This is a genomic window from Neisseria lisongii (genome assembly GCF_028463985.1).
Taxonomy (GTDB): Bacteria; Pseudomonadota; Gammaproteobacteria; order Burkholderiales; family Neisseriaceae; genus Neisseria; species Neisseria lisongii.
Genome location: NZ_CP116766.1, coordinates 1,090,802 through 1,148,472 on the forward strand (window position 1 = coordinate 1,090,802; position 57,671 = coordinate 1,148,472).

Sequence of the window (57,671 nt, forward strand, 5' to 3'; positions counted from 1 at the left end):
CATAACACGGCTGCGGCCCTGATTGCGGAACGATACTTCGCCGGTAACGTATTCGTTTTCCTGATAACGGGTTTGCAGTTGGGCAAAACGCAGACCCACGGAAGCGATTTGCGGGTTGGTAAATACCACGCCGATGCTGCTGCGGCGCAAACCGCCTTGGATATTCGGGTAACGGCCGGCATTGTCGCCTGCGATTTTGCCTTGGTCGGAAGCCTCATGCAGCAGCGGCAGTTGGTTGGAAGCATCGCCTGCGATAAAGATATGCGGAATGCTGGTCTGCATGGTCAGCGGATCGGCAACCGGCACGCCCCGTGCGTCCACGTCGATATTCAGGTTTTCCAAGCCGATGTTGTCCACATTCGGACGGCGGCCGACAGCGGCGAGCAGATAGTCGGCGGCAAATACGCCGCTTTCGCCGTTTTGTTCCCAATGTACTTCGACTTTGCCGTCGCTATTGAGTTTGACTTCGGTTTTGGCATCCAAATGCAGCGCCAATTCTTCGCCGAATACGGTTTTGGCTTCTTCCAGCACCACAGGGTCGGTAATGCCGCCCATAAAGCCGCCCAAGCCGAAAATTTCGACTTTCACACCCAAGCGGTTCAGCGCCTGACCGAGTTCCAAACCGATAACGCCGGGGCCGAATACGGCAACGCTTTGCGGCAGATCGTCCCAAGAGAAGACATCGTCGTTAATAATCAGTTTGTCGCCCAAGCCTTGCCATTGCGGCAGGATAACCGGACGGGAACCGGTGGCAATCACAAATGTTTTAGCGGTGATTTGGGTATGGTCGTCGATTTGGACGGTGTGTTCGTCAATGAATTTTGCCGCACCCATAATGCGTTTTTCAGACGGCCATGCTTCCACGTCTTCCACCACAAAGCCGACAAAACGGTCTCGCTCGGATTTTACACGGTTCATCACTTCTTTACCGTTGACGCTGATGCTGTTTTTGTCCAAATGTACGCCGAACGGATCGGTATGCAGCGCATGATGGCGTGCTTCGGCGGCAGCAATCAGCAGCTTGGAAGGCATACAGCCGACACGGGCGCAGGTGGTGCCGAAAACATGGCTTTCAATCAGATAAACATTGTCTGTGTGCAGGCGGGCATTGCGGAAAGCGCCCATACCGGCAGTACCGCCGCCGATTACAACGACATCTGCTTGGATTTTTTTCATATTCTGTCCTTAATCTGTTTTAAATATCAAACAATTATTAGTAAACAGAGTTACTCAGGTAATACGGCGCATACGCAACACGGATTACCTGAATAACTCCGATTTTTGCCGGAAATTCAGGAAAGCAGCCCGAAAGCCGCTTCCCGAATCAATCAGCCGGATTATTTGGCCAAGTAGGCTTCCAACTCTTCGCTACCGCCGATGTATTGGCCGCCAACGAATACTTGAGGCGCAGTTACTTTGCCGGTAATCGCACGTACTGAAGTTACAGTAGCGTCTTTACCCAATACGATTTCTTCGTATGCCAAGCCTTTGGCTTTCAGGGCTTCTTTGGCTTTCGCACAGAAAGAGCAGCCTGGTTTGGTGAAGATGGCGATAGATTCTTGAGCTTTCCAATCCGGAGCGATGTATTTCAGCATGGTGTCTGCATCAGATACTTTGAACGGATCGCCCGGCTCTTCAGGCTCGATGAACATTTTTTCTACTACGCCGTCATTTACGACCATAGAGTAGCGCCAAGAGCGTTTACCGAAGCCCAGATCGTTTTTGTCAACCAACATGCCCATGCCTTCGGTAAATTCACAGTTACCGTCCGGAATCATGTAGATATTGTCAGACTCTTCGTCGGCAGCCCAAGCGTTCATCACGAAAGTATCGTTTACAGATACGCAGTAGATAGCGTCGATACCGTTTTCTTTAAACGCAGCAGCCAGCTCGTTGTAGCGTGGCAGGTGAGAAGAAGAACAAGTCGGGGTAAATGCGCCGGGCAGAGAGAATACGATTACTTTTTTGCCTGCGAACAAATCTTCAGTGCTCACGTCTTTCCATGAATCGCCAACGCGGGTGTGGAAAACAACGCTAGGTACTTTTTTACCGGTCATATCTTGCAATGCCATTTCAAACTCCTTGTAAAAGGTTGATGGATAAAACTAAGGGAAGTCATGAATGCGTATTGTACATTCATATCAGTGATTTTCATAATTTATTGTTCAAATGTATTTAATTGCCTAAGCCAATCAAACGACACACCAAACAATCATCACATCAACGGGCAAGCGGCCCTGTTCGGGCTATATGATGCCGTCTGAAAAATAATCAAGTCATCATTGTTTATTTTTACCGGCAACAAAAATATAGTGGATTTACTTTATCTTGCCGGTCAAAACGTTTTCAAATATTTTCAAACCTGCTCAAACTTTGCCGCATCTTCCGCCACCCGCTTGCCGATGGCCGCCTCTGCTTTGTCTTTCAAGCCGAAGCGGTCGCAATCAGGAAATTCAGACGGCCTCAGCAGCGGCTCGAAATCCAAACGGATACGGATTTTCTTCATGGCGACAATCCGATTCAGCGAAGTCGGCAGGTTTACATCGGCATAAGACGGAATATCCGTCCGCCGCCCCGCTTCGTCATAATACCGCAGCGTAACCGCCTGAATCGGCGCATCGGTATCGATGGCCGACTGAAACAGCGCCGCCTTAAACGGCAGAATATCCCGTCCCGACGACGTTCTCGCTTCAGGGAAAAAACTCACGTTTTTACCCTCTTTCAATGCCGCCGCAATCGCCTGATTAATCGGCTCGATGTCCCTGCGGGAATTGCGGTTGATAAACACCGTCCCCGCCTGCTTGCCCATTTTGCCCAGCAGCGGCCATTTGCTGATTTCCTGTTTGGCGATAAAACTGCTCGGATACACCGCACTCATCGCAAAAATATCCAGCCACGACACATGGTTTGCCACCACCAGCGCACCGCCCAGCGGACGTTGCGGCGGCGTGCCGATTTCCAACTCAATATCCAAAGCCGCCAATGCGCCCTTGCCCAAATCCATCACCGCCTGATTGGCGGCTTCCCGACTACCGTCCAACTTACGGAGTGAACAAAACGTGCGCCACAGCCACACCGACAGGCGGCAAAGCCGTCTGAAACGGCCGCATAAAGCAATTTTTTCTGACATTTTAATGTTTTCTCAGCCAAATCTTTTATTTATGATGGAATAAAATCTTATTTTTGACACGACGGACAATAAAACGTCCCCCGCTGTCCGATAACCGTTTTTTCAACCGGCGTACCGCATTGTCGGCAAGGTTCGCCGCTTCTACCGTACACATTATATTCCTGCTGGAAATAGCCGCTGTTGCCCTCGCTATCGACAAAATCCCGCAGCGTACTCCCGCCGGTTTCAATCGCCCGCTGCAACACCGCACGGATTTCCGCCACCAGCAACGCCGCTTCTTTTTTCGTTACCCGATTGGCCGCCCGTTTCGGCGAAATTCCCGCCCGAAACAGGCTTTCGTTGGCATAAATATTGCCCACGCCGACCACGATATTGTTGTCCATCAACACCGCTTTCACCGCCCGTTTGAGCGTTTTCAGACGGCCATACAGATACGCAGCGTCAAATTCATCACCCAGCGGCTCGGGGCCTAATTTTTCCAGCAGCGGATGATGTTCCTCCGCCCCTTCATACCACACCACCGCCCCGAATTTCCTCGGATCACGGTAACGCAGGGTAACGCCGTCTGAAAACACAATATCCACATGATCATGCTTGCCCGGCGGCGGCACACAGCCGTCTGAAAAAACCCGCAGGCTTCCCGACATGCCCAAATGAATCAGCAGCAGCCCTGTTTCCAATTCAATCAGCAGATATTTGGCACGCCGACGGCAGGCTTTCACCGTTTGCCCCGCCAACACCGCCGCCAAATCCTCACAAACCGGCCAGCGCAGTTTGCACTGGCGGACAATCACATCGGCTACTTGTTTATGCTCGATATGCGGCGCAATCCCCCGCCGCGTGGTTTCCACTTCAGGTAATTCAGGCATAATGATTTTTACTTTCCAAATATTACTGCACCGCTATATGTTCCAAACCGTTTGACGGAACTCAACCATATTTCTTCTCTTCGGTGCATTCCATACCGCCGCACTTTGCCAAACCCAGCGCCACCGGCAGCGTATCGGGCAGCGTTTCCCTGTCGCCCAAAGGATGCACGCCGGCGAAGCGTTTCACCCACACCAAACCGTACACCGCCGCCGCCTGCGGCCACCAGCGGTCGCCCGCTTTTTCCATAAATTGCCAACGGTTGATGGCTTTCGGCGAAGCGACAGGCGGAATATACACCATAAATTTACCGTATTCCATGTCGAATCCCAAGCGTTTCATTTCATTGCTCAATTCCGGCAACGGCAGGCAATGTCGGCGCAAAGGCAGGTCAGTGCCGTCAAACCGCGGCCGCCACCGCCACAGCGAATGCGGATTAAACCCCGTCAGCACCAAACGACCGCCGTGTTTCAACATATCGGCGGCAGCACGCAGCGTTTGCAGCGGGTGGGAACTGTATTCATGCGTATGCGGCAGCAGCAGGCAATCCAAAGACTGCAGCGCAAATGCGGGCAGCTCGGCCGCCATCGCCACGTCTTCCGGCACGCAAACCACATTTTCAGACGGCCTCAGCCAAGCCGCACCCAAACGCACGGTGCAATCTTTGCCGCCGTTGAGATAAGGCGCAAAAAAAGCCCGCTCCTTCTGCGCCGTATAACGCCCGACCGCCGTTGTTTCAAACCAAGTTTCCATCTTCCCTCCGGCAAAGTATATTGCGGCAAATTTAAATCAGGACAAGACGCTAAAGCCGCAGACAAAGTACCGGTTTAAATTTACCACGATACCCAATATATAAGATTATGCAACACTTGTCAGCCGCCAAGGCCGTCTGAAAACCGGATGGCGTTTTTCAGACGGCCTCACGCCCGCCGAAACCATGCCCCGACAATTCGGTAAACATTCCATCAAGAAAACCACACCAAGGGTAAATTCCGCCCCGTTTTCTTGACGGCGCAAACCGCAGCCAGTACCATCAAACGTGAAAAATTCTATCTTCTATTTACTTGAATTATGACGAAATTAAAAACCCTCGTATCTGTTTTATCGGGGCTGACCGTCCTCAGCGCCGCCCACGTCAAGGCAGCGCCCACACCCGACCAAATCGGTATGGCAGTGATGCAGCTCAATGCCTCCCTCCTCCAGCAGGCAAAAGCCCAAACCTTCGGCAGCGGCAGCCTGTGGGCTTCATTGCGGCAGAATTTCCGCATCGGCGAAGTCAATTCCGAACTGGTGCGCCGCCACGAAAGCAAGTTCACCGCCAACCGCAGCTATTTCGACCGCACCATCAACCGCAGCAAACCGTATCTCTTCCATATTGCCAACGAAGTGAAAAAACGCAATATGCCGGCGGAAATCGCCCTGCTTCCGTTTATCGAAAGCGCCTTCGTCACCAAAGCCAAATCCCACGTCGGCGCTTCCGGCCTGTGGCAGTTTATGCCCGCCACCGGCCGCCACTACGGCTTGGAACGCACCGCCCTGTATGACGGCCGCCACGACGTTTACGCCGCCACCGATGCCGCATTAAACTATCTGCAATATCTGCACGGCCTGTTCGGCGACTGGTCGCTGGCGCTGGCGGCATACAACTGGGGCGAAGGCAATGTCGGACGCGCCGTCAATCGCGCACGTGCGCAAGGCTTGGAACCGACTTATGAAAACCTGCGAATGCCGAACGAAACCCGCAATTATGTGCCAAAACTTTTGGCTGTACGAAATATTGTTGCCAATCCGCAATCGTTCGGACTTAATATCAGCGACATCGTCAACCGCCCCTATTTCCAAACCGTCCATCTCGACAAACCGATAGACCAAGCCGCCATCGCACGGCTGGCCAATATCAGCGAAAGCGAATTTTTGGCACTGAACCCCGGTTTCAATGCGCCGGTATTTATCCCTAAAGCCAACCGCAAACTGCTGTTGCCGACCGAAGCCGTTGCCACTTTCGAGCGTAACTACCGCAACGCCGATCCGGGCGGGCTGCTGTCGTGGGATATTTACACCCCGTTCAGCAACACCAGCCTGAGTTCGATTGCCGCCGAAACCGGCATGAGCATTGCCGAACTCAAACGCTTGAACGGCATCAGCAGCAACACCCTTTCCGCCGGCCGCAGCATTCTGGTTGCCAAAAACAGCCTGAGCAACCCGACTCCGCAAAACTTTATCGACATCGACAACTCGCCGGATACTTATCAATCCGATATGCCGACAATGGCCGCCATGCCGGTAAAAGCCGCACCGGCTACCCAAATCAACTTTGTCAGCCGCAGCGAACCCGCCACGCAAACTACTGATTTTGTCCGCCAAACCGCTTCTGTCGAGCCGGTTAAGGCTGCAACAGTTGTTCAACCGCCGGTCATTACAGAAACGGTGATTGCCCAAACCGTTGCCGCAACCCAAACGGCGGCAACCAACCCCGATATTACTACTGTAACCGTTGTCCGCAATGAGCCGGTACAAACCGTTGCCGAAACCGTTATCACCCCAACCGTTGCCGAGAGGCCGTCTGAAAACGGGGAAGCCGTTGATCCGATGATGGCGCTGGTAGAAGATTCCACACTGCGGCTGAATGCTTCCGAATCGGTAAAAGCCGCCATTGTCCAAGCTGAAAATGCAGAAGCGGCGGCACAGGCACGAGCCGCCAAACTGGCGGAAAACCGAGCCAAAACGCAGAAACGCACCGAAACCAAAATCGCCCGCAGCAACGCTTCACCGACTCCGGCCGGAACGCATCGGGTGGAAGAAGGCGATACTTTGTTCAACATTGCCCAACGATATAATTTGAGCGTTGCCGATCTGATTATTGCCAACGACATCAAAGGCAACAATATCCGCAAAGGCCAACTGCTCAACCTGACCGCAGCACAAAGCAGCGGCCGCATTCAAAACGTGTCTTATATCGTGCGCAAAGGCGACACCATCGACAGCGTGGCACGCCGCTTCAATATCGATGCCAACGATATCCGCAGATTGAACAAAAATGCCCACACCCTCAGCCCCGGCCAACAGTTGAAATTAACCGGAAGCTGATACACAACCAAAGTGCATGAATAAGCCATGCACTTTTTGTTTCGCTGAATTACAAACCGACAATCCACTTGACCAAATTTAAAAGGAATCCCCATGAAACTGTTGCCTTTCCAACCGGAAATCGCCGAACGTATGCTAATCGGCACGCAAGGCGAAACCATTGATCCCGAATCCGTATTTGTCCACACCGCTAACGGCTATTGGCTTGCCTGGCACAACGGCAAAGCCGCACTGCTGGCCGCCGATACCCCGCCGGATATTCCCTGTTTTTGGGTAGAGGGCGCAGAATCTCTGGAAGAATTGGCCGCCATGATTGAAAACGGCGAATTTGACGAAGTAGAAGAATTCGACGGCGACGACGAAGCATGGCAGGAAGCCGTTTCCGGCTGCAGCGGGGAGCATGGCGAAAGCTGCGGCTGCGATGCCCATTAATGTTGCTGCTTGTTTGAAATAAAACACCCGAACCAAACGGTTCGGGTGTTTTTTAATCAGCAGACAGCTCACTCAAACGCCAACACCACTTTCATGGCATTATGTTCGGCGGCGTGTTTGAAAACATCGTAAGCCTGTTCCAATTCGCTGAATTTGAAATGATGGGTCATCATTTTGGTGTAATCAACGCTGCTGGTGGCAATCGCCCGCATCAGCATTTCGGTGGTATTGCTGTTGACCAGACCGGTGGTAATTTTCAGATTTTTAATCCATAATTTTTCCAGATTAAAATCTACTTTTGTACCGTGAACGCCGACCACCGCAATATTACCGCCCGCTTTAACCACATCTTGGCAAACATCCCAAGTCGCAGGTACGCCGACTGCTTCGATGGCGACATCTACGCCGTCTTTACCGGCAATTTCAAATACTTTTTCAGCCACATTGTCCGAAATCGGATTTACCGTATGGGTTGCACCCAGTTCTTTAGCCAGTTTCAAACGGTTTTCGTCCATATCGCATACGATAATAGCGGACGGGCTGTATAACTGCGCCGCCAGCAGCACCGACATACCCACAGGACCGGCACCGGCGATGAATACGGTATCGCCCGGGCGGACATCGCCGTATTGTACACCGATTTCGTGGGCGGTCGGCAAAGCGTCAGACAGCAGCAGCGCCACTTCTTCGTTCACATTTTCCGGCAACACAATCAGGCTGTTGTCGGCATAAGGCGTGCGGACATATTCCGCCTGCGTACCGTCAATCATATAGCCCAAAATCCAGCCGCCGTTGCGACAGTGGGAATACATCTGCTCTTTACAGTAATCGCACGAACAGCATTTGGACACGCAGGAAACAATAACTTTGTCGCCTTTTTTGATGTTTTTCACGGCACTGCCGACTTCTTCGACAATCCCGATGCCCTCATGCCCTAAAATCCGCCCAGCCGCCACTTCGGGATTTTTGCCTTTCCAAATGCCCAAGTCCGTACCGCAAATGGTGGTTTTAATCATGCGGACAACCGCATCGCCAGGCTCGATAATCTGCGCTTTGGGTTTTTCTTCAAAACGGATATCGTTAGCGCCGTAATAAACCATTGCTTTCATAATGCTCTCCTCAGCAGGGTGGTGAAAGTAGATACAGTAAATTAAATTTAAACCGGTACAGCGTTATCTCGCCTTGCTGTATTGCTCATACCGTCTGAGGCTTTATTGCCTCGTCCTGATTTAAATTTAATTCACTGTGTAATCCATTATTCTCCTATCTTGCCCGATTGTCAAAATTAATTATAATATCAATATGTTATATAGTAACATTCCACTCAATATGCCTTGCAGCCCTACCATCAGGCCGTCTGAAAACAGGGCTTGTAAATTTCAACAAAGCCAAAACCGCAAACAATCCGCCCTTCCCGTTTTGCTTGTTTTTCAGACTGTACAAAATCTCAAAACAGGCGTATTCTTGCTGTTTATAACATTCATAAAATATCAATCTTTTAAAAGGAACACGCCATGACTGATTTAAGCACTTGGGAACATGCTTCGTTTGACGCTACCATCGACCATATTCTGCAACGTTATCATCAGGTTCACCGCAATCAGTTTGAAGAATTGGTGCCGCTGGCGGAAAAAGTTGCCACCGTTCATGCCGGTAGTTTCCCTGCCGAAGTGGCCGGTTTGCTTGCCGAAATGCAGGCGGAACTGCTGTCGCATATGATGAAGGAAGAACGGATGCTGTTTCCAATGGTCAAACAGGGCATCGGCAAAGGTGCGGCCATGCCGATCAGCGTGATGATGCACGAACACGACGACCACCAGCAGGCCATCGACCGCCTGAAAGCCTTGACCGACAACTTCCAAGCCCCCGAAAACGCCTGCCGAAGCTGGCAACGCCTGTATCAGCTGGCGGAAGAAATGGTTAATGATTTGAGCGACCACATCCGTTTGGAAAACGATATTCTGTTCCAACGGGTGTTGGCTTCTTGATTGGTTCAACAAAATAAGCATGCCGTCTGAAAATCAGGTTTTCAGACGGCATCATTGATCATAATAGAAAACAGGCTGCCTTCCCGAGCAGCCCGTTTTCTTCTCTCCTCATTATTAATCTTAAATGGCGTAATCAATCAACTCGTTTTGCGAAAAAATATAAATCTGTTTCGGCACTAAAGCCAGCGTGCTGCCGACGGTTAAATTCAATTTGGCGGCATCACTGCTTGCCAAGCTGATATGCACCTCTTGTTTGCCGTGTTGCAGCACCAAATGGGTCAGTGCGCCGACGGCATGGATTTTCTGCACGGGTGCGTCAATCATTGCCGTCTGCCCTGCTTCGGCAAGTTGCCATTCGTGCGGGCGGATGTAGCCGGTGGCGGTTTGCTCCTGCCATTTGTATTGCGTATCGAGCGGCCAGCGGTATCCGCCGTAATGCCATTCACCTTTTTCGATGCGGCCTTCAAAAGCGTCGGTTTCGCCCAAAAATTCGGTAACGAATGCGTTTTCGGGGCGGCGGTAAATGGTTTCTGCGGTGCCGGTCTGTTCGATTTTGCCGTGGTTCATCACCACGATTTCATCGGATACTTCCAAGGCCTCTTCTTGATCGTGGGTAACGAGAATGCTGGTTACGCCGAGGTTGTGGTGGATGTCCCGCAGCCATGTGCGCAACTCTTTGCGGACTTTGGCATCCAATGCGCCGAACGGTTCGTCCAAAAGCAGTAGTTTGGGTTCGACAGCCAAGGCTCTTGCCAAGGCGATGCGTTGGCGCTGGCCGCCGGAAAGTTGGTGCGGATAGGCGTTGGCAAGATGGGAAAGCTGCACCAATTTGAGCAATTCTTCCACTTTGGCACGGATTTTTTCCTTAGACGGCCGCTCGGCTTTGGGCAATACGGTCAGACCGAAGGCGATGTTGTCAAACACGTTCATATGGCGGAACAGGGCGTAATGCTGGAACACAAAACCGACTTTTCGTTCTCGGACATGTTTATGGGTAACGTCTTGTCCGTCAAACAGAATCTGCCCTTCGTCGGCATTTTCCAAACCGACGATAATCCGCAGCAGCGTGGTTTTGCCGCAGCCGGACGGGCCGAGCAGGGAAACCAGTTTTCCGCTGGGAACGTTTAACTGAATGTTTTTCAAGGCATGAAAACTGCCGAAATGTTTGTTGAGGTTTTTAATGGTAATGCTCATGATGCGTTCCTTTCGGCCGCCGCCAGTTTTTTCTCTTGGATTGCGGTAATCAGGTTTTGTACGGCGAGGGTAGCCAGCGCCAACAGTGCCAACACGCCGGACAAGGCAAATGCGCCGGTAAAGTTGTATTCGTTGTAGAAAATCTCGACCAACAGCGGAATGGTATTGGTTTCGCCCCGAATATGGCCGGACACTACACTCACGGCACCAAATTCGCCCATTGCCCGTGCATTGGTCAGAATCACGCCGTAGAGCAGCGCCCATTTGATGTTGGGCAAAGTAACCCGCCAAAACATCTGCCAGCCGCTTGCGCCCAAAATCAGCGCCGCCTGCTCTTCACTGTCGCCCTGCGCCTGCATCAACGGAATCAGCTCGCGCGCCACAAACGGAAAGGTAACAAACAGCGTCGCCAACACAATCCCCGGAATGGCAAAAATAATCTGCACGCCCTGCGCTTCCAGCCAGCCGCCCAAGGCGGTATGTGCGCCGAACAGCAAGACAAACATCAGCCCTGCCACCACCGGCGATACGGAAAACGGCAAGTCCAGCAAAGTGGTGAGCAGCTGTTTGCCCCGAAAATCAAAACGGGTCAAGAGCCATGCCATCGCCACACCGAGTGCGGCATTAATCGGCACAACGATTGCCGCCGTCAGCAACGTCAGCTTGATGGCCGACCATGCTTCGTTGTCGCTCAAGGCTTGGATGTATAAATCCCAGCCGCCTTTGAGTGCTTCGTAAAAAACCGCCACCAGCGGCACCACCAGCATCAGCAGCAAAAAGGCCAAGGCCAGCGCAATCAGCGAAAACCGCAGCCAGCCCGGTTCGCTCAGATTGGGGTTTGGAGTATGCTTTTTCATCACGATTCGGTTTCTTTCATTCAGAGGCCGTCTGAAAACGGGCTTTGCCGCTTCCGACCGCCAAACTTGCATTTTCAGACGGCATCAGGCTTTTGCGCCCGCCCGCTTGCTCAACTGCCATTGAACAATGTTCATCAGCAGCAAAATCGCAAACGAAATCATCAGCATAAACAGAGCCACCGCCGATGCGCCCTGCACATCAAACTGTTCCAGTTTGCCGGTAATAATCAATGGTAGGATTTCCGACACCATCGGAATATTGCCGGCGATGAAAATCACCGAACCGTATTCGCCGGTGGCTCGGGCAAACATCATACCTGCGCCGGTCAGCAAAGCCGGCGTGATTTCGGGAAGCAGCACGCGGCGGAAGGTCGTCAGGCGGTTTGCACCGAGCGTGGCGGCGGCTTCTTCGTATTCACTGGAAAGCTCTTCCAATACCGGCTGCACTGCCCGCACGATAAACGGCAAGCTCACCACCACCAAGGCAATCCAAATCCCAATCGGAGTAAAGGCGATTTTGATGTCGAACGGGGCAAACAGGCTGCCGATCCAGCCGTTGGGCGCATAAAGCGTGGTCAGGGCAATGCCGGTAACGGCGGTCGGCAACGCAAACGGCAAATCGACCAAAGCATTGACCAGACTTTTGCCGGGGAAATCGTAACGCACCAACACCCACGCCACCAATGTGCCGAACACGATATTGGTCAGCATGGCGTAAAACGACATTTTCAAACTCAGCCACACCGCCGCCAAAACGTTCGGCTCGCCAATCGTCTGCCAAAACGCCGTCCAGCCGATTTCGCCGGCCTTCGCTGCCATCATCGCAAACGGCAACACCACCAAAAGCGAAAGGCACAATACGGTAATGCCCAAACTGATATTGAAGCCGGGCAAAACGCTGGGGGTTTTGAGTAATCGCATAATCCTTACCGCAGAATAATATGGCCGCCACTTTAACAAGGCCGTCTGAAAAACAGAAAGAATGATTTGTTTGGTGGAAAGATGATTTTGTTATAAGTCAGCAAATGATTGAAATAAATTTGTTTTTTGATAAAACAAAGCCGTCTGAAAACCAAGTTTTCAGACGGCCTCAATCTTTATCGGTTATTGAGAATACTCGATTCCCTACCCGATCTGCCAAATCGTTTCCACGCACTGTTTCAAAAGCTGCAAACCGGGGTGGTCTTCGCATTCGTGGGCATAAATAAAATGCAGCGGCATGGTTTGGCGGTATTTTTCAATCACCGCAATCGGCCGCCCTTCGCCAATCGCCGTTTCCGCCTTATTGCTCGGCACCATCGCCACGCCGATACCGTTGGCGACCAAATCAATGATGGTTTGCGGATAATCGCACCAAATCTGCCGTTTCGGCGACAAGCGGTTGGCACGCCAGAATTTTTGCAGATGCTTGTTGCTGCCGGACACGCCCGACATTTCAATCCAGATATAGTTTTCCAGCGTCAACGGCAAATTCTGCTGGATGGTGTCGTATTCCTGCTGCGGGCAAATCAGCGAGTAGGCAATATCCTGCAAAAATAAGGCGTGAATGCCCCGCTGTTCGGGATAGCCGAGAAAAAAGCCACCGTGCAGGGTTTTATGCTGAATCCTGCTCAAAATTTCGCCGCTCATGCCGTATTGGATATGCAGTTGCGTTTTCGGCGCAGTGCGGTCGATCATGGCGGTTACGGCGGCGAGTTTGTCGGAATCCACCGGATGAATCAGCCCCAGCTTGATTTCTTCGGCATAGTTTTCCGCCAGTGTTTTGGCAAAATGTTCCAATTTATGTTTGTGCCGCAAAAAGACTTCCACTTCGGGCAACAGCGTTTCCCCCGCACGGGTCAGCACCATGCCGCTGCTGGTGCGGGTAAACAGGGCAACGCCCAATTCGCCCTCCAAGGCTTTGATCTGCGCCGACACTGCCGGCTGCGACAGGCACAGACGCTCAGAAGCCTGCGTTAAATTGCCCTGATGGGCAACGGCAACAAACGATTTTAACTGGTTGGTATCCATATTTTCCTCTTTTTCTCTGTTGTTTTTTTCGTGTCATAAACCTTTTTTAACATATTTTTCCCAAACCACCAAGAAAAATATCCCCGCCAAATCAAAAAGTTTGTCTGCCTCCATCAGCAAAACTGATGGCTTTCATCTGAAAATAAGATTGGCATTCGTTTTCAGACGGCTTTTAAATAGTACCAAGTCGGCATAAAAGCTGCCTATTGTTTCCAATACAAAAAGGAGAAAGATATGGATCAACAAACTCTGCGCAATATTCTGCACCATCGGGAATTTCAAAAAATGGCACGCCAAAAAGCCCTGCTGGGCTGGGGTTTTTCGGCGGTAATTTTTTTCATGTATGTTGTTTACATCTGGATTATCGGTAGCTCGCCCGAACTTTTGAAAATTCCGGTTTCGCCGGAGGGCATTACCACTTGGGGCATTTACGCCGGTATTTTTGTGATTGTTTTTTCATTTATCACCACCGGTATTTACGTCAAAATCGCCAACGGCAAATTCGACAAAATGACGCAGGACGTTGTTCAAGCTGTACAGGAGAATCATCATGAATAAAACCAAATGGTTTGCCGCACTCTCACTCTTCGCTGCCCACGGCTGGGCATATGCTGACGCCATCAGCGGCGAAGTAACCAAACAGCCGCTGAATATCCCCGCCATTGTGATGTTTTTCCTGTTTGTCGGCTTTACGCTGGGCATCACCGTGTGGGCATCCAAGAAAAACAAATCCACCAAAGACTACTACACCGCCGGCGGCGGCATTTCCGGTTTCCAAAACGGTTTGGCGATTGCGGGCGACTATATGTCTGCCGCCTCGTTCCTCGGCATTTCGGCAATGGTGTTTTCCAACGGCTACGACGGTTTGATTTATTCCACCGGCTTTTTGGTCGGCTGGCCGATTGTGCTGTTTCTGATTGCCGAGCGGCTGCGCAACTTGGGTAAATTTACCTTTTCCGATGTTGCCGCCTACCGCCTGCAGCAAACACCCGTGCGCCTGTTTGCCGCTTCCGGCTCGATTTTGGTGGTGATTTTCTACCTGATTGCGCAAATGGTGGGCGCAGGCAAACTGATTCAGCTTTTGTTCGGCATGGATTATATCTACGCCGTGGTGTTGGTCGGCTTCTTGATGGTGTGCTACGTTTTGTTCGGCGGTATGCTCGCTACCACTTGGGTACAGATTATCAAAGCAGTGATGCTGCTTTCCGGTGCCAGCTTTATGGCGTTCGTGATTCTGAAAAACGCCGGTTTTAGTCCTGAAACCATGTTCCGGCAAGCAGTGGACATTCACGAAAAAGGCGTGGACATTCTCGGACCCGGCTCATTGGTACAAAATCCGATTGATGCCCTCTCGCTGGGCTTGGCACTGATGTTCGGTACCGCCGGTTTGCCGCATATCCTGATGCGTTTCTTTACCGTACCCGATGCCAAAGAAGCCCGCAAATCGGTATTTGTTGCCACCGGCTTTATCGGTTACTTCTACCTGCTGACTTTTGTGATCGGTTTCGGTGCGATTATCTTCGTTACCAAAGACAATCCGCACTTCTTCACACAAATGGTCAAAGAAGGCAAAACCGTGTTTGAAATGATCGGCGGCACCAATATGGCGGCAATCCACCTGTCTGAAGCCCTCGGCGGCAACCTGTTCTTAGGCTTTATTTCCGCCGTTGCCTTTGCCACCATCTTGGCGGTGGTTGCCGGACTGGCATTGTCAGGCGCATCAGCAGTGAGCCACGATATTTACTCTTCGGTTATCCGCAAAGGCAAAGCCACGCAACACGAAGAAATGCGGGTTTCCAAAGCCACTACCTTGGCATTGGGCGTATTGGCGGTATTGTTCGGCGTGATGTTTGAAAAACAAAACGTTGCCTTTATGGTCGGCTTGGCATTTTCCATCGCCGCTTCCGCCAACTTCCCGATTCTGATGCTGTCGATGTTCTGGAAAGGTCTGACCACACGAGGTGCCGTTGTCGGCGGCTTTACCGGCCTGATTTTGGCTGTCGGCCTGATTGTACTGGGTCCGACCGTTTGGGTGAAAGTATTGGGTCACGAACACGCCATCTTCCCATACGCCAACCCTGCGATTTTCAGTATTCCTGCAGCGTTTATCATCAGCTGGTTGGTATCGGTGCTGGACAAATCCGCCCGAGGCAAAGAGGACAAAGCCGGTTTTGAAAGCCAATATGTCCGCTCTATGACCGGTATCGGTGCTTCCCAAGCCTCCGATCATTAACCGCCACAGGCTGATTATCACAACCATCGGGCAACGGTATTCTACCGTTGCCCGATTTTTTCAATATCATTGAAACGCTGATAACCCATACCATGCAAGCCGTCTGAAAACCGGCAATACAGATTTTCAGACGGCCTGTAGCAGCGATAAAAATCCACATAGAAAAAATATTTACTACACCCGACAACAAGACAGTTTTCATTTCTTCCGTTTTAGTCTATGATAAAGGCGAGGATTGTTCACAATCTATAAATGCAAACTATTTGCATTTCCTCAGAAGAAAAACATGACCGATAAAAGGAACAAAGAGATGTTAGAAGCCTATCGCAAAGCTGCTGCCGAACGTGCAGCCCTCGGTATCCCCGCCCTCGCCCTAGACGCACAGCAAACCGCCGATCTGGTTGAATTGCTGAAAAACCCGCCGGCCGGCGAAGGCGAATTTCTTGTTGATCTGCTGGCAAACCGTGTACCGCCGGGTGTGGACGATGCAGCAAAAGTCAAAGCCTCGTTTTTGGCCGCCGTTGCCGAAGGCAGCGTTGCCAGCCCGCTGATTTCCCCCGAATACGCAACCGAACTGCTCGGCACTATGCTCGGTGGTTATAATATCCACCCGCTGATTGAGCTGCTGGACAACGACAAACTGGCACCGATTGCCGCCAAAGGCCTGAAACACACGCTTTTGATGTTCGACTCTTTCCATGATGTTCAGGAAAAAGCCGACAAAGGCAATGCCCACGCAAAAGAAGTTTTGCAGTCTTGGGCCGATGCCGAATGGTTCACTTCACGCAGCGCCGTTCCTGAAAAAATTACCGTAACCGTCTTCAAAGTGGACGGCGAAACCAATACTGACGATCTGTCGCCTGCGCCGGACGCATGGAGTCGTCCGGATATTCCGCTGCATGCCTTAGCCATGCTGAAAAACCCGCGCGACGGCATTAGTCCCGACAAACCGGGCGAAGTCGGCCCGATCAAACTGCTGGAAGAATTGAAAGCCAAAGGCCACCCTGTTGCCTACGTCGGCGACGTAGTTGGTACTGGCTCTTCACGCAAATCTGCCACCAACTCTGTAATCTGGCACACCGGCGAAGACATTCCGTTTGTACCGAACAAACGCTTCGGCGGCGTATGTTTGGGCGGCAAAATCGCACCGATTTTCTTCAATACCCAAGAAGACTCAGGCGCATTGCCGATTGAAGTCGATGTATCCGCACTGAAAATGGGCGATGTGGTCGATATCCTGCCTTATGAAGGCAAAATCGTGAAAAACGGCGAAACCGTTGCCGAATTTGCCCTGAAATCACAAGTTTTGCTGGACGAAGTGCAAGCAGGCGGCCGGATTAACCTGATTATCGGTCGCGGCTTGACTGCCAAAGCCCGTGAAGCACTGGGTCTGCCCGCTTCCGACAAATTCCGTCTGCCTCAAGCCCCAGCCGAAAGCAAAGCAGGCTTCTCGCTGGCGCAAAAAATGGTCGGCCGTGCCTGCGGCTTGCCCGAAGGCCAAGGCGTACGCCCCGGCACTTACTGCGAACCACGCATGACAACTGTCGGCTCTCAAGACACCACCGGCCCGATGACCCGCGACGAGTTGAAAGACTTGGCTTGCTTGGGCTTCTCCGCCGACATGGTAATGCAGTCATTCTGCCACACCGCCGCCTATCCGAAACCGGTGGACGTGAAAACCCATAAAGAACTGCCTGAATTTATTTCCACCCGTGGCGGCGTATCGCTGCGTCCGGGCGACGGCGTGATCCACTCATGGCTCAACCGCCTGCTGCTGCCTGATACTGTCGGCACCGGCGGCGACTCGCACACCCGCTTCCCAATCGGTATTTCCTTCCCGGCCGGTTCAGGTTTGGTGGCCTTTGCCGCCGCTACCGGCGTAATGCCGCTGGATATGCCTGAATCTGTGTTGGTCCGCTTCAGCGGCAAACTGCAACCGGGCGTAACCCTGCGCGACTTGGTAAACGCCATTCCGCTCTACGCTATCAAACAAGGCTTGCTGACCGTTGCCAAAGCCGGTAAGAAAAACATCTTCTCCGGCCGTATTCTGGAAATCGAAGGCCTGCCTGATCTGAAAGTCGAGCAGGCATTCGAGCTGACCGATGCTTCCGCCGAACGCTCTGCTGCCGGCTGTACCGTGAAGCTCAACAAAGAGCCGATTATCGAATACATGACCTCCAACATTGTTTTGATGAAAAACATGATTGCCGACGGCTACAAAGATCCGCGCACCCTTGAGCGCCGCATCAAAGCCATGGAAAAATGGCTGGCCGATCCGCAACTGTTGGAAGCCGACAAAGATGCCGAATACGCTGCCGTCATCGAAATCAATATGGACGATATCAAAGAACCAATCATCGCCTGCCCGAACGATCCGGACGACGTATGCTTTATGTCTGAAAAATCCGGCACCGTGATTGACGAAGTGTTTATCGGCTCATGTATGACCAACATCGGCCACTTCCGTGCCGCTTCCAAACTGCTGGAAGGCAAAACCGATACTCCGGTTCGCCTGTGGATTGCCCCGCCGACCAAAATGGATGCCAAACAGCTTTCAGACGAAGGCCACTACGGCGTATTGGGTCGCGCCGGCGCACGCATGGAAATGCCGGGCTGCTCGCTGTGTATGGGTAACCAAGCACAAGTACGCGAAGGCGCAACCGTGATGTCCACTTCCACCCGCAACTTCCCGAACCGCTTGGGTAAAAACACCAACGTGTTCTTGGGTTCTGCAGAACTGGCTGCGATTTGCTCGAAACTGGGCAAAATCCCGACCGTGGAAGAATATCAGGCCAATATCGGCATCATTGACGAAAACGGCGATAAAATCTACCGCTACATGAACTTCAATGAAATCGCCTCATACAATGATGTAGCAGAAAAAGTAAACGTTTAACGTTTAAAAAACAATCCCCTTAAACTGCTAAAGTTTAAGGGGATTTTTATTGGATTAATCAGCACAAGGCCGTCTGAAAACCTGATTTTCAGACGGCCTTCATGTCTTTAAAACAGAGCTTTTATTATATCCCTATTAAATATTTGATTTACATCAAACTCAAGCCAATCTATACTGAATCAAAATGCCGACGACGAAGCGGCAATCTGATAGTGGTCTGTCCGAAATATGATATGCCGTATTTTTCAATACAACGTCTCTTATCCCAGACAGACCGCTCCGTTAATAATCATTAAATAAACAAAGGTAAAAATATGGAAACCAAGCAACACAACACTTCCGCTTTGCCGGAAAACACGGTATTACCCAGCGCTCAAGCGCCAATCACTGATTTCAAAGGCTTGCTGACCACATTGCTGGCGGCTCTGTTCTGCTTTGGAATCTATAGTAAATTAACCTAAAAAATATGACACCTCAGCGAGCCACCCTTCCCCTAACCCCTTCCCGCCAACGGGACGGGGAACAAAGTGCAGGAGGCATTAGCTTACTGGCTTGTACAGAAAATTCAGTGTTTTAACTATACCATGTTCTGCCCTATGATACGCAGGCCAACAAAGGGATTGCCGTTTTAATCTTTATCGGGATTTTATGGCTGACCGAAGCCGTGCATATTACCGTTACCGCTTTGATGGTTCCTATTTTGGCTGCCGTATTGGGCTTTCCCGATACCGATATTAAAAAAGCCATGTCCGGTTTTTCCGACCCGATTATTTACGTTTTTTTTCGGCGGTTTTGCCTTGGCGACTGCACTTCACATGCAGCGATTGGATCGAAAAATTGCCGTCAGTCTGCTGCGTTTATCGCGCGGCAACATGAAAACCGCCATTTTAATGCTGTTTTTGGCAACCTCGTTTTTATCCATGTGGATTATGAATACCGCCACCACCGCCATGATGCTGCCCTTGGCCATCGGCATGATGGATCATTTGGATAAAGAAAAAGAGCGTAAAACCTATGTATTTGTTTTATTGGGCGTTGCCTATTGCTCCAGTATCGGCGGTTTGGGAACGATTGTCGGCTCGACACCGAATATGATTGCCGCCAAAGCCCTAAATTTAGACTTCAGCAGCTGGCTGAAAGTCGGGCTGCCGATGATGATACTGATTCTGCCCCTGATGTTGCTGTCGCTCTACGTTATTTTAAAACCGAATTTCGGCGAAAAAGTTCAAGTTCAAGAAGAGGACATTCCGTGGACGCTGCATCGTGTTTTAGCGCTCATTGTTTTTATCGCCACCGCCGCCGCATGGATTTTCAGCGGTAAAATCAAAGCCGTATTCGGCATCGCCCACCCTGATACCGTTATTTCCATGATTACCGCCGTAGCCGTAGTTGTTTTAGGGCTGGCACGCTGGCGGGAAGTCGCCCGCAACACCGACTGGGGCGTATTGCTGCTGTTCGGCGGCGGCATCAGCCTGAGTTCGCTGCTGCAATCATCCGGCGCATCTTTGGCACTGGGGCAACAAGTTGCCGACCTGTTTACCCATACCCATCCGTTCATCATTATTTTAGCGGTTGCAGCCTTCATCATCTTTCTCACTGAATTTACCAGCAATACCGCTTCGGCTGCGCTGCTGATTCCGATTTTTGCCAGTATTTCGGCACAAATGGGGCTGCCGGAAGAAGTTTTGGTGTTCGTAATCGGCATCGGAGCTTCATGCGCCTTTATGCTTCCGGTTGCCACACCGCCAAATGCCATCGTTTTCGGCACAGGTTTAATCCAGCAGCGTGAAATGATGAATGTCGGCATATTGCTGAATATCCTGTGTATTGCACTGCTGACTCTTTGGGTGTATTTTGTGGTACTTTAAATTGAGTAAAGCCGTCTGAAAACTTGATTTTCAGACGGCTTTATTGTCAAACGGACCAGCGTTTATTTGGCGGCGGAAGCTGTTGAAGCAGCTTCGGCCTGTGCGCCGACGGCGGCGTTTTCACCCCATGCTGCGGGATATTTGTAGCCTGCAAAGCGTTGGTGGGCGTAGGCTTTGAATTCTTCGGAATTGTAGGCTTCTTCCACATCTTTCAGCCATTGGCTGTCTTTGTCGGCGGTTTTCACGGCTGCCCAGTTTACATAGGCGAAGCTCGGTTCTTGGAACAGGGTTTCGGTCAGTTTCATGCCGCTGCTCATGGCGTAGTTGCCGTTGACGATGGCAAAATCAACGTCGGCACGGCTGCGGGGTAATTGTGCGGCTTCCAATTCGACAATGTTCAGGTTTTTCGGATTTTCTGCGATGTCGTTTTTAGAGGCGGTCAGCGGATTAACGCCTTCTTTCAGTTTCAGCCAGCCTAAGTCGTTAAACATCACCAAGGCACGGGCGAAGTTGGACGGGTCGTTCGGCGCTGAAACGCTGCTGCCGTCTTTTACTTCGTCCAATGATGTCAGTTTGCCCGGATACAGGCCCAGCGGTGCGGTCGGAACTTGGAAGGCTTCTACGATGTCGAGTTTGTGTTCTTTTTTGAAGTCGTCCAGATACGGTTTGTGTTGGAAGATGTTGATGTCCAACTCGCCCTCGGCCAGCGCCAGATTCGGACGCACGTAGTCGGTAAACTCAACCAGTTTGACGGTATAGCCTTTTTTCTCCAGAGCCGGTTGGATTTGGTCTTTGACCATATCGCCGAAATCGCCAACGGTCGTACCGAATACGATTTCTTTTTTAGCGCCCTGATCGGCTGCGGAAGCAGCAGAAGCGGCGGTGTTTTCAGCGGCTTTTTCGCCGCCGCAGGCGGCCAGCGCCAAAGTCAGCGCCGCTGCGGAAAAGGTTTTGAACAAAGTATTCAACTGCATGATTTCACTCCTGATATTAAGATGTAAAAAAACGGGTTTGAAACAGTTTTAAGGCCGTCTGAAAACGTCTGTTTTCAGACGGCCTCTAATCTACAATTTTGCTGTATGAAAATAAAACGTTTGCCGCTCATCGGCAATTTCGCCATTTTATAAATAAACGGCTGTTTTATCAACGTTTATCGACTTTTCGGGCAAGCCAGTTGCCGGTAGTCTGTATCAGCACCACCATCAGCACCAAAATGGCGACGATGAAGATGATGACTTCGGTTTGGTAGCGGTAGTAGCCGTAGCGGATGGCCAAATCGCCCAAGCCGCCGCCGCCGATCATGCCCGCAGCGGCACTGTACGACAGCAGCCCGATGGCCAGCACGGTAATGCTGGAAACCATGCCTGCCCGTGCTTCGTTCAATAAGACTTTGCGGATAATCGTCATCGGCGATGCGCCCATGCTGGTGGCGGCTTCAATCACGCCGCGCGGCACTTCGCGCAGGTTTTGTTCGACCAGTCGGGCAAAATAAAACAGCCCCGATACGCTCAACACCAGCGAAGCGGCAACCGGGCCGATGGTGGTGCCGATAATTGCCCGTGTAGCGGGAATCAGGGCAATCATCAAAATCACAAACGGAAACGCCCGAATCAGATTGACCAGATTGTCCAAAATAAAATTCAGCGTCCGGTTGCTGTGCAGTTGCCGGTCGGCGGTTACAAACAGCAATACGCCCAGCAGTGTGCCGAATACCACGGCAAACACGGTGGACAGGCCGACCATGATAAAGGTTTCGCCCAATGCCTGCAGAATCTCGCTTTTCATGCCGCTGATGGTGGCAACGGCCTGAGCAAAAGTCAAATCAGCCATTTCAATCCTCCCGAATCAGTTCCTGCCCAATTTCGGAACGGGCATGGATTTGATTATTATTGACTTCCACCACTTCCAGCAGCCGCCCTTTGTCGAGCAGGGCGGCACGGTCGCACAATCTGCGGATCACGCTCATTTCGTGGGTAACAATCACGATGGTTACATTAAAACGTTTGTTGATGTCTTCCAAACATGCCAACACGCTGCGGGTGGTGGCGGGGTCGAGCGCCGAAGTCGGTTCGTCCGCCAAAATCACCTGCGGATTGGATGCCAGCGCACGGGCAATGCCGACCCGTTGTTTTTGTCCGCCGGAAAGCTGCGCCGGATAATGCTGCGCCCGTTCGCTCAAGCCGACAATTTCCAGACATTCGGCCACTCGGTTTTTTATTTTTTCAGACGGCCAGCCGGCAATTTCTAGCGGAAAGGCAACGTTGTCGGCAACGGTACGGTTGCTCAACAGATTAAACTGTTGGAACACCATGCCGATGTTTTGCCGCTCTTGGCGCAAATCGGCGGCGCTCATGGCGGTCAAATCCCGCCCGCCGACCAATACACGACCGCTGTCGGGCCGCTCCAGCAGGTTAATCAGCCGCAGCAGCGTGGATTTACCGGCACCGGAATAACCCATCAGGCCGAAAATTTCGCCTTCTTTAATCTCCAAACGGGTCGGCTCGACCGCTGTAAACCAACCCTTGTCCCGGGTTTGGAATCGTTTGGAAACATTGTCCAAAATAATCATAATCTATCCAAATACAACAAAGCCCGATGCGAAACACAGCGGGCCGGAAAAGGTAGGAATAAAAATTCAAACGCTTTAGCTGTTTATGCCCGCAAGCTGTATCAAATCGGCATGAAAATCCTAGTGGGCGATATTAGCGCAAATGCGAAACGGTGTCAATCATGTTGCGTAAAACATCAGTTTTCAGACGGCCTCAAGCCGTCTGAAAATCAAGGATTCATAATTCTCGCCAGCAGCGCTTTTTCTTTGCCCTGCATATTCGGGATTTTGACCTGAATGCCGTTGCCCGGTGCAACGTCCACCGCTTCGCCTTTACGGATAATCTGCTCCAGCGTGATTTCTTGGTTGCCGTTTGGGTGAATCACTTCCAAACGGTCGCCGACGGCAAAACGGTTTTTCACTTCCACGGTCGCCCAGCCCTGTTCGTCGATTTCCAATACATGGCCGACATACTGGCTCTGTTTCGCCAGAGAATGGCCGCTGAGGTAGTTTTGGTAATCTTGGGTTTGGTGGCGCTCCAAAAAGCCGGACGTATAGCCCCGGTTGGCCAAGCCTTCCAGTTCGCTCAACAGCGATACGTCAAACGGCCGGCCGGCCACGGCATCGTCAATCGCTTTGCGGTAAGACTGGGCGACGCGGGCGACGTAATACAGCGATTTGGTGCGGCCTTCGACTTTCAGACTGTCCACGCCGATGCGGGCGAGTTTGTCCACCACTTCAATGCCCCTCAAGTCTTTGGAATTCATGATATAAGTGCCGTGTTCGTCTTCCATAATCGGCATCATTTCGCCGGGGCGGTTGCTCTCTTCGATCAGGAACACTTTGTCGGCATACGGATGGCGTTTCTGCCCGTTAATCCCTTCAAAATTCTGATTGGCTTCTTCCTGCGCTTTCTCAAAATGAAAGCCTTGCAAGAGTTGCGCATCGCCCGCATCGCTGTCTTCGGCATTGTGGACTTTGTAATCCCAACGACAGGAATTGGTACACGTTCCCTGATTCGGGTCTCGATGGTTGAAATAGCCGGAAAGCAGGCAACGGCCGGAATAGGCGATGCACAACGCCCCGTGGATAAACACTTCCAGCTCGATATCGGGGCATTCCTGACGGATTTCGGCAATTTCATCCATGCTCAGTTCGCGCGACAGAATAATCCGTTCTACGCCGATATTCTGCCAGAATTTCACACCCCAATAATTGGTAGTATTGGCCTGCACCGACAGATGAATCGGCATATCCGGCCATTTTTCCCGCACCACCATAATCAGCCCCGGATCGGCCATAATCAGCGCATCAGGCTGCATCGCAATCAGCGGTTCCATATCTGAAACAAAAGTTTTCAGCTTGGAATTATGCGGCAAGGTATTGACCGTCAAAAAGAATTTCTTATTGCGCTCGTGTGCTTCTTTAATGCCCTGAGCCAGTACGTCCAATTTGGCAAACTCATTATTGCGCGCCCGCAAGGAATAACGGGGGCTGCCCGCATACACCGCATCGGCGCCATAATCATAAGCCGCACGCATACGCTCCAAACCGCCGGCCGGTAATAATAATTCAGGTGCTTTCATAAATCGTCTGTTCTTCCATACAATAATTTCAGACGGCCTTGGCTGCTCACAAGGCCGTCTGAAAACGTGTTTGATTTGACGGCGATTATCCGCTTTTTTCACACACGGGTCAATTTCCGCCGCAAAGCTGCCGTTTGGCTTATTTTCTTGAAAAAACAGCTTTTCAGACGGCCTTTCCGAAAAAAATTTCAGTAAATCCCGTTCAAGATAGGTTTTTTCTTGTAAAATACACGGTTTGATTCTTTTTATCCGCCGCCCGTATCCATCGGGCGGCGACTCACCGACAAGGGCGGAATATGGATTTTCGTTTTGACATTATTTATGAATACCGCTGGATGTTTTTCTACGGCGCACTCACCACGCTGGGCCTGACCGTCGTTGCCACGCTGGGTGGCTCGGTTTTGGGTCTGCTGCTGGCTTTGGCCCGCCTGCTGCATTTGGAAAAAAGCGGCCCGCTGATGCGCGCCTTAGCGTGGGTGCTGCGTAAATTTTCGCTGCTCTACGTTACCCTGTTCCGAGGTACGCCGTTATTTGTACAGATTGTGATTTGGTCGTTTGTCTGGTTTCCGTTTTTTGTCCACCCCAGCGATGGTGTACTGATTAACGGCGATGCCGCCATCGAAATCCGCCGCTCCTACGGCCCGCTGATTGCTGGCGGATTGGCGCTGATTGCCAACTCCGGTGCCTATATCTGCGAAATTTTCCGTGCCGGTATCCAGTCTATCGACCGAGGCCAAATGGAAGCCGCCCGCTCTTTGGGCTTGAGCTACACACAGGCCATGCGTTATGTGATTATGCCGCAGGCGCTGCGCCGTATGCTGCCGCCGCTGGCCAGTGAATTTATCACGCTTTTGAAAGACAGCTCCCTGCTCTCCACCATCGCCGTTGCCGAACTGGCGTATGTGCAGAACACCATTTCCGGCCGCTATTCGGTGTATGAAGAACCGCTCTACACCGTCGCCCTGATTTATCTGCTGATGACGACTTTCCTCGGCTGGGTATTCCTGCGTTTGGAAAACCGCTACAGTACCACCCGCCGCTGATACCCAACAAAAAACAATGCCGTCTGAAAATCGATTTTCAGACGGCATCAATATAAGTAAACAAAACATCTCTTAACGCATGGGAAACTCATTCCGAAATGCGGCAATACGCTCTGCATGAGTATGCCCGCTGTCGGATAAATCGATTTCAATGTTTTTCAGGTAACCGGGAAAAACGGTTAGCGTCAGTTAACCGCTGTTCAAATCCTGCGGTGCCGCCAAAATGCGGGGAGTGGTATAGCCACGTCCGATAATCACATTTTGGGCAGCAGTAGCGCATTTGATGACTGTGGCCCAAAGGGGCAAACCATTGGATGATCCAAATATTATCTCCGCAGTTCCAATCACTGTTATTGCGTAAATAATGGTCTGATTGTAAATAATGCACTTCAGCCACTTCGTCAAAATATGCCCAAGAGATGTAGCCGATGGGTTGCGCACCCATACTGAACAATGCGAACTGGCCGTTTTTTAATACCGGCAGCACATAGGCCAGCATCTCGGCAATATCGACCTGACAATGAACAGGTGATTGATACCACAGCCATGTGATTGCCCCCAATACTTCGCTTTCGTTCCATGCTTTATCAGGGAAAAGTTTTGGGGAGATGATGTTTAAGGTAGGTGTTGGATTGGGCATATTTGTTAAAGTTAGAGGTGTAATTAGTCGGGCTTTCGTCTGTCTGATTACCGCCCCCTGATTAGGTGGGCAATAAGTTGCCCACCCTACGCTTGCTGTGGATTTTGGGTTTTATGCAGGTTACGGCTTGCTACAACTTGAATAGGCATTTGATGCAGGACGCAGCTTGCTTACAACTCTACTAAAATTTAAACTGTATAATCCCTTGTTGATATTTATCTATATTTTCAGATAAATATTCAATTCCTCTATCTTTATACATTTTAAAATTAACTCCATATTCTGTTTGACTCAATATCATATATACAAAATAACTCCTATTTTCAGGTAAATAGTTTTTTAAATTTTTACAAAATAAAATCATATTAATCCAGTGTTCTTCTATTTGAAATGAATTTAGATAATCATCCGAGTGGAAATTATTTATAAATACTTCTTTATCTATATCATCAAACAAAGACTCAGCAGGAATCACTCTAGAGTCATTAAACTCCGAAAGTAATAGTAAATTTCCAACCTCTACCAATCCTTTTTGTAATAAAGGAGAAAGAGCATCATCTATATATTTATATTTAATCCATGTCTTAGATATAAATTCAAAAAATATATCATTAGTCTTAAGCATCATTTTTCTCCCAAATATCGCATTGCTTTATCAATCCCATTCTTGAACTGTTTATTTTCAAGTAACTTATTAACAGACTTTGGAGCACCAATAAAGCGAGCGTAGGGTGGGCAACTCGTTGCCCACGCAGTATTTTGATTTCATATGATTTTATAATGGTTTTTGGCTTAATGGACATTTAGGTTGGTAAAAACTGCTGAAAGCCTTACCATACGGACATTTCAAATGTTCGTAAAAAATACCCGTTTTGCAGTCAAAACACCCTCATCAAATACGGCCGTAGAAAAGGCAGACAAAGATACAGATGCTCCGTCTGCAGCAAATTCGGACTAATGGACATTTGGAATGATTTTCAGGCAGCCTGAAAATTAGGATTGTGTTAAACAGCTACGCTTGCTAACGGAAGCATGGTCAGCATTGACTTTACTTTGGCTGTAATCGGCGCTGTCTTAACGTTTGTCGTAATTGTTGCCACCGATTAGGTGGGCAATAAGTTGCCCACCCTACGCTTGCTTAATGAATTTCATGCAAACTATTATTTGCCAAACAAGCCTCTCTATAACTTAAACAGTGATTTTCTTCTAAATGGTTTAGAAAGTTTTTTATGGGATAATATGATATATTTGCTGGGATATTTATAGAAATATATTTATTATTCCAGTATCTAATTTCCCCTCCCATATTTCGTATTTTTTGTACAATTATGTCTATTTTTTCATCAAAAAATACAATATTTATTGTTGAATTACCTGATGAGGAAACTAATTTGTCAAAATATAATTTTTCATCTGTTTCTACCGCTATAATATCGTCTAAAGCTAAATTGGGGGTAAAGAGAGGAATATCTTTAACCATGTAGTTCCCGTCATTTAATAATAAGGCAGATACTTTTTCTTCGGCTAAATTACCTTCTAAATCATAGAATATAATGTATATATCAAAAAGCACTATTTATTTCCTTTCTTTAAATTACAATCTCGGCATAGCACTTGCCCATTATTTAGTGTCCCGCTTCCACCTTTTGATTTCGCTTTAATGTGATCTACATGACGCTCAATTTTAGAATGGGTTTTTCCTGCGGTTGATTTTGTTGCAGGGATGGTCTGAACACCACAATTTTCACATTTAATAATACCCTTATTTTCAAATTTGTTTAAATTAAGGACTAATGGACATTTGGTATAATAAAAATCGCTGAAAGCGCCGGATTATGGTACTTTCAGCGTTTTTTTACCAATGAATACAAAAAATGTCCCTTTTGCCTCAAAAATACCCTAGTCAAAAACGGCCGTAAAAACGGCAGGCAAAGATATAAATGTTCCCAATGCAAACGGTATCGTCCGCAGAATGAAAGACCGGATAACCGGCTTTTACTTTACCAATATCCATCACAACCAAATTAGCCAAATAAGTCCAATACTTACTGATTAAAACCTGTGTAAAATGGCATACCAGTAAAACCAAAAAGAAAAACCCACTGAAAAATCAGTGGGTTTTTCTTTAAATTGGCGGAGTAAGAGGGATTCGAACCCTCGATGCAGGTTGACCCCACATGCTTCCTTAGCAGGGAAGTGCCTTCAGCCTCTCAGCCATTACTCCTAAGGAAGTCGCAACTATACCTTTGCATTCACCCTCTGTCAAGCGCTGGAATAAAGGCTTCGTCTAAAATAATGAATTTACGGAAAATTAAATTCCGCTAATCCGCTGATACTGAATTTGGCGCAATCGGGCGGCTGCTGTTACAATCACGGCTGTTTGCTGATTGAGGCCGTCTGAAAATGAATACCGTCATCGTATTAAACAAACCTTATGGCGTGATTTGCCAGTTTTCGCCGCACGAGAAACACGCCACGCTGAAAGATTATCTCGACCGCCCCGGTTTTTACCCCGCCGGACGGCTCGACACCGACAGTGAGGGCTTGGTGTTGCTGACGGACAACGGCGGTCTTCAAGCCAGAATCAGCCATCCGAAATTCAAGTTGGAAAAAACCTATTGGGTGCAACTCGAGGGCAGCCCGGACGAAGCCAAACTGGACTTGCTGCGGCGTGGTGTGGACTTGGGCGATTTCGTTACCCGTCCGGCAAAAGTACGGCTGTTGTCAGATGCGGAAATCGGGCAATTATGGCCCCGTCAGCCGCCGATTCGGGTACGCCAAACCGTACCGGATTTTTGGGCGGAAATTAAGATTTCTGAGGGGAAAAACCGCCAAGTGCGGCGTATGAGCGCCAAAGCCGGTTATCCCTGTCTGCGTTTGGTGCGGGTTGCCATCGGGCATATCAATCTGTTTGATTTGGGCTTAGCCTTGGGCGAATGGAAAGAAATCCCGTTTCGGGGGTAACAATATGGCAAAACAACAGGGAAACACTGTAAATCGGTAAACCACCCTTCCCGTCAGCAGGACGGGAAATCCCGTAAAAAAACGGCATAGGAACGTATCCTATGCCGTTTTACCATATCCTGCGCAACGTTTTTCAGACGGCCTTACGCCCAGAAATCCTGCGGCGGATTTTCTACTGCGGCAACAATGCCGCTGCGTACGGCGAAATCGCCGAAGCCTTCGTCTGCTTCACGTTCCGCCGCCCAGCGTGCAATCCATCCGCTGATGATGTCCAGAATTTCCGGTTCGGTAATGTTTTCTTTAAACAGGCGGGGAATGCGTGTGCCTTGGCGGTTGCCGCCCGCATACAGGTTGTAGCGGCCGACTGCTTTGCCCACCAAGCCGATTTCGGAAAGCATACTGCGGCCGCAGCCGTTCGGGCAACCATTGACCCGCAGCACAAGATATTCGTCCTGCAGGCCGTTTGCCGCCATGATTTCATCAATGCGGTCGGAGAAGGTCGGCAAGAAACGTTCGGCTTCCGCCATGGCCAGCGGACAGGTCGGCAAAGCCACGCAGGCCATGCTGTTTTCCCGTTGGCGGGTTACGCTGTCGCTGATTAAGCCGTGTTCCCGGGCGATGCGTTCGATTTCGGCTTTCTGCGCTTCGGGTACACCGGCGACAATCAGGTTTTGGTTGGCGGTTAAGCGGAAATCGCCCTGATGGATTTCGGCGATTTTGCGTACGCCGGTTTTCAGCGGTTTGCCCGGTTTGTCGAGCAGGCGGCCGTTTTCGACAAACAGGGTTAAGTGCCACAAGCCTTCTTCTCCCTGCACCCAGCCGATACGGTCGCCCCGTCCGGTAAACTGATACGGACGCACCGGCTCGAAGCGGCAACCCATGCGGTTTTCCACTTCGTCGATAAACACGTCCAAGCCGACACGTTCGATGGTGTAGCGGGTTTTGGCGTTTTTGCGGTCGCTGCGGTTGCCCCAGTCCCGCTGCACGGAAACCACGGCGGCGGCGCAGTCCAATACTTTGTCCAAACCAACAAAGCCGAATTCTTTGGCGGTATTCGGGTAGGTTTTGCGGTTGCCGTGTTCCATCGACAGGCCGCCGCCGACCAATACATTAAAACCGACCAACTTGCCCTGCTCTTCAATGGCGACAAAGTTCAAATCGTTGGCGTGCAAATCGACATCGTTGTGCGGCGGAATCACCACTGTGGTTTTGAATTTGCGGGGCAAATAGGCTTTGCCCAGCACCGGCTCGGTGGCATCGCCGCTTTTCACGGCTTCGGGCAGCGGCGTTTCGACCAAGTCTTCGGTGGAATGCAGTTTCTCGCCGTCCAGCCAGATTTCGGCGTAGGCACGGGTTTTCGGCAGCAAATGTTCGCTGATTTTTTTCGCCCATTCGTAGGCTTCTCGGTGCAGGCTGCTTTCTACGGGATTGCTGGTACACAATACATTGCGGTTTACGTCGCCAGCGGTGGCGATGGAATCCAGCCCCAAGGCGTTGAGCCATTGGTGCATGGGTTTGATGTTGTCTTTCAATACGCCGTGAAACTGGAAGGTTTGGCGGTTGGTCAGGCGGATTGAGCCGTAGAGCGTGTTTTCGGTGGCGAAACGGTCAATCCCCAACCATTGCTGCGGCGTGATGATGCCGCCGGGCAAGCGGCAGCGCAGCATCACGTTTTTCAGATTGTCGAGTTTTTGCGCATTGCGTTCGGCACGGATGTCCCGATTGTCCTGCTCATACATGCCGTGAAAACGGATCAGCTGGAAATTGTCGCCGTTGAAACCGCCGGTCAGCGGGTCTTTCAAATCTTCTCGAATCGTGCCTTTCAGATAATGGCTTTGGTCTTTCAGGCGTTCGTTGTCCGCCAAAGGCGCATCGGGCAGTTTGGCACGGGGATCGGCAGCGGTCATTGATGAATGCTCCTAAATGGTTTGGTCTGTGTTATGGATTTTCAGACGGCATGGTCTATATTTATCTATTACTCTACCGATGCCGTCTAAAAATCGGAAATAATGGTTGGTTATCATCAAAGATAATTTTGTTATATGCTGAAAAAACATGCCGTCTGAAAACGTGATTTTCAGACGGCATGATTGATGTTTCAAACGTTTATGCCAAGTCGGCAAACAGCGGCGTAGAAAGGTAACGCTCGCCGTAAGACGGAATCAGCACCACAATCAGTTTGCCTGCGTATTCCGGTTTTTTCGCCAACTGCAGGGCGCTCCATACGGCTGCACCTGAAGAAATGCCGACCAGAATACCTTCTTTTTCCGCCATGGCACGGGCGGTTTCAAAAGCGGCTTCGCCGGAAACTTTAACGATTTCGTCATAAACGGTGGTATTCAATACGCTCGGTACGAAGCCTGCGCCGATACCCTGAATCGGGTGCGGGCCTTTTTCGCCGCCGCTCAATACCGGCGATGCTTCCGGCTCGACTGCGACAACTTTGACCGCCGGATTGTGCTGTTTCAACACTTCGCCCACGCCGGTAATCGTACCTCCGGTGCCGACACCTGCTACGAATACATCGACTTTGCCGTCGGTATCGTTCCAGATTTCTTCGGCTGTGGTTTTGCGGTGGATTTCAGGGTTGGCACCGTTGTCAAACTGACGGGGCATGAAATAGGTTTCAGGATGTTCGTCCACCAAAGATTGGGCTTTGGCAATCGCTCCGCCCATGCCTTCGGCGGCCGGTGTCAGAATCAGCTCGGCACCGAATGCACGCAGCAGCATACGGCGCTCTTTACTCATGCTTTCAGGCATGGTAATCGCCAGCTTGTAGCCGCGGGCGGCACACACCATCGCCAAACCGATACCGGTGTTGCCGCTGGTGGCTTCCACAATCACGGTGTTTTTATTGATTTTGCCGGCTTTTTCGGCTTCGTCGATCATCGCCTCGGCGATACGGTCTTTCACGCTGCTGCCCGGGTTGAAAAACTCCAGCTTAACAGCGACTTGCGCTTCCAAGCCTTCAGTCAGACGGTTGAGTTTGACCAACGGGGTGTTGCCGATTAAATCGGTAATGCTGTTTGCAATCTTCATGATTCGACTCCTGATTAAATCCAAGTATGGCCTGTATCATAAAATAAGGCCGTCTGAAAAACCAATATTAAATGTTTCTTAGGTTATAACTTTTGGTTTGGTTAGCCTCTTGCCGCCGCCAACGCCAAAATCTGCCAACACTGAATCAGCCACACCATCAAATATCCGGCAAAAAGCTGTTTGCCGCTGAACTGCGACAGCGGTTGGCGCATAATCGTTTGGCGGTGGACATAAAATACCGCCGCCAACACGCTCTGTATTGCCAGCCAATACAGCGGCTGCAAGGCATAAAATTCCAGCCATGCAGGAAAGAAAAACGGCCATACCGGGCTGTGCCACGCCAGCCAGCCGGTCAATGCCGCCGACAGCGTCATCAACAGATTCGATACGGCAAACAGCCCCAGATATTCGCCCGATTTGGTGGCGCTGTCATAAGCAAAACGGCCTTTGGCAACCCGTTTCCAGTTCACAAAGAAAAACACGCTGCCAAGTGTCAGATATAAGTGCGGCACAAACAGCGGCCCTGCGTGTCCCACGCCCCACATGCCCGGCAACAAATGGCTGCCCAAAATGCCGGCCGCCAGCCACAACGCTACGCTGCACCAAAACCATTGCAGATAACCCGCCCGAAAAATCCACAGCAGCGCCGCTGCGAAATACACCACCGCCGCAATAAAATCCACACTCCACATCATCAATACCGCAACTCGCCTTCAAACACCGTTTCCGCCGGGCCGGTCATCAACACATCGGCCTGCGGCTGCCACGCAATCGACAACACGCCGCCCGGAAGCGACACTTCCACCGCCTCGCCCGCATCAAGCAGACCCAAACGCACACCTGCCACCACCGCCGCACAAGCGCCCGTGCCGCAGGCCTGCGTTTCGCCCACGCCCCGCTCATACACCCGCAAACGGATTGCCCGCCGGTTTACCACCTGCATAAAGCCGACATTGACTTTGGCGGGAAACTGACTATGCGGCTCGATTTCTGCACCCAATCTTTCCACATCTGCTGCAGCCGTATCCTCCACCACCAGCACCGTATGCGGATTGCCCATATTGACACACGCCGCCTGCACATCGCCCCGCTGCGTGCGTACCGTATAAGTCAGCGCCTCATCGTTTTCATCTGCCAGCGGCACAAACGGAATTTCAGACGGCCTGAACTTCGGTTTGCCCATATTGACCGTAACCAAACCGTTGTCTTTCAGTTCCGGCACAATCACGCCGCCGGCGGTTTCCACCCGAATCGCTTTTTTCTGCGTCAGCCCCTTATCCGCCACAAAACGGACGAAACAGCGTGCGCCGTTGCCGCATTGCTCAACTTCACTGCCGTCGGCATTAAAAATCCGATAACGGAAATCCACATCGGGCGACGACGGTTTTTCCACCACCAGCAACTGATCGAAGCCCACACCCCGAAAACGATCCGCCCACGCCGCCAGCGGTGCCTGTTGCGGGTCGAAATCCTGATTCACGGCATCAACCACCATAAAGTCGTTGCCCAAACCGTGCATTTTGGTAAATTTTAAGGTTTTCATGATTCAATATTCCTCATTATTCTTATTGCCGCCCAATCTCTGATATAGTGAATGAACTATAGTGGATTCACAACACATACCGGCTACCACAAATTTACCAACTATAACACAGTTCCACAAGCAAACCCGATATACTGTGCGGCAAATTCCGTTTCAAAAATCTTTTCACTAAGGACACACCATGAAAAAAACCGCCCTCCTCCCTCTGCTGGCCGCCCTTACCGCCTGCACCGCCGGTACACCGGGCATGTCGGTCGGCATCGGCTTAGGCACCAATATCGGCAGCCATCTGGGTTTGGGAACATCGCTCAATATCCCCGTCAGCCTCAGCCCGGGCAAAACCGCACTGGGCAGTAACAGCCAAACCGCCCCCGCCGCCAACGAAATCATCGCCTATTTCGATGTTCACGGCACGCCGTCCAACGCAGCGGTAAAAGGCGGCTTTTACCGCCAGTTAATCAGCAAACGGGGCGACGAATACATCGTGCAGGACTTTTACGGCGATCAGGGCCGGAAACGCACCGATCCTTACACCATCAGCCGCAATCAGTTGATGAATTTCAACGCCACGCCCGACAACGGTTCGCTGACCCGCTACGCCTACAACGGCGCAGTCATGCAGCAGCAGGTGTTCCAAAACGGCCGCCTGATCAGCGCCCAATATTAAAACCGGCAGCATTCGGAAAAAATCTTCTTTTTTAATTCATAGAGTTGTCGAAAAACCAGAAAATTTTCCAGCACAATCATTGACAGATTTTTTTCAGCCGCTATAATGCACACCTATTCCCTGATAGCTCAGTCGGTAGAGCGACGGACTGTTAATCCGCAGGTCGCTGGTTCGAGCCCAGCTCGGGGAGCCAAATCAAAAAACACGGTTAAGCAGCAATGTTTGACCGTGTTTTTCCATTTATCTTTCCCGCCTATCCCCACCTCCTGCGCAATATAACAAAAACGCATTAAATTAAAACAATCCATTCTTTCCTTTTTTCAGACGGCCTGTTTAAAGTAGCCGCCAAGATGATAAACTTTGCCCACTATAGTGGATTCACTTTCAAAGTGGTACAAGGCGGCGAGCCGAAGACAATACAAGTAGTACGGGACAGGTTTTGTCCGGATTGTTGTTTCATCCGGTTACAAAAACCGTTCTCTTTGAGCCGGGCGAGCCAACGCTGTAATACTTTTAAAGTGAATTCACGATATATTTGTTGCGGCACGACCAATCAATATTAAGGAAAGACATGAACCCAGCCAATCCGCTGCCTGCCGAACTCTCGGCGCAACTCTCCGCCCTTTCTCCCACCCAACTGGCATGGCTCTCCGGCTATTGCTGGGCGCAAAGTCAGGGCGCAGACGCTACCGCCGCCGTTGCAGCAGCCGCCGCACCCGCTCCGGCACGCCAAATCACCGTATTATCCGCCTCGCAAACCGGCAATGCCCGCCGTGTCGCCGAAACGCTGCACGCCAAACTTGCCGCAGCCGGCTTGAATGCCCGTTTGAGCGGCGTGGGCGATTTCAAGAGCAAATCCTTGCCGAATGAAGATATTGTCCTGCTGGTTACTTCCACCCAAGGCGAAGGCGAACCGCCGGAAGAAGCCGTGCCGCTGTATCAGTTTTTATTCGGCAAAAAAGCACCGGATTTAGGCAAACTGAGCTTTGCGGTTTTGGGTTTGGGCGATTCTTCCTATCCGAACTTTTGTCAGGCAGGCAAAGACTTCGACCGCCGCATGGCAGAATTGGGCGCAACCCGCCTGCTGGAAAACGGCGTGTGCGATTTGGATTTCCAAGCCGCCGCCGATACTTGGGTTGAACAGGCAGTTACCGCCGTCAGCACCCTTGCCGCACAAAACACCGCAGTCGCTGCTCCAACAGCCGCCGCAACCGAAAACAGCGGTACTGTTTACACCCGCAGCCAACCTTTTGCCGCCAGCCTGTCGCTGCGCCAGAAAATCACCTCACGGGACGCAGATAAAGATGTCGAACACATCGAAATCGACCTCAGCGGTTCGGGTATCCGCTATCAGGCAGGCGATGCCTTGGGCGTATGGCCGCTCAATGATGAAGATTTGGTTGCCGAAATCCTGCAGCTCAACCACTTAAACGGCACGGAAACCGTCCGCCTCGGCGACGGCAGCGAAACCGATATTCAGACGGCCTTGCGCCAATATTTGGACATTACCCAAAACACCCCCAATCTTGTCCAAAAATACGCCGAACTTGCCGCCGCAACCGAATTGCAGGAAATCGGCGCAGACAGCAACCGTTTGGTAGATTATCTCGCCGAAAACCCGCCAATCGCCACCCTTGCCGCTTACCCCAAAGCCTTAGACGCACAAAGTCTGGCGGACCTTTTCCGCGCCCAAACCCCGCGCCTGTATTCCATTGCCTCTTCGCAAGACGAAGTCGGCGAAGAAGTTCATTTAACCGTCGGCGTTGTACGTTTTGAACAAGACGGCAAAACCCGAACCGGCGCAGCCTCCGGCTTCCTCGGCGAACGCTTGAGCGAAGGCGACACACTCAACGTCTTTATCGAACCCAATCCCCACTTCCGCCTACCCACCGACGGCAACACCCCGATTATCATGATCGGAGCCGGCACCGGCGTTGCCCCCTTCCGCTCGTTTATGCAGCAGCGGGATGCCAACGGCGACAGCGGCAAAAACTGGCTGATTTTCGGCAACCGCCGCTTTACCGACGACTTCCTCTACCAAACCGAATGGCAACAGTTCCACAAAACCGGCCTGCTCACCCGAGCCGATTTAGCATGGAGCCGCCAAGGTAACGAAAAAGTCTATGTTCAGCACAAAATCCGTGAAAACGCCGCCGAATTATGGGCATGGCTGCAACAAGGCGCACACATCTACGTTTGCGGCGATGCCGCCAAAATGGCGAAAGACGTAGAAGAAGCCCTGCTCGATGTTATCGCCCGACAAGGCAAACTCGATCCGGAAGATGCCGCCGACTACCTCAACGACCTGCGTGAAGACAAACGCTACCAACGGGACGTTTACTGATTTTCACAATCCAAACAAAGCCGTCTGAAAACCCGCTTTTTCGGTTTTCAGACGGCTTGCCCGTAAACATCGCCCCGCCTCTTAATCTGGAAAAGAGCATTTTTCAACGCTATAATATAGTGAAATAATCCAAAAGACCATTTTCACCCACCACAAAGGCAAAATAAATTGGAAGGTTTACAACAACTTATAGAAATGTTGGCCGCTTTTGCCAAATGGATATTGAAATTACTCGAATTTTTGTTTTAGAATAAGCAAATATTAACACCGCAACAACCCCATTTCCCATGAATACCGCTATCCGTACAAACGCTTACTACTATTGGTACCACACAACCGTGCGGTACTTCTTTGCGTTTGTCTGAACAGCAAGCAACACGATACGCAAACAGCGCCGCCGACAACCAAACGGGCGGCCTTTTTTGTATCCATCAACCCGCTGCCCGAAACCACAGAAAACGAAATTGAGGAGCAGCACCGTGATGACCCAAACCATTCAACCCGCCGTAAAAACCCAAACCTTACACAAAATCCACCTACTGACCGATGGCAACGCCCACGCCTTCGGCCACAGCCAAACCCCAAGCCGTGTTTCCCACGCCTTAATCAGCGAAGCCATGCTGCCGCAAATCCGCACCGTTGCCACCCTGATTGCCGCCTCCCGCCACGACTTCAACCAAGCCAGCCCCAACATCTTCACCGAAGAAGCCGACTTCTTCGCCGCCCGTATCCTCGTCTTAGGCGTGCGCCGCTTTCACCTCGACATCACCCTCACCCCCATGCTCAAAACCGCCAACCGCCGCGCCCAAGCCTTCGCCAAAGCCCACAACCTACCCTTCCAAGCCGCCGAAATCCACATGAGCCTGCACAACCGCCGCCCCGCCGATTTGCTGATCATTGAAACCGAACAACCCGCCCAAACCTGCGGCAACATCATCACCGACAGCCTCAACCTCGCCCGCAGCCTGCCGCAACTGCCCCTGTAATCCCCGTCAAGCCGTTTTCAGACAGCATTGATTGTAGATTAGATTTATCTATCGTGAGACAAACCGAAAATAGTATTGAGTAACACAATAAAAATCAGGACAAGATAATGAAACCGAAAACCATATAGACAACATAATAATAAGGTGAACCAATATCATCGGTTTCTTATCTTCGTTGCCATATCACCAGCAAATGTATTTTCAGTAGCAGCACAACTATAACACTTGCCACACCGGTTAAAGCCGTCTGAAAATGCCCCGCCATAGTACTTCATCAGAAATTCCACTATAATACAGCTTCTTTCCCCAAGATCTTCCCCAAAAACGATATGGAAAACACCCAAAATCCCACCCCGCCGCGCAATTCTCTGCGGCAAAACAGCATTTACCTGCTGCCCAATTCCTTTACTATTGCCGCCCTGTTTTCCGCATTCTACGCCATCACCCAATCCATGCACGGCCGTTACGAAACCGCCGCCATCGCCGTGTTTATTTCCATGCTGCTCGACGGTATGGACGGCAGGGTTGCCCGTATGACCAACAGCCAAAGTGCCTTTGGCGAACAGCTCGACAGTCTTGCCGACATGGTCAGCTTCGGTGTTGCGCCCGCCCTGATTGCCTACAAATGGCAGCTTTGGCAATTCGGCAAAATCGGCTATTCCGTTGCCTTTATCTACTGCGCCTGCGCCGCCCTGCGGCTGGCACTGTTCAACACTTTAATCGGCAAAGTGGACAAACGCTGGTTTATCGGCGTTCCCAGCCCTACCGCCGCCGCCCTGATTGTCGGCTTGATTTGGGTTAATCACAGCGTCGAGCGTTTTACCGGCGTACATTGGTGGGCATTGGGCATTACCCTGTTTGCCGGCATTTCCATGATTGTCCAAATCCCGTTTTGGAGTTTTAAAGAAATCAATATCCACCGCAAAGTTCCCTTTATGGGCATGGTGTTGACGGTATTGATTCTGCTGCTGATTACTTGGAAACCTTCGCTGGTATTGTTCCTGTTTTTCCTCGGCTACAGCCTTTCCGGCTACGTTATGGCGCTCTACCGCCTCTGCCGCCGCAAAAAGGCCGTCTGAAAACGGGGAAGGCCGAATATCAAACCATGCCGTCTGAAAAACTGTTTTTCAGACGGCATCAACACAAATCCCGACCAATGCGTACTTAACTTTCAACCATATACACTGCAAAAACTTCCCTACCGATCACGAACATTCCAGCCTCATCACCCTTGCTTAATAGTGAATTCAATTTTAAAGGCGAACTAAAGACAGCCCTAGGCGAGGCAACGCTGTAATGATCTAAATTTGATTCACGATATTAAACTTCCCGATTGATTCTGTCCGCTATTTCTACAAAACAAAGCCGTCTGAAAATTGCTTTTCAGACGGCTTTGTGTGGTTCAATCTCAGTTTATTTCACTTTTTGCACTTCGACTTTTACCGGATCGGCGGCCATTTCTTCAGGCGTGCCGACTTTCAGCAGTTTTACGTCAAACACCAAGGTGGCGTTCGGGCCGATTTTTTCGCCGGCACCTTGTTCACCGTAGGCGAGTTTGGCGGGAATATACAGAGTGGCTTCGCTGCCTTCTTTCAAGAGTTGCAGGGCTTCGGTCCAGCCGGGGATAACTTGGCCGACGGCGAAAGTGGCCGGGCCGTGTTCTTTGCTGCTGTCGAATACGGTGCCGTCAATCAGGCGGCCTTCGTATTCTACGGCTACGGCATCTTTGGCACCCGGTTTTTTGCCTGTGCCTTCGGTTTTAATTTGGTATTGCAGGCCTGAAGCGGTGGTTTTTACGCCTTCTTTAGCAGCATTTTCTTTCAGGAAGGCTTCGCCTTTTTCAAGGTTGGCTTTGGCGGTTTCTGCGTGGCGTTCTTGGGCTTTTTGCTGTTGCTCGGCGAGGAATTTCATCATCACTTCCTGCGCCTGCATTTCGTTCATTTTCGGTTCTTTGCCGTCATACACGGTTTGCAGGGCTTCGTTGAAGACTTTGAGATCAACTTCCGTGCCTTGTTCTTTCATCTGTTTGAGTGAGCGGCCGATGTCCACGCCCATGGCGTAGCTGGCTTGTTGTGCCGGCGTACCGATGGATTCGAGGCTGTCTGCGCCTGACGCTGCAGAAGCGGCGGCCGGTGCGGCGGCGCTGTCTTTTTTATCGCAAGCGGTGAGTGCGAGGGCGGCGGCCAATGCGAAGGCGGTATATTGGAATGCTTTTTTCATGTTTGCTCTTCTTTGGATAACAGGGAAAACGGCATTATAGCCCAGTTTGCCGCCAAATGAAGCGGGGGTTCTGAAAAAATAGCGGCAAAAATGTAAAGTTTGTCTATATGCTGATTCACTTTAAAAGAGAACAAGGCGGCGAGCCGAAGACAGTATAAATAATACGGCTAGGTGAGACAACGCCGTACTGTTTTAAAGTGAATTCAGGCTTTGCCGTTCATATTGTGGTGTTCGGTAACCACACCTTGACGGCGGTAGGCTTGGAAACGTTGGCGGGCATCGGCAAGCTCTTCCAAGCCGCTGCCGATGATTTCGAGCGTGCGTTCGGGTATGGTCGGGGCGCTGCTCCAGAAGTCTGCCGAAAGGTTTAAAACGGTGGTGTCGGCGGGTATGGCGGGCAAGGTGTTGCCGGAAGCGAGCAATACGGCGGTTTCAGACGGCATCGGGGTATCCGGCTGCCAGATTTCGTGTGCCAGAAAACTTTCGGCTTCATAGTGCCACAGGGCTTGGTCGAGCTGTTCAATTTGCTCGGCGGAATCCGACCAAACCAAAACCCGTCCGCCTGCCTGTGCGGCACGGGCGGTCAGGCGGCAAGTGAAGCTGTCGGCATCGGCGACATGGGTGTAAAACGTGGCTTTGGGCATCAGGGCAATTCCATAATAAATGCCCCGCCCTTTCCTGCCATCAGGCAAAAAACAGCGGGCGGGAAAAACGTTGAGGCCGTCTGAAAATAAGTGAAACGAGTTTCTGCGCAGCTAAAGTAGCATCATCAAAAAATATGACACCGCAGCGAGCCACCCTTCCCCTAACCCCTTCCCGCCAGCGGGACGGGGAACTGTGTATAGAGTAGCCAAAATTGTTGCCACCAATCATCTTCTAACGGTTATCAGAAAATTTAGTGTTCCAACTAATAAAACCACGACTTTCGCTAAAACAGGCAAAACGTATTTTCAGACGGCCTTGCTATGCTGCGGATTACAGGTTACGCAGATAGTTCAGCAGCAGCGGCACGGGGCGGCCGGTTGCGCCTTTTTCGCCGCCGGATTTCCATGCCGTACCGGCGATGTCGAGGTGCGCCCACGGATAATCTTCGGTGAAATGCGACAGGAATACGCCGGCGGTAATCGTGCCTGCGCCGGGCGTGCCGATATTCGGCAAGTCGGCGAAGTTGGATTTGAGCTGTTCTTTGTAGGTGTCGAACAGCGGAAGCTGCCATGCTTTGTCGTCCACGGTTTTGGACGCTGCCAGCAGGCGGTTAATCAATTCCTGATTGTTGCCCATTACGCCGCTGACATCGTGTCCTAAGGCAACAATGCAGGCACCGGTCAGGGTCGCCACGTCAATCACGGCTTGGGGTTTGAACTGCTCGGCATAGGTGAGTGCGTCGCACAAAATCAGGCGGCCTTCGGCATCGGTATTGAGGACTTCGATGGTCAGCCCTTTCATGCTGGTTACGACATCGCCCGGTTTGCTGGCGCTGCCGGAAGGCATGTTTTCGCAGGTGGCGACAACGGCAATCAGGTTTAGCGGCAATTTGAGTTTCACCGCTGCGCAGAATGTGCCGATCACGGTGGCGGCACCGCACATATCGAATTTCATTTCGTCCATATTCAGACCGGGTTTGAGCGAAATGCCGCCGGTGTCAAACGTGATGCCTTTACCGACCAACACCACCGGCGCTTCGTTTTTATCGGCCGCACCGAAGTAGGAAAGTTCGATTAAATACGGCTCTTGCACGCTGCCTTTGGCAACCGACCAAAACGAACCCATATTTTTCTGAATATAGTCTTTATCAAGGATTTTTACGCCTGCACCCAATTTTTCGGCTTCGGCTTTGGCCGTTTGCGCCAAAAATGCCGGCGTGCATTCGTTGGGCGCGGCATTGCCCAAATCCCGGCACAGGCTTTGGCCGAACACTTGCGCTTCAGCAACGCTCAGGGCGGCGGCAACTTCGGCGGCGTGGCTGCTGAAAAACGCTGCCTGCGTCAGTTTTGCCGGTTTGCGGTCTTTTTTGTAACGCTCGAAACAATAAGCGGCATTGCCGAAAGCTGCGGCGAAGGCTTCGGCAACGGCGGCGGCTTCGTCGGCATTGAATGCCGACAAATCCACTGCTGCTTCGCTTTGGTTTTTCGCCCATTTGGCGGCTTCGGCGGCGGCACGGTTGAGCGTTTCCCGTTCGGTGTTTTTCAGACGGCATACGGCAACCGGCTGCAACCGGCCGCCGATGAGGATTTTGGTTTCGGCAAAATTCTGCCCGTCTTCCAGCGAAGCAGCGATTAATTGCGCCGTTTCGTTTTCCGGCTGCTCGCTTTCCCGATAAATAAATAAGGCGGCCTGAACCTGCTCAAGCTGCAATTTTTCGGCTTTTGTGCTAAATTCCACGTTTACTCTCCTGATGAAATCGGTTGCTTCGGCATTTTCAGACGGCATGGCCGTCTGAAAACTGAAATATTTTGCTGAAATACTGGTCGGGATTGTACTCCATGACGGGATATGTCAAAACCCCCATCATGCCGCCGCAGCCCCGATATCCGCCCCACAAACATACCAACAATATGATATACAAACGAAATTTTATTAAAGAACTGTCTTTTACCGCCGTCGGCATTTTTGTGGTGCTGCTGGCGGTGTTGGTGTCCACGCAGGCGGTGAACCTGCTCGGCCGTGCCGCCGACGGACGGGTGGCGGTTGATGCCGTGCTGGCGCTGGTCGGTTTCTGGGTGGTCGGCATGACCCCGCTGCTGCTGGTGCTGACGGCGTTTATCAGTACGTTAACCGTTTTGACCCGCTATTGGCGGGACAGCGAAATGTCGGTCTGGCTTGCCTGCGGCTTGGCGTTGAAACAATGGATACGCCCCGTGATGCAGTTTGCCGTTCCCTTTGCCCTGCTCACCGCCGTGATGCAGTTGTGGATTATGCCGTGGGCGGAATTGCGCAGCCGGGAATACGCCGAAATTCTGAAGCAGAAACAGGAATTGTCGCTGGTGGAAGCGGGCGAATTCCAGCCTTTGGGCAAACGTAACGGGCGGGTTTATTTTGTGGAAACGTTTGACACCGATTCGGGCGTAATGCGCAATCTGTTTTTGCGGGAACAAGACGAAAACGGCAACGACAATATCGTGTTTGCCCGTTCCGGCAATTTTTCCTTGAACGACAACCGCCGCACTCTGGAACTGCGCAACGGCTACCGTTACAGCGGCACACCCGGCCAAGCCGACTATAATCAGGTTTCATTCGAACACCTCAGCCTGATGATCAACACCACGCCCAAGCTCATCGACCCCATCGCCCACCGCCGTACAATTCCGACTGCGCAGTTAATCGGTAGCAGCGACCCGCAGCACAGGGCCGAACTGATGTGGCGGATTTCGCTACCAATAAGCGTACTGCTGCTGAGTATGCTTGCCGTGCCGCTGTCGTATTTCAATCCCCGCACCGGCCACACCTACAATATTCTAATCGCCATCGGGCTGTTTCTGGTTTATCAAAACGGGCTGACCTTTCTGCGCAATGCGGTTGAAGACGGCAAGATTCCGTTTTGGCTCGGTCTGTTGCCGATGCACCTGTTGATGTTTGCCGCAGCACTGGTTCTGCTGCGCATACGCAGTATGCCCGCCCAGCCGTTTACGCAGGCAATGAAAGCGGCGCTGTTTCCGAAAGGTCGTCTGTGATGAAACTGATTAACCGGTACATTATCCGCCAAATGGCCGTAATGGCGGTGTATGCCCTGCTCGCTTTTCTGGCTTTATACAGTTTTTTTGAAGTCATCAACGAAATGGGCGATGTCGGCAAAGGCGGCTATACCGGCGGCAAAATGCTGCAATATCTGGCGCTCAACATACCGGCGCACGCCTACGAATTAATGCCGCTGGCGGTATTGATCGGCGGCCTGATTGCCCTCAGCCAGCTTGCCGCAGGAAGCGAACTGACCGTTATCAAAGCCAGCGGCATGAGTACCCGAAAACTTTTGGGCATTTTGTCGCAATTCGGCCTGATTTTTGCACTGGCCACCGTCGCCGTGGGCGAATGGGCCGCACCGAAAGCCAGCCGCTATGCCGAAAATATGAAAAGCAGCGCCATCAGCGGCAAAATCAGTACCGGCTCGTCGGGCTTGTGGCTGAAAGAGCAAAACCACATCATCAATGTGCGGGAAATGTTGCCCGACCACACGCTGACAGACATTAAAATCTGGAGCCACAACGAACATTACCAACTGACCGAAGCCCTTGCCGCCGAAACCGCCGCCCTCAATGCAGACGGAAGCTGGCAACTGAACAAAGTCAGCCGCAGCGCCATCGGTGCCGAACAGATTACAGCCGCCCGTGAAGATTCCGTGCGCTGGCCGGTTTCATTTGATGCCGCCCTGCTCGATGTTTTGCTGGTCAAGCCCGACCAAATGTCGGTGTCGGCGCTGTGGACGTATATCCGCCATTTGGAAAGCAACAAACAGCAGACGCAGGCCTACCAAATTGCGTTCTGGCGCAAAATCATGTATCCCGTTGCCGCATGGGTGATGGCGCTGGTGGCTTTTGCCTTCACGCCGCAAAACACCCGCCACGGCAATATGGGGCTGAAACTCTTCGGCGGCATCTGTCTCGGGCTGGCATTTCACTTTGCTGGACGGTTGTTCGGCTTTACCAGCCAGCTCTACGGCATTCCCCCGTTTTTGGCGGGCATTTTGCCGACCCTGATTTTCGCCCTGTGGGCGGTTTACCTGATCCGCAAACAGGAAAAACGCTGACAGCAAACCCAAGCCGTCTGAAAACGCGCAAAGCGAGTTTCTGCGAAGCTAAAATCGGCTTACCCGTTTTCAGACGGCATACCGACTTTTTTCCGAACACCTGTTAATGAAAAATACCACCATGAAAAACATCGTTATTCTGATTTCAGGACGGGGAAGCAATATGCAGGCCATCGTCAATGCCGCCATTCCCAACGTCCGCATTGCCGCCGTTTTGAGCAACAGCGAAACCGCCGCCGGTCTGGCATGGGCGGCTGAAAAAGGCATTGCCACCGACAGCATCAACCACAAAAACTACGATTCCCGCCTCGCCTTCGACACCGCCATGATGGAAAAAATCGACGCTTATCAGCCCGATTTAGTCGTTTTAGCGGGCTTTATGCGGATTCTGACCCCCGAATTCTGCCGGCATTACCAAGACCGCCTGATCAATATCCACCCTTCCCTGCTGCCCTCGTTTACCGGACTGCACACCCACGAACGTGCCTTGGCCGCCGGTTGCCGGATTGCCGGCTGCACCATTCACTTCGTTACCCCCGAATTGGACTGCGGCCCGATTATCGCTCAAGGCGTGGTGCCGATTTTGGACGGCGACACTGCCGACACCGTCGCCGCACGGGTTTTAAAAGTGGAACACACCCTGTTTCCCAAAGCCGTCGCCGACTTCGCCGCAGGCCGTCTGAAAATCGAAGGCAACCGTGTTATCAACCCAAACCATGAAATCAGTGCCGACAGCCGCTTTTGCGCCTGATGTTTCGGCGTGATCAAGAAAATAAATAGACAAAATCCGGTTTTATTGTTAAAACCGTGATTTCCATCAGTTTGCAACCTGATAAAGAGTATTTATGAAACCGATTCTACTGCCGCTTTTGCTGGCGGCTCTCCCGCTCGCTTCCTATGCCGCCGAGTTGCCCCAATCCGCAGAATTGCGTTATTCAGGGAGCTACGGCATTCCCGCTACCATGACTTTCACCCGCAGCGGCAACAATTACCGGATTGTGTCCGACATCAAAGTGCCGCTGTATAAAATCCGCTTTGAATCAGGCGGCGTGATTGCCGGAAACACCTTGAAACCGGCGTATTACAAAGATATTCGGGGCGGCAAAGTTTATGCCCAAGCCCGTTTTTCCGGCAACAGCATTACTTACGGCAAAACCGGCGACAGCCACACCGAAACCTTGTCCGGCAACAGCATGGATTTATTCACGCTGGCTTGGCAACTTGCCGCCAACGATGCCAAGCTCCCCGCCAACCTGAGCATTACCAACGGCAAAAAAATCTACCGTGCCGGCAACATCAGCCAAATCGGTAATGCGGCCTACCGCTTCAACGGCGGCACAACGAACGTGAACCGATACCGCATCCGCCAAGGCGACAATACCGTCAATTACGCATTTGCACCGGCATTTCACAATATTCCGACGCAGATTACCTACAGCGACGACGGTAAAAGCTACGATTTAAAATTGGTTTCTGCAAAAATCAACGGCCAAACTGTTCAACCGTAATTTTTTAAGATTAACCATAAACCATGCCGTCTGAAAACAGGGTTTGACGATTAAACCCATTTTCAGACGGCATGGTTTTGCGTTTTTCAGACGGCCTAGGCGGTCGGTTTGTCTTGCTGGTAAACGTGTTTGTTGTGGATGCTGCGTTTGCTTTTTTGCAGTTGCAGGCTGGCTTCGCTGCCCAAGCGCAGCGCCAGACCGATGGCGAGAATGTCGATGACCGCCAGTTGCAGCAGACGGGAAACCATCGGGGTGTAGAGTTCGGCGTTTTCCTGCGTGGCAACGCTCAATACGCAGTCGGCAAGCTGCGCCAGCGGGGAATTGTTGCGGGTTACGGCAATCACCGAAGCGCCGTTTTCTTTGGCGATGCTCACAGCATCAAGCAGTTCGATGGACGAGCCAGTGTTGGAAATGGCAACCAAAACGTCTTTTTCGGTCAATACCGAAGCTGCCATCAGTTGGGTGTGGGTATCGACATAGGCAACGGTGGAAATGCCGAAGCGGAAGAATTTATGCTGTGCGTCCTGCGCCACGATGCCGGAATTGCCGACACCGTAAAACTCGACACGGCGGGCGTGCATCAGCATGGCGATGGCGTTTTCCAGTTCGGCTTCTTTCAGGTAGCGCCGCTCGCCCAGCAGGGAAGCGGCGGCGTTGCCTAATACTTTTTCGACCACGTTGTCCATATCGTCGTCGGCATTGAGTTCTTCATGCACATAAGGCATACCTTCGTGGCCGATGCTGGCGGACAGGGCAAGTTTGAAATCGGGTAAGCCTTTATAGCCGAGGCTGCGGCAAAAACGGATGACGGTCGGCTGGCTGACGGCGGCACGTTCGGCGATTTCCGCCACGGCGGCATGGACAAACCATTTGGGCGAAGCCAGTGTGCATTCGGCGACTTTGCGTTCTGCGCCGGAAAGCTCGGGCAATGATTCGCTGATTTTGCTTAACATTAATGTATCTCCTGCTTTTTTATCGTCAATGACAACCCAAACCGAACGCTGCCGGTTTGGGCTTCATTTATCTGTATTTTTTATCACAATACGTTTCAGGCTTTTTTTGCCTGATTCTGCAAATGGTTGTCCAAAGCGGCGGCGGCACCGACAATGCCGGGGAATTTGCTCAACACGACGTACACCGGCACAGCGGCCAGATAGGCTTCAAAGCGGCCTTTGTTTTCAAAACGGCTGCGAAACGGTGAGGTTTTGAAATAATCCAACACGCGCGGAATAATGCCGCCGCACAGATACACGCCGCCGCGTGCGCCCAGCGTCAGGGCGAGGTTGGAAGCCACCGTTCCCAGCATGGCGCAGAAAATATCCAACGCCTGACGGCAAAACGGCGACGTGCCGCTCAGGGCTTTGTCGGTAATTTCAGACGGCATCAGATAGGCGGGAACGACTTCTGCCCTTGCTGCCAAGGCTTCGTAAATCAGGCTCAGACCGGCGCCGCTCAAAAAGCGTTCTGCCGACACATGGCCGTATTTGTTTTTGGCGTATTGCCAAATCCACACTTCCATATCGTCAAACGGCGGAAAACTGGTATGCCCACCCTCGCCCGCCAGAGCGACCCAGCCTGCCGGGCTGGACACCAAACCGCTCACGCCCAAGCCTGTACCCGGACCGATCACGCCTTTGGGCGCACCTGCCACCGGTTTTTGCCCGCCAATCTGCACCAAATCTTCAGGGGCGGTTTGGGTTACCGCCAAGGCCTGTGCGGTAAAGTCGTTCAGCAAAATCAAGGTTTCCAGCCGCAGTGCCTGACGGGTGGTTTCAATCGAAAACGCCCAGTGGTGGTTGGTCATCTGCACCCAGTCGCCCAAAATCGGGTTGGCAATCGCAAAAGCGGCATGGCGCACTTTCGGGTTGCCGGTGCGTTTGAGGTATTCTTTGGCGGCATCGACTACGGTGTCAAAATCCTGACACGGCAAGACTTCTGCCGATTCAATCTGCTGCGGCGCAGTTTCCAGCGCAAAACGGGCATTGGTGCCGCCGATGTCCGCCACCAGACGCGGCCATGATTGCAAATCAGTTTGTGTAGAAGACATGGCATTCAACTCCTGTATGATTTAAAACCAAACCAATCGGATAGGCGGCATCGCCTGCGGCGGCACGGTCGAAAACGGCTTTTTTGTCCGCTCCCTGAATGGCGAGGAATACGGATTGGGTTTGGGCAATGGCGTTCAGCGTCATGCTGATGCGCTCGTGCGGTGCAGTAACCGGCGTGGTGTGAATCAACGTTTCGCTGCAGTCGGCGGCGATGCCTGCCGCAAGCTGCGGCGCTTGCGGAAACAGCGAAGCCGTATGCCCGTCTGCACCCATGCCCAGCACCAGCACATCGGGCTGACGGTAATAGCTGCGGGCAAACGCCAGCGCCGATTCGGAGGCAAGCTGCGTTTCATCGGCGGCATCGTCCACCATCGGCAACCATGTTGCGGCGGCGGCTTTGTTTTGCAGCAGATGGCGGCGCACCAAGCCGCTGTTGCTGTCGGCATGACAAGTCGGCACAATCCGCTCGTCCACCAAAGCAACGGTGATCTTGTCCCACGCTAAATCGATTTGCGACAAGGCCTCGAAAAAGGCAATCGGCGAGCGTCCGCCCGACACCGCCAACACGGCGCTGCCCTGCTGCGCCACGGCTGTTTGCAGCGCTGCGGCAACTGCCTGCGCCAAGGCTTCTGCCGCCTGCGCCGGATTATCCTGTTCGCACCAGATAAACATTTGTATTCCTTTCTGTTTTCAGACGGCATATTCCGCTAAAACATCCGATTGCCATACTAAAACGGGCGTAAGCCAAGCCATTTGATTGCTTGCCCGCATTGCGTCGTCTGATTACCACCCGATTGCTGCCCGTATAGAAACAGATAGTTCGGCGATAACTGTTGAGGCCGTCTGAAAAGCTGTTTTTGTTGTGAATGAAAACTGAATTGGGTTATTGTTGGGTTATTGTTCTTCGTGCCACTTGTCGCCATTGGCCGCCAGCAGACTGCGCGCGGCTTCCGGCCCCCACGAATGGGCGGCGTAGCCGTGCGGCGCTTGGGTGTTTTGCGCCCAGTTGTCCAAAATCGGCATCACATATTCCCAAGCCGCTTCCAGTTCGTCACGGCGGTTGAACAAGGCCAGTTTGCCGTCAATCACGTCCAACAGCAGCCGCTCGTAGGCTTCGGCACGCCGTCCGGCAACGGCTTTGCCCAAATCCACCCCCAGCGGCACACGTTCCACCCGATTGCCCGCCCCCGGCGTTTTCACCTGCATATACAGGCTCACGGTTTCATTCGGCTGTAATTCGATTACCAAGCGGTTGGGTGCAACAACGCTGTTTTCAAACAACTTCTGATTCAAATCTTTGAAATTCAACACGATTTCCGCCACTTTGCCCGCCATGCGTTTGCCGGTACGCAGATAAAACGGCACACCCCGCCAACGTTCGTTGTCGATTTCGGCTTTGATGGCGACATAGGTTTCGGTGAAACTGTCGGCCGGAACATTGTTTTCCTGCAGATAGCCGTTTACGCCCCCGGCGGCGGTATATTGCCCGCGCACCACATTTTCATTGACCGATTCCACCGTCAGCGGTTTCAGCGCTTTGATAACTTTGACTTTTTCATCGCGCACATCATCGGCATCCAAACTTTTCGGTGCTTCCATCGCCGTCATGCACAGCATCTGCATCAAATGGTTCTGCACCATATCCCGCAACGCACCGGTGATGTCGTAAAACTCGCCCCGCTCTTCCACGCCGAGCTGCTCGGCAATCGTCAGTTGCACGCTTTTGACATATTTGTTGTTCCACAGCGGCTCGAACACAATATTGCCGAACCGCAGCGCCAGCAGATTTTGCAGGCTTTCTTTGCCCAGATAATGGTCGATACGGTAAATCTGTTCTTCTTTAAAGAAACGGGCCACATCATCGTTGATTTGCTGCGAAGTGGCCAAATCCGTACCCAGCGGTTTTTCCAACACCACCCGCACATGGTCGGCATTCAGCCCCACCGCTGCCAGATTTTCGCAGGCTTGGGCAAAGAATTTCGGTGCGGTCGAAAGATAAATCACCACATTGTCGGTATTTTTGCGGCCGTGAACCGCCTCGCCCAAACTGCGGAAATCTTCTGCACGGGTTACATCAACCGTCAGATATTCGACACGCTGCAAAAACGCCGCCCAATCCTGTTCGGAAAAATGCTGTTTGATGTGGATTTTGGCATGGCTTTCCATTTTTTCCCGAAATGCCGCCGTATCCATCTCGCTGCGGCTCACGCCGAGAATCCGGCCCTGCGGGTGCAGCAGACCGGCGACGTGCGCCTGATACAGACAGGGCAACAGCTTGCGCATCGCCAAATCGCCGGTCGCACCGAACAGCACCAAATCAAAATCTGTTTGTGTATTCATCGTTTCATCTTTCATCGAGAAACCGGTTTTTATCCGCCCGCCTGCGGTTTTTGCCGCCGTTTCAGCGAGGCCGTCTGAAAACGGCCGCCGCAACAGATACCGGCTTTTTTTGCTACCGCTTTCAATTTAAACCATTATTTTTTAAAACGCTGCGCACTCGGCACGCACCGGCGGCGCAATCGGTAGTAATACTACACAGGGCTACACATTTTGTCTATCCGGTTTGATGCAAATAATTTGACTTAGTTTAAAGTTTTTTCATTTCCGTAATTTTGCATACGGCAACATTTGGCTTACATCAAGTTTCACTATATTTGCCGATTATTTTGTAACAAAATTACAGATTTTGGATTATAATAAGCGGACAATTAAAACTTATCGCCAACCGACTGCCCGTCGTTTCCCAAACAAGGAGCAAACCGCCATGACCGACACCCCACTGCACCCGACGCTGGCCAAAATCACCCAACGCATTATCGACCGCAGCCGAAACAGCCGCCAACGCTATTTAGACCGAATCCGTGCCGCCAAACAGCAGGGAAAGGTGGAACGCAGCCGCTTGGGTTGCAGCAATCTGGCACACGGTTATGCCGCCATGCCCAAAACCGTCAAAATCGAAATGCTGCGTGAAAATGTGCCGAATCTGGGCATCATCACCGCCTACAACGATATGGTTTCGGCACACCAGCCGTTTAAAGATTTCCCCGACTGGATTAAAGACGAAGCCCTGAAACACGGTGCAACCGCCCAAGTGGCGGGCGGCACGCCGGCGATGTGCGACGGCATTACGCAGGGCTATGCCGGTATGGAATTATCGCTGTTTTCCCGTGATGTGATTGCGATGAGTACCGCCATCGGTCTGTCGCACCAAATGTTTGACGGCGGTCTGTTTATGGGTGTGTGCGACAAAATTGTTCCCGGCTTGATGATTGGTGCGCTGTCGTTCGGCCATTTACCGGCGGTGTTTGTTCCCGCCGGTCCGATGTCCAGCGGCATCGGCAACAAAGAAAAAGCCCGCACCCGCCAACTGTTTGCCGAAGGCAAAGTCGGCCGTGAAGCGCTGTTGGAAAGCGAAATGGGTTCGTACCATAGCCCCGGCACCTGCACGTTTTACGGCACGGCCAATTCCAACCAGATGATGATGGAAATGATGGGCGTGCATCTGCCTGCTGCCGCCTTCGTCCACCCCTACACCGAGCTGCGTGAAGCGCTGACCCGCCATGCTGCCGCTCATCTGGCGCAAAATATCCGCAGCGGCAACATCAAACCTCTGGGCGAAATGCTGACCGAAAAATCGTTTATCAATGCCTTAATCGGCCTGATGGCGACCGGCGGCTCGACCAACCACACCATGCACCTGATTGCCATGGCCCGTACCGCCGGCGTGATTCTCAACTGGGACGACTTTGACGAAATTTCCGCCATTGTGCCGCTGCTGATTCGGGTGTACCCCAACGGCAAAGCCGACATCAACCATTTCACCGCCGCCGGCGGGCTGCCGTTTGTGATTCGGGAACTGCTCAAAGCCGGTCTGCTGCACAATGATGTCGATACCGTTGTCGGCCGGGGTATCCACCACTACACGCAAGAGCCGTTTTTGATTGACGGCAAACTCGAATGGCGGGACGCACCCGACACCAGCGGCGATGATGAAATCCTGCGCACAATCGACCGCCCGTTCTCACCCGACGGCGGCCTGCGCCTGATGAAAGGCAACATCGGCCGCAGCGTGATTAAAGTATCCGCCGTGCGGGAAGGCTGCCGCATTATCGAAGCGCCCGCCATCGTGTTCAACGACCAGCGGGAAGTATTGGAAGCCTTCGATCGGGGCGAACTCGAACGGGATTTTGTCTGTGTCGTCCGCTACCAAGGCCCCCGTGCCAACGGTATGCCCGAATTGCACAAACTCACGCCGCCTTTGGGCATTTTGCAGGACCGTGGTTTCAAAGTCGCCCTGCTGACCGACGGCCGGATGTCGGGTGCATCGGGCAAAGTTCCCGCCGCCATTCACATGACGCCCGAAGCCTCCATGGGCGGCAACATCGCCAAAATCCGTACCGGCGATATCATCCGTTTCGACTCCGTCAGCGGCGAACTCAATGTGTTGCTTGACGAAGCCCAATGGTCGGCACGCACGCCCGAAAGTATTGATTTAACCGCCAACGGCGCAGGCTGCGGTCGGGAACTGTTTGCCAATTTCCGCAGCCTCACCAGCGAAGCCGAAACCGGTGCCATGAGTTTCGGCGGCGAATTTGCCTGAACAATCATTATGCCGTCTGAAAACAAGTGCAGCGTGTTTCTGCGCAGCTATAGCGGATTTAATTAATTTTCGATACAAGGCAGCAAGCCGCAGACAGTACAAGTAGTACGGCAAGGCGCAGCAACGCCGTAGCGAAAGTTAAGTTAATCCGCTATAAAATCACATTTTCAGACGGCCTCACCAACAATCCCAACAGGAAAACACCATGTCCCTACTCACTCCCAGAGAAATCCTCAGCGCCGGTGCCGTCATTCCCGTCATGGCGATTCACGACCTCGACACCGCCGTCGATTTGGCACACGCACTGGTCGAAGGCGGCATTCCCACGCTGGAAATCACGCTGCGCACCCCTGTCGGCTTGGAAGCCATCCGCCGGATTGCCAAAGAAGTGCCGGATGCCATTGTCGGCGCAGGCACGGTGATCAATCCCGAACAATTACAGGCCGTTGCCGATGCCGGTGCCGTTTTCGCCATCAGCCCCGGCCTGCACCCGACACTCGCCGAAGCCGCCGCCGACAGCAGCATTCCGCTGATTCCCGGCGTTGCCACCCCGAGCGAAGTCCAGTTGGCACTGGAATTCGGCATCGACACCCTGAAACTGTTCCCGGCCGAAGCAGTCGGCGGCAAAGCCATGCTCAAAGCCCTGTACGGCCCGTATGCCGATGTCCGCTTCTGCCCCACCGGCGGCATCACCCCCGCCACCGCCCCCGACTACCTCGCCCTGCCCAACGTCTTATGCGTCGGCGGCTCATGGCTGACCCCGAAAACCGCCGTGCAAAACCGTGATTGGGCAAGCATTACCAAACTGGCGCAAGAAGCCGCCGCTTTAAAAACAGCGTAACCGTTGGCAATATAGTGGAATAAGCCCAAAGCCATACCAAGCAGCAAGCCGAAGACAGTACAAACAGTACAGCAAGGCGAAGCTAACGCTGTCGTGCTTTGCGATTATTTCACTATAAAAAACCAAGCCGTCTGAAAATTGAATTTTCAGACGGCTTGGTTTTATCTGTTTACAGAATTTTCCGCTTAACGGCCTTTATAGGCGGCTTTGGCGAAACTTTTGCCCGAGCTGCTGCCGAAGCGTTTGCGGCCGTCGCTGCTTTTTTTGAAGCCTTCGCTTTTCGGTTTGCCGCTCCAGCCGCCTTCTTTCGGTTTGCCGCCGGTTCGGGCCGGTTTTTTGTCGCCGAACGAGCGTTCTTTGCTGCCGGCAAAACTTTTCGCACCCCAGCCGCCCCTGCCTTTTGGTTTGCCGGCCGGTTTGCGTTTGCGGGTCGGTTCCATGCCGTCGATGGTTACTTCTTCGAGTTTGCGGCCGATGTATTTTTCGATTTTGTGGACTTTGACGTATTCATTGACTTCGGCAAACGTCATCGCCAAACCGGTACGGCCGGCACGGCCGGTACGGCCGATGCGGTGAACGTAGTCTTCCGCCTGTTTCGGCAAATCGTAGTTAATCACATGGGTAATGGTCGGCACATCAATGCCTCGGGCGGCAACGTCGGTGGCAACCAGAATTTTGCAGCGGCCTTTGCGCAGATCCATCAGCGTGCGGTTGCGCCAGCCTTGCGGCATATCGCCGTGCAAACAATGGGCGGCAAAGCCTTTTTCATACAAATCGTCCGCCAAGACTTCGGTCATGGCTTTGGTGGAGGTGAAAATCACGCATTGGTCGATGGCGGCATCGCGCAGAATATGGTCGAGCAGGCGGTTTTTATGGCGCATATCATCGCAATACAGCAACTGTTCTTCGATTTTACCCTGTTCGTCCACACGCTCGACTTCGACCACTTCGGGATTTTGGGTCAGTTTGCGTGCCAGTTTGCCGACTGCGCCGTCCCAAGTGGCGGAAAACAGCAGGGTTTGGCGGTCTTCGGGCGTGGCAGCAACGATGGTTTCGATGTCTTCGATAAAGCCCATATCCAGCATACGGTCGGCTTCGTCCAAAATCAGCACTTCCAAGCGGTCGAAATTGATTTTGCCGCTTTGCATCAAATCCATCAGACGACCCGGCGTGGCAACCACCAAATCAACCGGTTTGCTCAAGGCTCGGGTTTGATAGCCGAACGATGCGCCGCCGACAATGCTGACAGTGCGGAACCAGCGCATATTTTGGGCGTAAACCGAAGCGTTTTTCTCAACCTGAGCCGCCAGCTCACGGGTCGGTGTCAACACCAGCGCACGGGGACCTTTGCCCGGTTTTTCACTGCGGCGGGTCAAACGTTGCAGGGTCGGCAGCAGAAAGGCTGCGGTTTTGCCCGAACCGGTTTGAGCGGATGCCATAATGTCCCGTCCGGCCATCGCATGGGGAACCGCCTGCGCCTGAATCGGGGTCGGCGTTTCATAGCCTGCGCTGACCAGCGCCGAGAGAATGTTTTTATCAAGGTTTAAATCGGAAAATTTAATAGACATGGTTTATCCTGAGAAATGCCGTTTGGGCTGAAAATCAATCGTTTGCCAAACGGCAAGACAACAACGCTGTTCACCCGTATTAAAAAATACGTGTGGCCCGAAGCAGTGGCTGGATAACGGAATGTATGTAACGTTACAGGCTGTCGCAAGCGCTTTCGCTTGTGGTTAACATCGACAACAACCTGCACAATTACGCTTTGAAACAAAGCAACAGAAGAAACTCGCTTCGCTTTTTCCTGCGGAAAAATCGGTTTTCGGCGGCATTCGGACAGCGGATGCCGAAAGAAGCGGTTATAGGCTGGAAGACGATGGCTTCATAAAAACAAAATGAAAGGCGGATGATATAGACTTGCCCTGCTGCGGTCAAGCAGAATCTTGAAAATTACAGTAAAATACGCCCTTTATTCATTCCATGCCGTCTGAAAATGAGTGAAACGAATTTCAGCGAAGCTAAAATGTGCAAAGCAGAATTTCTGTTCAGCTAAACCGCAGCGGCAAGAACACGGAACTTTTATGAGCGACATCACTTCCTTTGCCAACCGCTTGGGCAAAAACATCAAACACCTGATGAAATGGGCAAAACGCAACCAAATCGAAGCGTGGCGGATTTATGATCGCGACATTCCCCAGTTTCCCTTTGCCGTCGATATCTACGGCGACCAAATCCACTTGCAGGAATACGACACCGGCTGGCTGATGCAGGAAGACGAATACGAAGCATGGCTGCAGCAGATTATCGAAGCCATTGTATTCGTTACCGGTTTTCCCGCAGCACACATCCACACCAAACGCCGCCAACGCCAAAAAGGCAGCAGCCAATACGAAAAAACCGGCCTGCACGGCGAAGATTTCACGATTGCCGAAAACGGCCGCCGCTTCTGGGTCAATCTCGACAAATACCTCGACACCGGCCTGTTTCTCGACCACCGCAACACCCGCAAAAAAGTCGGCGAAACCGCAGCGGGCAAACGCTTTTTAAACCTGTTTTCCTACACCGGCAGCTTCAGCGTTTATGCCGCCACCGGCGGCGCAGACAGCAGCGAAACCGTGGATTTGTCCAATACCTACCTCGACTGGGCAAAACGCAATTTCGAATTAAACGGCATCGACACCGAACGCCATAAAATTGTGCGTGCCGACGTGTTCCAATACCTGAAAGATGCCGCCGCCGAAGGCAAACAGTTTGACCTGATCGTGATGGATCCGCCGAGCTTTTCCAACAGCAAAAAAATGAGCGACATTCTCGACATTCAGAGGGATCAGCTTACCCTGATTGAAGGCGCAATGAAGCTGCTCGCTCCCGACGGTTTGATGTATTTTTCCAACAACCTGCGCCGCTTCGTTTTGGAAAACGCCGTGTCCGAACGCTTCAACGTGAAAGATATTTCCAAGTTTTCCGTTCCCGACGATTTCCGCAACAAAAAAATCCACCAATGTTGGGAAATCCGCCACCCCGCCAAATAAAAATAGGCCGTCTGAAAACTCGCTACACTCATTTTCAGACGGCCTGCTGTCGTTTATCAATAGATTTCGTCAAACCGCATCATCCGAACGCTCACCCGTGCGGATACGGACGGCCTCTTCCACCGGCAGAATAAAAATTTTACCGTCGCCGATTTTGCCCGAACGTGCCGTATCCATAATCACCTCCACCGCACGCTCGACCGCATCGTCCGCCAACACCAGCTCCAGCTTGACTTTCGGCAGAAAGTCCACCGCATATTCCGCCCCGCGGTAGATTTCGGTATGCCCTTTCTGGCGGCCGAAACCCTTCACTTCGCTGACGGTCATGCCGGTAACGCCGATTTCAGTCAGCGCCTCGCGCACATCGTCCAATTTAAACGGTTTGATAATGGCTTCGATTTTTTTCATTCCGACACTCCCTTCATCATTCTGAATCTATAAGTAAATTCACCATACAAAACAATATCGCCCAACAGTATAACATACAAACCGCCACGCTCAGGCCGTCTGAAAATGAGTGAAACGAATTTCAGCGAAGCTAAAATGAGCAAGGCGAATTTTAGCGAAGCGAAAACAGACAAAGCAGGCAGCGGTTCAGTTAAAACGCCCAAAGATTGTCAACACTTTTACAAAAATAGCCAAGCAAAATATTGCCCGACAGCGTATAATACGCAGGTTTGAAGCGGCAGCACCGAGTCTGTCGCCCGTCTGTTTTTTCCAACCGCATTTGAGAGTGAATCCATGTCTGTTGTTTTGCCC

55 protein-coding genes, 2 tRNA genes and 1 pseudogene (2 of these 58 running past the window's edge) are annotated in these 57,671 nt (G+C 51.8%); 26 read left to right on the forward strand and 32 right to left on the reverse strand.

The features are described 5' to 3' along the window. The 5 genes from PJU73_RS04865 to PJU73_RS04885 form a co-directional block, all read right to left on the reverse strand. Positions 1-1,176 carry the 5' portion of a dihydrolipoyl dehydrogenase gene (locus PJU73_RS04865; protein WP_237090575.1) on the reverse strand. 222 nt of this gene lie to the left of the window's left edge, so the window shows 1,176 of its 1,398 coding nt (coding positions 1-1,176); its start codon is at positions 1,174-1,176; its stop codon lies beyond the left edge, outside the window. Positions 1,177-1,337: 161 nt separating this feature from the next. Continuing rightward, positions 1,338-2,072 (reverse strand): glutathione peroxidase, encoded by a 735-nt coding sequence (locus PJU73_RS04870; RefSeq protein ID WP_237090576.1) that lies wholly within the window; start codon positions 2,070-2,072, stop codon positions 1,338-1,340. Between the two features lie 284 nt (positions 2,073-2,356). Then, entirely contained in the window at positions 2,357-3,130 is a 774-nt protein-coding gene (locus PJU73_RS04875; protein ID WP_237090577.1) for a 1-acylglycerol-3-phosphate O-acyltransferase, read from the reverse strand. A gap of 47 nt (positions 3,131-3,177) precedes the next feature. Continuing rightward, the gene (mutM, locus tag PJU73_RS04880; RefSeq protein ID WP_237090578.1) at positions 3,178-3,999 is read right to left on the reverse strand and encodes a bifunctional DNA-formamidopyrimidine glycosylase/DNA-(apurinic or apyrimidinic site) lyase; all 822 of its coding nucleotides are present in this window, start codon (positions 3,997-3,999) and stop codon (positions 3,178-3,180) included. A gap of 61 nt (positions 4,000-4,060) precedes the next feature. Next, the gene (locus PJU73_RS04885; RefSeq protein ID WP_237090579.1) at positions 4,061-4,750 is read right to left on the reverse strand and encodes a class I SAM-dependent methyltransferase; all 690 of its coding nucleotides are present in this window, start codon (positions 4,748-4,750) and stop codon (positions 4,061-4,063) included. A 318-nt stretch (positions 4,751-5,068) separates the two neighbouring features. Between PJU73_RS04885 and PJU73_RS04890 the strand changes: the two genes are divergently transcribed. Both PJU73_RS04890 and PJU73_RS04895 read left to right on the forward strand, forming a co-directional pair. Continuing rightward, complete coding sequence (locus PJU73_RS04890; RefSeq protein WP_237090580.1) at positions 5,069-7,084, forward strand: lytic transglycosylase; 2,016 nt, start codon at positions 5,069-5,071, stop codon at positions 7,082-7,084. A 93-nt stretch (positions 7,085-7,177) separates the two neighbouring features. Continuing rightward, on the forward strand, positions 7,178-7,516 hold the full coding sequence (locus PJU73_RS04895; RefSeq protein WP_237090581.1) for a general secretion pathway protein GspG: 339 nt from the start codon (positions 7,178-7,180) through the stop codon (positions 7,514-7,516). Between the two features lie 68 nt (positions 7,517-7,584). On the opposite strand, the gene PJU73_RS04900 is transcribed toward PJU73_RS04895, so the two are convergent. Beyond that, a complete protein-coding gene (locus PJU73_RS04900) occupies positions 7,585-8,625 on the reverse strand; it encodes a zinc-dependent alcohol dehydrogenase family protein (protein ID WP_237090582.1) in 1,041 nt (346 codons plus the stop codon). A gap of 405 nt (positions 8,626-9,030) precedes the next feature. On the opposite strand from PJU73_RS04900, the gene PJU73_RS04905 reads away from it, so the two are divergent. After that, positions 9,031-9,504 carry a hemerythrin domain-containing protein gene (locus PJU73_RS04905; RefSeq protein WP_237090583.1) on the forward strand — a complete coding sequence of 158 codons (474 nt, stop codon included), beginning with the start codon at positions 9,031-9,033 and terminating at the stop codon, positions 9,502-9,504. 120 nt (positions 9,505-9,624) lie between these two features. On the opposite strand, the gene PJU73_RS04910 is transcribed toward PJU73_RS04905, so the two are convergent. The 4 genes from PJU73_RS04910 to PJU73_RS04925 form a co-directional block, all read right to left on the reverse strand. Further along, entirely contained in the window at positions 9,625-10,698 is a 1,074-nt protein-coding gene (locus PJU73_RS04910) for a sulfate/molybdate ABC transporter ATP-binding protein (protein ID WP_237090584.1), read from the reverse strand. Then, positions 10,695-11,555, reverse strand: coding sequence for a sulfate ABC transporter permease subunit CysW (cysW, locus tag PJU73_RS04915; RefSeq protein WP_237090585.1), 861 nt, complete (start codon positions 11,553-11,555; stop codon positions 10,695-10,697). The genes PJU73_RS04910 and cysW overlap by 4 nt, the downstream gene beginning before the upstream one ends. Before the next feature lie 84 nt (positions 11,556-11,639). Then, on the reverse strand, positions 11,640-12,476 hold the full coding sequence (gene cysT / locus PJU73_RS04920) for a sulfate ABC transporter permease subunit CysT (protein WP_237090586.1): 837 nt from the start codon (positions 12,474-12,476) through the stop codon (positions 11,640-11,642). A gap of 204 nt (positions 12,477-12,680) precedes the next feature. Continuing rightward, positions 12,681-13,565, reverse strand: coding sequence for a LysR family transcriptional regulator (locus PJU73_RS04925; RefSeq protein WP_237090587.1), 885 nt, complete (start codon positions 13,563-13,565; stop codon positions 12,681-12,683). Positions 13,566-13,799: 234 nt separating this feature from the next. Between PJU73_RS04925 and PJU73_RS04930 the strand changes: the two genes are divergently transcribed. From PJU73_RS04930 to PJU73_RS04950, 5 genes and pseudogenes are all read left to right on the forward strand, one after another. Continuing rightward, on the forward strand, positions 13,800-14,123 hold the full coding sequence (locus PJU73_RS04930) for a DUF485 domain-containing protein (RefSeq protein ID WP_237090588.1): 324 nt from the start codon (positions 13,800-13,802) through the stop codon (positions 14,121-14,123). Next, entirely contained in the window at positions 14,116-15,798 is a 1,683-nt protein-coding gene (locus PJU73_RS04935) for a cation acetate symporter (protein ID WP_237090589.1), read from the forward strand. Before PJU73_RS04930 ends, PJU73_RS04935 begins: the two co-directional genes overlap by 8 nt. A gap of 310 nt (positions 15,799-16,108) precedes the next feature. Then, positions 16,109-18,694 (forward strand): bifunctional aconitate hydratase 2/2-methylisocitrate dehydratase, encoded by a 2,586-nt coding sequence (gene acnB, locus PJU73_RS04940; protein WP_237090590.1) that lies wholly within the window; start codon positions 16,109-16,111, stop codon positions 18,692-18,694. A 314-nt stretch (positions 18,695-19,008) separates the two neighbouring features. After that, complete coding sequence (locus PJU73_RS04945) at positions 19,009-19,155, forward strand: hypothetical protein (protein WP_237090591.1); 147 nt, start codon at positions 19,009-19,011, stop codon at positions 19,153-19,155. Between the two features lie 128 nt (positions 19,156-19,283). Continuing rightward, a pseudogene (locus tag PJU73_RS04950) lies at positions 19,284-20,562 on the forward strand (SLC13 family permease); the annotation flags it as partial. A 62-nt stretch (positions 20,563-20,624) separates the two neighbouring features. Here the strand turns inward: PJU73_RS04950 and PJU73_RS04955 are convergent. The 4 genes from PJU73_RS04955 to trhP form a co-directional block, all read right to left on the reverse strand. Further along, positions 20,625-21,536 (reverse strand): MetQ/NlpA family ABC transporter substrate-binding protein, encoded by a 912-nt coding sequence (locus PJU73_RS04955; protein WP_237090592.1) that lies wholly within the window; start codon positions 21,534-21,536, stop codon positions 20,625-20,627. Between the two features lie 169 nt (positions 21,537-21,705). Then, a complete protein-coding gene (locus PJU73_RS04960; RefSeq protein ID WP_237090593.1) occupies positions 21,706-22,392 on the reverse strand; it encodes a methionine ABC transporter permease in 687 nt (228 codons plus the stop codon). Between the two features lies 1 nt (position 22,393). After that, positions 22,394-23,131, reverse strand: coding sequence for a methionine ABC transporter ATP-binding protein (locus PJU73_RS04965; protein WP_237090594.1), 738 nt, complete (start codon positions 23,129-23,131; stop codon positions 22,394-22,396). Positions 23,132-23,340: 209 nt separating this feature from the next. After that, the gene (gene trhP / locus PJU73_RS04970; RefSeq protein ID WP_237090595.1) at positions 23,341-24,696 is read right to left on the reverse strand and encodes a prephenate-dependent tRNA uridine(34) hydroxylase TrhP; all 1,356 of its coding nucleotides are present in this window, start codon (positions 24,694-24,696) and stop codon (positions 23,341-23,343) included. Between the two features lie 296 nt (positions 24,697-24,992). Between trhP and PJU73_RS04975 the strand changes: the two genes are divergently transcribed. After that, a complete protein-coding gene (locus tag PJU73_RS04975; protein ID WP_237090596.1) occupies positions 24,993-25,739 on the forward strand; it encodes an amino acid ABC transporter permease in 747 nt (248 codons plus the stop codon). Positions 25,740-25,887: 148 nt separating this feature from the next. Here the strand turns inward: PJU73_RS04975 and PJU73_RS04980 are convergent, their stop codons facing one another. Continuing rightward, positions 25,888-26,379, reverse strand: a complete 492-nt coding sequence (locus PJU73_RS04980; RefSeq protein WP_237090597.1) for a toxin-activating lysine-acyltransferase — start codon at positions 26,377-26,379, stop codon at positions 25,888-25,890. A 181-nt stretch (positions 26,380-26,560) separates the two neighbouring features. Then, positions 26,561-27,007: a PM0498 family protein gene (locus PJU73_RS04985; RefSeq protein WP_237090598.1), complete on the reverse strand. Its 447-nt coding sequence runs from the start codon at positions 27,005-27,007 to the stop codon at positions 26,561-26,563. 215 nt (positions 27,008-27,222) lie between these two features. Here PJU73_RS04985 and PJU73_RS09640 point away from each other — a divergent pair, with 215 nt between their 5' ends. Beyond that, complete coding sequence (locus PJU73_RS09640; protein ID WP_443094048.1) at positions 27,223-27,369, forward strand: transposase-like zinc-binding domain-containing protein; 147 nt, start codon at positions 27,223-27,225, stop codon at positions 27,367-27,369. A gap of 148 nt (positions 27,370-27,517) precedes the next feature. On the opposite strand, the gene PJU73_RS04990 is transcribed toward PJU73_RS09640, so the two are convergent. Both PJU73_RS04990 and PJU73_RS09605 read right to left on the reverse strand, forming a co-directional pair. Then, positions 27,518-27,952: a DUF4265 domain-containing protein gene (locus tag PJU73_RS04990; protein WP_237090599.1), complete on the reverse strand. Its 435-nt coding sequence runs from the start codon at positions 27,950-27,952 to the stop codon at positions 27,518-27,520. Beyond that, positions 27,952-28,137 carry an HNH endonuclease gene (locus PJU73_RS09605; protein ID WP_371871479.1) on the reverse strand — a complete coding sequence of 62 codons (186 nt, stop codon included), beginning with the start codon at positions 28,135-28,137 and terminating at the stop codon, positions 27,952-27,954. The genes PJU73_RS04990 and PJU73_RS09605 overlap by 1 nt, the downstream gene beginning before the upstream one ends. A 57-nt stretch (positions 28,138-28,194) precedes the next feature. Between PJU73_RS09605 and PJU73_RS09645 the strand changes: the two genes are divergently transcribed. Continuing rightward, positions 28,195-28,407 (forward strand): transposase-like zinc-binding domain-containing protein, encoded by a 213-nt coding sequence (locus PJU73_RS09645; protein ID WP_443094049.1) that lies wholly within the window; start codon positions 28,195-28,197, stop codon positions 28,405-28,407. Positions 28,408-28,510: 103 nt separating this feature from the next. Here PJU73_RS09645 and PJU73_RS04995 read toward each other — a convergent pair. Next, a tRNA-Ser gene (locus PJU73_RS04995) sits at positions 28,511-28,603 on the reverse strand. A 179-nt stretch (positions 28,604-28,782) separates the two neighbouring features. Between PJU73_RS04995 and PJU73_RS05000 the strand changes: the two genes are divergently transcribed. Then, complete coding sequence (locus tag PJU73_RS05000; RefSeq protein WP_237090600.1) at positions 28,783-29,343, forward strand: pseudouridine synthase; 561 nt, start codon at positions 28,783-28,785, stop codon at positions 29,341-29,343. A 143-nt stretch (positions 29,344-29,486) separates the two neighbouring features. Here the strand turns inward: PJU73_RS05000 and cysI are convergent, their stop codons facing one another. The 4 genes from cysI to dapF form a co-directional block, all read right to left on the reverse strand. Continuing rightward, entirely contained in the window at positions 29,487-31,250 is a 1,764-nt protein-coding gene (cysI, locus tag PJU73_RS05005; protein WP_237090601.1) for an assimilatory sulfite reductase (NADPH) hemoprotein subunit, read from the reverse strand. A gap of 199 nt (positions 31,251-31,449) precedes the next feature. Then, positions 31,450-32,382 (reverse strand): cysteine synthase A, encoded by a 933-nt coding sequence (gene cysK / locus PJU73_RS05010; protein WP_237090602.1) that lies wholly within the window; start codon positions 32,380-32,382, stop codon positions 31,450-31,452. 101 nt (positions 32,383-32,483) lie between these two features. Beyond that, a complete protein-coding gene (locus tag PJU73_RS05015) occupies positions 32,484-33,080 on the reverse strand; it encodes a hypothetical protein (protein WP_443094051.1) in 597 nt (198 codons plus the stop codon). Beyond that, positions 33,077-33,925 carry a diaminopimelate epimerase gene (dapF, locus tag PJU73_RS05020; RefSeq protein ID WP_237090604.1) on the reverse strand — a complete coding sequence of 283 codons (849 nt, stop codon included), beginning with the start codon at positions 33,923-33,925 and terminating at the stop codon, positions 33,077-33,079. Before dapF ends, PJU73_RS05015 begins: the two co-directional genes overlap by 4 nt. Before the next feature lie 181 nt (positions 33,926-34,106). Here dapF and PJU73_RS05025 point away from each other — a divergent pair, with 181 nt between their 5' ends. From PJU73_RS05025 to pssA, 5 genes are all read left to right on the forward strand, one after another. Next, positions 34,107-34,592, forward strand: a complete 486-nt coding sequence (locus tag PJU73_RS05025; RefSeq protein ID WP_237090605.1) for a NemA protein — start codon at positions 34,107-34,109, stop codon at positions 34,590-34,592. Between the two features lie 117 nt (positions 34,593-34,709). Further along, a tRNA-Asn gene (locus PJU73_RS05030) sits at positions 34,710-34,785 on the forward strand. A gap of 378 nt (positions 34,786-35,163) precedes the next feature. Continuing rightward, positions 35,164-36,936 carry an assimilatory sulfite reductase (NADPH) flavoprotein subunit gene (locus PJU73_RS05035; protein WP_237090606.1) on the forward strand — a complete coding sequence of 591 codons (1,773 nt, stop codon included), beginning with the start codon at positions 35,164-35,166 and terminating at the stop codon, positions 36,934-36,936. Between the two features lie 482 nt (positions 36,937-37,418). Beyond that, positions 37,419-37,922 (forward strand): hypothetical protein, encoded by a 504-nt coding sequence (locus tag PJU73_RS05040; protein ID WP_237090607.1) that lies wholly within the window; start codon positions 37,419-37,421, stop codon positions 37,920-37,922. Positions 37,923-38,251: 329 nt separating this feature from the next. Further along, positions 38,252-39,001, forward strand: a complete 750-nt coding sequence (gene pssA, locus PJU73_RS05045; RefSeq protein ID WP_237090608.1) for a CDP-diacylglycerol--serine O-phosphatidyltransferase — start codon at positions 38,252-38,254, stop codon at positions 38,999-39,001. Between the two features lie 334 nt (positions 39,002-39,335). Here the strand turns inward: pssA and bamJ are convergent, their stop codons facing one another. The 3 genes from bamJ to PJU73_RS05060 form a co-directional block, all read right to left on the reverse strand. Continuing rightward, on the reverse strand, positions 39,336-40,142 hold the full coding sequence (gene bamJ, locus PJU73_RS05050) for a BamJ family beta-barrel-assembly machinery protein (RefSeq protein WP_237090609.1): 807 nt from the start codon (positions 40,140-40,142) through the stop codon (positions 39,336-39,338). A 203-nt stretch (positions 40,143-40,345) separates the two neighbouring features. Continuing rightward, the gene (locus PJU73_RS05055; RefSeq protein ID WP_237090610.1) at positions 40,346-40,786 is read right to left on the reverse strand and encodes a DNA polymerase III subunit chi; all 441 of its coding nucleotides are present in this window, start codon (positions 40,784-40,786) and stop codon (positions 40,346-40,348) included. A 331-nt stretch (positions 40,787-41,117) separates the two neighbouring features. Continuing rightward, positions 41,118-42,524: a leucyl aminopeptidase gene (locus tag PJU73_RS05060; protein ID WP_237090660.1), complete on the reverse strand. Its 1,407-nt coding sequence runs from the start codon at positions 42,522-42,524 to the stop codon at positions 41,118-41,120. A 173-nt stretch (positions 42,525-42,697) separates the two neighbouring features. Here PJU73_RS05060 and lptF point away from each other — a divergent pair, with 173 nt between their 5' ends. The 4 genes from lptF (at position 42,698) to PJU73_RS05080 (ending at position 46,391) form a co-directional block, all read left to right on the forward strand. Further along, positions 42,698-43,813, forward strand: a complete 1,116-nt coding sequence (gene lptF / locus PJU73_RS05065) for an LPS export ABC transporter permease LptF (RefSeq protein WP_237090611.1) — start codon at positions 42,698-42,700, stop codon at positions 43,811-43,813. Further along, a complete protein-coding gene (gene lptG / locus PJU73_RS05070) occupies positions 43,813-44,883 on the forward strand; it encodes an LPS export ABC transporter permease LptG (protein WP_237090612.1) in 1,071 nt (356 codons plus the stop codon). Before lptF ends, lptG begins: the two co-directional genes overlap by 1 nt. A 121-nt stretch (positions 44,884-45,004) precedes the next feature. Further along, on the forward strand, positions 45,005-45,634 hold the full coding sequence (gene purN / locus PJU73_RS05075; RefSeq protein ID WP_237090661.1) for a phosphoribosylglycinamide formyltransferase: 630 nt from the start codon (positions 45,005-45,007) through the stop codon (positions 45,632-45,634). A 94-nt stretch (positions 45,635-45,728) separates the two neighbouring features. Then, complete coding sequence (locus PJU73_RS05080) at positions 45,729-46,391, forward strand: DUF3108 domain-containing protein (protein ID WP_237090613.1); 663 nt, start codon at positions 45,729-45,731, stop codon at positions 46,389-46,391. Positions 46,392-46,486: 95 nt separating this feature from the next. On the opposite strand, the gene PJU73_RS05085 is transcribed toward PJU73_RS05080, so the two are convergent. From PJU73_RS05085 to zwf, 4 genes are all read right to left on the reverse strand, one after another. Next, entirely contained in the window at positions 46,487-47,344 is an 858-nt protein-coding gene (locus PJU73_RS05085; RefSeq protein ID WP_237090614.1) for an SIS domain-containing protein, read from the reverse strand. Positions 47,345-47,439: 95 nt separating this feature from the next. Beyond that, on the reverse strand, positions 47,440-48,438 hold the full coding sequence (locus PJU73_RS05090) for a glucokinase (protein WP_237090615.1): 999 nt from the start codon (positions 48,436-48,438) through the stop codon (positions 47,440-47,442). Beyond that, positions 48,419-49,111, reverse strand: coding sequence for a 6-phosphogluconolactonase (gene pgl, locus PJU73_RS05095; protein WP_237090616.1), 693 nt, complete (start codon positions 49,109-49,111; stop codon positions 48,419-48,421). The genes PJU73_RS05090 and pgl overlap by 20 nt, the downstream gene beginning before the upstream one ends. 222 nt (positions 49,112-49,333) lie before the next feature. Further along, on the reverse strand, positions 49,334-50,779 hold the full coding sequence (zwf, locus tag PJU73_RS05100; RefSeq protein ID WP_237090617.1) for a glucose-6-phosphate dehydrogenase: 1,446 nt from the start codon (positions 50,777-50,779) through the stop codon (positions 49,334-49,336). A gap of 424 nt (positions 50,780-51,203) precedes the next feature. Between zwf and edd the strand changes: the two genes are divergently transcribed. Further along, a complete protein-coding gene (gene edd / locus PJU73_RS05105; RefSeq protein ID WP_237090618.1) occupies positions 51,204-53,039 on the forward strand; it encodes a phosphogluconate dehydratase in 1,836 nt (611 codons plus the stop codon). A gap of 205 nt (positions 53,040-53,244) precedes the next feature. Further along, positions 53,245-53,880 (forward strand): bifunctional 4-hydroxy-2-oxoglutarate aldolase/2-dehydro-3-deoxy-phosphogluconate aldolase, encoded by a 636-nt coding sequence (locus PJU73_RS05110; protein ID WP_237090619.1) that lies wholly within the window; start codon positions 53,245-53,247, stop codon positions 53,878-53,880. A 185-nt stretch (positions 53,881-54,065) separates the two neighbouring features. Here the strand turns inward: PJU73_RS05110 and PJU73_RS05115 are convergent, their stop codons facing one another. Continuing rightward, positions 54,066-55,448, reverse strand: a complete 1,383-nt coding sequence (locus PJU73_RS05115; protein ID WP_237090620.1) for a DEAD/DEAH box helicase — start codon at positions 55,446-55,448, stop codon at positions 54,066-54,068. A 513-nt stretch (positions 55,449-55,961) separates the two neighbouring features. On the opposite strand from PJU73_RS05115, the gene PJU73_RS05120 reads away from it, so the two are divergent. Then, a complete protein-coding gene (locus PJU73_RS05120; protein WP_237090621.1) occupies positions 55,962-56,912 on the forward strand; it encodes a class I SAM-dependent methyltransferase in 951 nt (316 codons plus the stop codon). 69 nt (positions 56,913-56,981) lie between these two features. Here PJU73_RS05120 and PJU73_RS05125 read toward each other — a convergent pair whose 3' ends face one another. Further along, complete coding sequence (locus PJU73_RS05125) at positions 56,982-57,320, reverse strand: P-II family nitrogen regulator (protein WP_237090622.1); 339 nt, start codon at positions 57,318-57,320, stop codon at positions 56,982-56,984. Between the two features lie 105 nt (positions 57,321-57,425). On the opposite strand from PJU73_RS05125, the gene PJU73_RS05130 reads away from it, so the two are divergent. Next, positions 57,426-57,593 carry a hypothetical protein gene (locus PJU73_RS05130; RefSeq protein WP_237090623.1) on the forward strand — a complete coding sequence of 56 codons (168 nt, stop codon included), beginning with the start codon at positions 57,426-57,428 and terminating at the stop codon, positions 57,591-57,593. A 60-nt stretch (positions 57,594-57,653) separates the two neighbouring features. Then, positions 57,654-57,671, forward strand: the 5' portion of a protein-coding gene (purL, locus tag PJU73_RS05135) for a phosphoribosylformylglycinamidine synthase (protein WP_237090624.1). It continues 3,915 nt past the right edge of the window; the window shows 18 of its 3,933 coding nt (coding positions 1-18); its start codon is at positions 57,654-57,656; its stop codon lies beyond the right edge, outside the window.

Coding starts and splice junctions, on each gene's coding strand:
- PJU73_RS04900 (WP_237090582.1), bottom strand. CDS start 8,625: ATGAAAGCAATGGTTTATTACGGCGCTAACGATATCCGTTTTGAAGAA.
- PJU73_RS05080 (WP_237090613.1), top strand. CDS start 45,729: ATGAAACCGATTCTACTGCCGCTTTTGCTGGCGGCTCTCCCGCTCGCT.
- PJU73_RS04960 (WP_237090593.1), bottom strand. CDS start 22,392: ATGGCTGATTTGACTTTTGCTCAGGCCGTTGCCACCATCAGCGGCATG.
- PJU73_RS05115 (WP_237090620.1), bottom strand. CDS start 55,448: ATGTCTATTAAATTTTCCGATTTAAACCTTGATAAAAACATTCTCTCG.
- PJU73_RS04885 (WP_237090579.1), bottom strand. CDS start 4,750: ATGGAAACTTGGTTTGAAACAACGGCGGTCGGGCGTTATACGGCGCAG.
- purN (WP_237090661.1), top strand. CDS start 45,005: ATGAAAAACATCGTTATTCTGATTTCAGGACGGGGAAGCAATATGCAG.
- PJU73_RS05040 (WP_237090607.1), top strand. CDS start 37,419: ATGACCCAAACCATTCAACCCGCCGTAAAAACCCAAACCTTACACAAA.
- PJU73_RS04905 (WP_237090583.1), top strand. CDS start 9,031: ATGACTGATTTAAGCACTTGGGAACATGCTTCGTTTGACGCTACCATC.
- PJU73_RS04965 (WP_237090594.1), bottom strand. CDS start 23,131: ATGATTATTTTGGACAATGTTTCCAAACGATTCCAAACCCGGGACAAG.
- PJU73_RS05120 (WP_237090621.1), top strand. CDS start 55,962: ATGAGCGACATCACTTCCTTTGCCAACCGCTTGGGCAAAAACATCAAA.
- trhP (WP_237090595.1), bottom strand. CDS start 24,696: ATGAAAGCACCTGAATTATTATTACCGGCCGGCGGTTTGGAGCGTATG.
- zwf (WP_237090617.1), bottom strand. CDS start 50,779: ATGAATACACAAACAGATTTTGATTTGGTGCTGTTCGGTGCGACCGGC.
- cysT (WP_237090586.1), bottom strand. CDS start 12,476: ATGCGATTACTCAAAACCCCCAGCGTTTTGCCCGGCTTCAATATCAGT.
- PJU73_RS04895 (WP_237090581.1), top strand. CDS start 7,178: ATGAAACTGTTGCCTTTCCAACCGGAAATCGCCGAACGTATGCTAATC.
- PJU73_RS04925 (WP_237090587.1), bottom strand. CDS start 13,565: ATGGATACCAACCAGTTAAAATCGTTTGTTGCCGTTGCCCATCAGGGC.
- acnB (WP_237090590.1), top strand. CDS start 16,109: ATGTTAGAAGCCTATCGCAAAGCTGCTGCCGAACGTGCAGCCCTCGGT.
- PJU73_RS05055 (WP_237090610.1), bottom strand. CDS start 40,786: ATGCCCAAAGCCACGTTTTACACCCATGTCGCCGATGCCGACAGCTTC.
- edd (WP_237090618.1), top strand. CDS start 51,204: ATGACCGACACCCCACTGCACCCGACGCTGGCCAAAATCACCCAACGC.
- PJU73_RS04910 (WP_237090584.1), bottom strand. CDS start 10,698: ATGAGCATTACCATTAAAAACCTCAACAAACATTTCGGCAGTTTTCAT.
- PJU73_RS05130 (WP_237090623.1), top strand. CDS start 57,426: ATGAGTGAAACGAATTTCAGCGAAGCTAAAATGAGCAAGGCGAATTTT.
- PJU73_RS04935 (WP_237090589.1), top strand. CDS start 14,116: ATGAATAAAACCAAATGGTTTGCCGCACTCTCACTCTTCGCTGCCCAC.
- PJU73_RS04980 (WP_237090597.1), bottom strand. CDS start 26,379: ATGCCCAATCCAACACCTACCTTAAACATCATCTCCCCAAAACTTTTC.
- PJU73_RS05000 (WP_237090600.1), top strand. CDS start 28,783: ATGAATACCGTCATCGTATTAAACAAACCTTATGGCGTGATTTGCCAG.
- cysK (WP_237090602.1), bottom strand. CDS start 32,382: ATGAAGATTGCAAACAGCATTACCGATTTAATCGGCAACACCCCGTTG.
- PJU73_RS04930 (WP_237090588.1), top strand. CDS start 13,800: ATGGATCAACAAACTCTGCGCAATATTCTGCACCATCGGGAATTTCAA.
- PJU73_RS05125 (WP_237090622.1), bottom strand. CDS start 57,320: ATGAAAAAAATCGAAGCCATTATCAAACCGTTTAAATTGGACGATGTG.
- PJU73_RS05025 (WP_237090605.1), top strand. CDS start 34,107: ATGAAAAAAACCGCCCTCCTCCCTCTGCTGGCCGCCCTTACCGCCTGC.
- PJU73_RS04975 (WP_237090596.1), top strand. CDS start 24,993: ATGGATTTTCGTTTTGACATTATTTATGAATACCGCTGGATGTTTTTC.
- lptG (WP_237090612.1), top strand. CDS start 43,813: ATGAAACTGATTAACCGGTACATTATCCGCCAAATGGCCGTAATGGCG.
- mutM (WP_237090578.1), bottom strand. CDS start 3,999: ATGCCTGAATTACCTGAAGTGGAAACCACGCGGCGGGGGATTGCGCCG.
- PJU73_RS05085 (WP_237090614.1), bottom strand. CDS start 47,344: ATGTTAAGCAAAATCAGCGAATCATTGCCCGAGCTTTCCGGCGCAGAA.
- bamJ (WP_237090609.1), bottom strand. CDS start 40,142: ATGAAAAAAGCATTCCAATATACCGCCTTCGCATTGGCCGCCGCCCTC.
- cysI (WP_237090601.1), bottom strand. CDS start 31,250: ATGACCGCTGCCGATCCCCGTGCCAAACTGCCCGATGCGCCTTTGGCG.
- PJU73_RS04875 (WP_237090577.1), bottom strand. CDS start 3,130: ATGTCAGAAAAAATTGCTTTATGCGGCCGTTTCAGACGGCTTTGCCGC.
- pgl (WP_237090616.1), bottom strand. CDS start 49,111: ATGTTTATCTGGTGCGAACAGGATAATCCGGCGCAGGCGGCAGAAGCC.
- dapF (WP_237090604.1), bottom strand. CDS start 33,925: ATGAAAACCTTAAAATTTACCAAAATGCACGGTTTGGGCAACGACTTT.
- cysW (WP_237090585.1), bottom strand. CDS start 11,555: ATGAAAAAGCATACTCCAAACCCCAATCTGAGCGAACCGGGCTGGCTG.
- PJU73_RS05090 (WP_237090615.1), bottom strand. CDS start 48,438: ATGTCTTCTACACAAACTGATTTGCAATCATGGCCGCGTCTGGTGGCG.
- PJU73_RS04955 (WP_237090592.1), bottom strand. CDS start 21,536: ATGCAGTTGAATACTTTGTTCAAAACCTTTTCCGCAGCGGCGCTGACT.
- PJU73_RS04945 (WP_237090591.1), top strand. CDS start 19,009: ATGGAAACCAAGCAACACAACACTTCCGCTTTGCCGGAAAACACGGTA.
- lptF (WP_237090611.1), top strand. CDS start 42,698: ATGATATACAAACGAAATTTTATTAAAGAACTGTCTTTTACCGCCGTC.
- PJU73_RS04985 (WP_237090598.1), bottom strand. CDS start 27,007: ATGATGCTTAAGACTAATGATATATTTTTTGAATTTATATCTAAGACA.
- PJU73_RS04870 (WP_237090576.1), bottom strand. CDS start 2,072: ATGGCATTGCAAGATATGACCGGTAAAAAAGTACCTAGCGTTGTTTTC.
- PJU73_RS05110 (WP_237090619.1), top strand. CDS start 53,245: ATGTCCCTACTCACTCCCAGAGAAATCCTCAGCGCCGGTGCCGTCATT.
- PJU73_RS04890 (WP_237090580.1), top strand. CDS start 5,069: ATGACGAAATTAAAAACCCTCGTATCTGTTTTATCGGGGCTGACCGTC.
- pssA (WP_237090608.1), top strand. CDS start 38,252: ATGGAAAACACCCAAAATCCCACCCCGCCGCGCAATTCTCTGCGGCAA.
- PJU73_RS05035 (WP_237090606.1), top strand. CDS start 35,164: ATGAACCCAGCCAATCCGCTGCCTGCCGAACTCTCGGCGCAACTCTCC.